Origin of the sequence: Actinacidiphila sp. bgisy160 (assembly GCF_965342435.1) — a bacterium.
GTDB lineage: Bacteria > Actinomycetota > Actinomycetes > Streptomycetales > Streptomycetaceae > Actinacidiphila.
In genome coordinates, this window is sequence record NZ_CBDRCM010000025.1 from 1 (window position 1) to 54,913 (window position 54,913).

The 54,913-nt window shown below is 72.8% G+C and carries 55 protein-coding genes, 2 pseudogenes and 1 riboswitch (1 of these 58 cut by a window edge); of the genes and pseudogenes, 25 read left to right on the forward strand and 32 right to left on the reverse strand.

The annotated features are described in order from the left end of the window. Positions 1–6 precede the first annotated feature (6 nt). Positions 7–1,185, reverse strand: a complete 1,179-nt coding sequence (locus tag ACRWNP_RS20245) for an acyl-CoA dehydrogenase family protein (RefSeq protein WP_431963296.1) — start codon at positions 1,183–1,185, stop codon at positions 7–9. Positions 1,186–1,539: 354 nt separating this feature from the next. On the opposite strand from ACRWNP_RS20245, the gene ACRWNP_RS20250 reads away from it, so the two are divergent. Beyond that, complete coding sequence (locus tag ACRWNP_RS20250) at positions 1,540–1,980, forward strand: hypothetical protein (protein ID WP_431963298.1); 441 nt, start codon at positions 1,540–1,542, stop codon at positions 1,978–1,980. Positions 1,981–2,078: 98 nt separating this feature from the next. On the opposite strand, the gene ACRWNP_RS20255 is transcribed toward ACRWNP_RS20250, so the two are convergent. From ACRWNP_RS20255 to ACRWNP_RS20275, 5 genes are all read right to left on the reverse strand, one after another. After that, positions 2,079–2,453, reverse strand: a complete 375-nt coding sequence (locus tag ACRWNP_RS20255; protein ID WP_431963300.1) for a hypothetical protein — start codon at positions 2,451–2,453, stop codon at positions 2,079–2,081. A gap of 116 nt (positions 2,454–2,569) precedes the next feature. Then, on the reverse strand, positions 2,570–2,962 hold the full coding sequence (locus tag ACRWNP_RS20260; RefSeq protein ID WP_431963302.1) for a roadblock/LC7 domain-containing protein: 393 nt from the start codon (positions 2,960–2,962) through the stop codon (positions 2,570–2,572). Positions 2,963–3,042: 80 nt separating this feature from the next. After that, positions 3,043–4,056, reverse strand: coding sequence for a transcriptional regulator (locus tag ACRWNP_RS20265; RefSeq protein WP_431963304.1), 1,014 nt, complete (start codon positions 4,054–4,056; stop codon positions 3,043–3,045). Continuing rightward, complete coding sequence (locus ACRWNP_RS20270) at positions 4,053–4,436, reverse strand: hypothetical protein (protein ID WP_431963306.1); 384 nt, start codon at positions 4,434–4,436, stop codon at positions 4,053–4,055. Before ACRWNP_RS20270 ends, ACRWNP_RS20265 begins: the two co-directional genes overlap by 4 nt. A 135-nt stretch (positions 4,437–4,571) precedes the next feature. Then, complete coding sequence (locus ACRWNP_RS20275; RefSeq protein WP_431963308.1) at positions 4,572–5,912, reverse strand: PLP-dependent aminotransferase family protein; 1,341 nt, start codon at positions 5,910–5,912, stop codon at positions 4,572–4,574. A gap of 134 nt (positions 5,913–6,046) precedes the next feature. Here ACRWNP_RS20275 and ACRWNP_RS20280 point away from each other — a divergent pair, with 134 nt between their 5' ends. Continuing rightward, positions 6,047–6,865, forward strand: a complete 819-nt coding sequence (locus ACRWNP_RS20280) for an alpha/beta fold hydrolase (RefSeq protein WP_431963310.1) — start codon at positions 6,047–6,049, stop codon at positions 6,863–6,865. Here ACRWNP_RS20280 and ACRWNP_RS20285 read toward each other — a convergent pair. From ACRWNP_RS20285 to ACRWNP_RS20295, 3 genes are all read right to left on the reverse strand, one after another. Next, on the reverse strand, positions 6,862–9,018 hold the full coding sequence (locus ACRWNP_RS20285) for a putative bifunctional diguanylate cyclase/phosphodiesterase (RefSeq protein ID WP_431963312.1): 2,157 nt from the start codon (positions 9,016–9,018) through the stop codon (positions 6,862–6,864). The genes ACRWNP_RS20280 and ACRWNP_RS20285 overlap by 4 nt on opposite strands. Continuing rightward, positions 9,015–9,830 carry an SAM-dependent methyltransferase gene (locus tag ACRWNP_RS20290; RefSeq protein WP_431963314.1) on the reverse strand — a complete coding sequence of 272 codons (816 nt, stop codon included), beginning with the start codon at positions 9,828–9,830 and terminating at the stop codon, positions 9,015–9,017. Before ACRWNP_RS20290 ends, ACRWNP_RS20285 begins: the two co-directional genes overlap by 4 nt. A 204-nt stretch (positions 9,831–10,034) precedes the next feature. Then, positions 10,035–11,165 (reverse strand): transglycosylase family protein, encoded by a 1,131-nt coding sequence (locus tag ACRWNP_RS20295; RefSeq protein ID WP_431963316.1) that lies wholly within the window; start codon positions 11,163–11,165, stop codon positions 10,035–10,037. Between the two features lie 2 nt (positions 11,166–11,167). Continuing rightward, positions 11,168–11,358, reverse strand: a riboswitch (cyclic di-AMP (ydaO/yuaA leader). 633 nt (positions 11,359–11,991) lie between these two features. Here ACRWNP_RS20295 and ACRWNP_RS20300 point away from each other — a divergent pair. Further along, on the forward strand, positions 11,992–12,999 hold the full coding sequence (locus ACRWNP_RS20300; protein ID WP_431963318.1) for an aldo/keto reductase: 1,008 nt from the start codon (positions 11,992–11,994) through the stop codon (positions 12,997–12,999). A 69-nt stretch (positions 13,000–13,068) separates the two neighbouring features. Here the strand turns inward: ACRWNP_RS20300 and ACRWNP_RS20305 are convergent, their stop codons facing one another. Further along, complete coding sequence (locus ACRWNP_RS20305) at positions 13,069–13,701, reverse strand: GNAT family N-acetyltransferase (RefSeq protein ID WP_431963320.1); 633 nt, start codon at positions 13,699–13,701, stop codon at positions 13,069–13,071. Between the two features lie 93 nt (positions 13,702–13,794). On the opposite strand from ACRWNP_RS20305, the gene ACRWNP_RS20310 reads away from it, so the two are divergent. Then, a complete protein-coding gene (locus ACRWNP_RS20310) occupies positions 13,795–14,292 on the forward strand; it encodes a peptidylprolyl isomerase (protein ID WP_431963322.1) in 498 nt (165 codons plus the stop codon). Between the two features lie 64 nt (positions 14,293–14,356). Here the strand turns inward: ACRWNP_RS20310 and ACRWNP_RS20315 are convergent, their stop codons facing one another. From ACRWNP_RS20315 to ACRWNP_RS20365, 11 genes are all read right to left on the reverse strand, one after another. Beyond that, on the reverse strand, positions 14,357–14,806 hold the full coding sequence (locus tag ACRWNP_RS20315) for a phospholipase (RefSeq protein ID WP_431963324.1): 450 nt from the start codon (positions 14,804–14,806) through the stop codon (positions 14,357–14,359). A 271-nt stretch (positions 14,807–15,077) separates the two neighbouring features. After that, on the reverse strand, positions 15,078–15,731 hold the full coding sequence (locus ACRWNP_RS20320) for a cytochrome b/b6 domain-containing protein (RefSeq protein ID WP_431963326.1): 654 nt from the start codon (positions 15,729–15,731) through the stop codon (positions 15,078–15,080). Next, positions 15,715–16,425 (reverse strand): molybdopterin-dependent oxidoreductase, encoded by a 711-nt coding sequence (locus ACRWNP_RS20325; RefSeq protein ID WP_431963328.1) that lies wholly within the window; start codon positions 16,423–16,425, stop codon positions 15,715–15,717. The genes ACRWNP_RS20320 and ACRWNP_RS20325 overlap by 17 nt, the downstream gene beginning before the upstream one ends. A gap of 82 nt (positions 16,426–16,507) precedes the next feature. Then, entirely contained in the window at positions 16,508–17,689 is a 1,182-nt protein-coding gene (locus tag ACRWNP_RS20330) for a 4-hydroxybenzoate 3-monooxygenase (RefSeq protein WP_431963330.1), read from the reverse strand. A gap of 8 nt (positions 17,690–17,697) precedes the next feature. Continuing rightward, complete coding sequence (gene pcaC, locus ACRWNP_RS20335) at positions 17,698–18,873, reverse strand: 4-carboxymuconolactone decarboxylase (protein WP_431963332.1); 1,176 nt, start codon at positions 18,871–18,873, stop codon at positions 17,698–17,700. 144 nt (positions 18,874–19,017) lie between these two features. Further along, a complete protein-coding gene (pcaB, locus tag ACRWNP_RS20340; protein ID WP_431963334.1) occupies positions 19,018–20,445 on the reverse strand; it encodes a 3-carboxy-cis,cis-muconate cycloisomerase in 1,428 nt (475 codons plus the stop codon). Next, a complete protein-coding gene (pcaG, locus tag ACRWNP_RS20345) occupies positions 20,414–20,980 on the reverse strand; it encodes a protocatechuate 3,4-dioxygenase subunit alpha (RefSeq protein ID WP_431963336.1) in 567 nt (188 codons plus the stop codon). The genes pcaB and pcaG overlap by 32 nt, the downstream gene beginning before the upstream one ends. Next, entirely contained in the window at positions 20,977–21,759 is a 783-nt protein-coding gene (gene pcaH / locus ACRWNP_RS20350; protein WP_431963338.1) for a protocatechuate 3,4-dioxygenase subunit beta, read from the reverse strand. Before pcaH ends, pcaG begins: the two co-directional genes overlap by 4 nt. Positions 21,760–21,769: 10 nt before the next feature. After that, a complete protein-coding gene (locus ACRWNP_RS20355) occupies positions 21,770–22,963 on the reverse strand; it encodes a thiolase family protein (protein WP_431963340.1) in 1,194 nt (397 codons plus the stop codon). Next, the gene (locus ACRWNP_RS20360; RefSeq protein WP_431963342.1) at positions 22,960–23,616 is read right to left on the reverse strand and encodes a CoA transferase subunit B; all 657 of its coding nucleotides are present in this window, start codon (positions 23,614–23,616) and stop codon (positions 22,960–22,962) included. The genes ACRWNP_RS20355 and ACRWNP_RS20360 overlap by 4 nt, the downstream gene beginning before the upstream one ends. Then, entirely contained in the window at positions 23,616–24,386 is a 771-nt protein-coding gene (locus ACRWNP_RS20365; RefSeq protein ID WP_431963344.1) for a CoA transferase subunit A, read from the reverse strand. Before ACRWNP_RS20365 ends, ACRWNP_RS20360 begins: the two co-directional genes overlap by 1 nt. Before the next feature lie 136 nt (positions 24,387–24,522). Here ACRWNP_RS20365 and ACRWNP_RS20370 point away from each other — a divergent pair, with 136 nt between their 5' ends. Both ACRWNP_RS20370 and ACRWNP_RS20375 read left to right on the forward strand, forming a co-directional pair. After that, positions 24,523–26,184, forward strand: a complete 1,662-nt coding sequence (locus ACRWNP_RS20370; RefSeq protein ID WP_431963346.1) for an IclR family transcriptional regulator domain-containing protein — start codon at positions 24,523–24,525, stop codon at positions 26,182–26,184. An 83-nt stretch (positions 26,185–26,267) separates the two neighbouring features. Then, entirely contained in the window at positions 26,268–28,193 is a 1,926-nt protein-coding gene (locus tag ACRWNP_RS20375) for a M48 family metalloprotease (RefSeq protein ID WP_431963348.1), read from the forward strand. Positions 28,194–28,218: 25 nt separating this feature from the next. On the opposite strand, the gene ACRWNP_RS20380 is transcribed toward ACRWNP_RS20375, so the two are convergent. After that, positions 28,219–29,610, reverse strand: a complete 1,392-nt coding sequence (locus ACRWNP_RS20380; RefSeq protein WP_431963350.1) for a peptidase C39 family protein — start codon at positions 29,608–29,610, stop codon at positions 28,219–28,221. Positions 29,611–29,902: 292 nt separating this feature from the next. On the opposite strand from ACRWNP_RS20380, the gene ACRWNP_RS20385 reads away from it, so the two are divergent. Further along, positions 29,903–30,160 (forward strand): hypothetical protein, encoded by a 258-nt coding sequence (locus ACRWNP_RS20385; protein WP_431963352.1) that lies wholly within the window; start codon positions 29,903–29,905, stop codon positions 30,158–30,160. Positions 30,161–30,286: 126 nt separating this feature from the next. Beyond that, entirely contained in the window at positions 30,287–30,556 is a 270-nt protein-coding gene (locus ACRWNP_RS20390) for a chaplin (protein WP_431963354.1), read from the forward strand. Positions 30,557–30,646: 90 nt separating this feature from the next. On the opposite strand, the gene ACRWNP_RS20395 is transcribed toward ACRWNP_RS20390, so the two are convergent. Genes ACRWNP_RS20395 through ACRWNP_RS20405 form a run of 3 tightly spaced genes read right to left on the reverse strand, consistent with a single transcriptional unit; the run spans position 30,647 to position 33,932 of the window. After that, a complete protein-coding gene (locus ACRWNP_RS20395) occupies positions 30,647–31,744 on the reverse strand; it encodes a threonine aldolase family protein (protein ID WP_431963356.1) in 1,098 nt (365 codons plus the stop codon). Further along, entirely contained in the window at positions 31,723–32,487 is a 765-nt protein-coding gene (locus ACRWNP_RS20400; protein ID WP_431963475.1) for an SDR family oxidoreductase, read from the reverse strand. Before ACRWNP_RS20400 ends, ACRWNP_RS20395 begins: the two co-directional genes overlap by 22 nt. Positions 32,488–32,513: 26 nt before the next feature. Beyond that, positions 32,514–33,932 (reverse strand): DUF6421 family protein, encoded by a 1,419-nt coding sequence (locus tag ACRWNP_RS20405; RefSeq protein ID WP_431963358.1) that lies wholly within the window; start codon positions 33,930–33,932, stop codon positions 32,514–32,516. Positions 33,933–34,160: 228 nt separating this feature from the next. Here ACRWNP_RS20405 and ACRWNP_RS20410 point away from each other — a divergent pair, with 228 nt between their 5' ends. Continuing rightward, the gene (locus ACRWNP_RS20410; RefSeq protein ID WP_431963360.1) at positions 34,161–34,856 is read left to right on the forward strand and encodes a glycerophosphodiester phosphodiesterase; all 696 of its coding nucleotides are present in this window, start codon (positions 34,161–34,163) and stop codon (positions 34,854–34,856) included. Positions 34,857–35,034: 178 nt separating this feature from the next. Here ACRWNP_RS20410 and ACRWNP_RS20415 read toward each other — a convergent pair whose 3' ends face one another. Together ACRWNP_RS20415 and ACRWNP_RS20420 are read right to left on the reverse strand one after the other, a co-directional pair. Then, positions 35,035–35,580, reverse strand: a complete 546-nt coding sequence (locus tag ACRWNP_RS20415; protein WP_431963362.1) for a GNAT family N-acetyltransferase — start codon at positions 35,578–35,580, stop codon at positions 35,035–35,037. Positions 35,581–35,620: 40 nt separating this feature from the next. Next, complete coding sequence (locus ACRWNP_RS20420) at positions 35,621–35,902, reverse strand: hypothetical protein (protein ID WP_431963364.1); 282 nt, start codon at positions 35,900–35,902, stop codon at positions 35,621–35,623. Positions 35,903–36,047: 145 nt separating this feature from the next. Between ACRWNP_RS20420 and ACRWNP_RS20425 the strand changes: the two genes are divergently transcribed. Both ACRWNP_RS20425 and ACRWNP_RS20430 read left to right on the forward strand, forming a co-directional pair. Then, positions 36,048–36,482: a hypothetical protein gene (locus ACRWNP_RS20425; protein WP_431963366.1), complete on the forward strand. Its 435-nt coding sequence runs from the start codon at positions 36,048–36,050 to the stop codon at positions 36,480–36,482. Positions 36,483–36,532: 50 nt separating this feature from the next. Beyond that, positions 36,533–36,919, forward strand: coding sequence for a VOC family protein (locus ACRWNP_RS20430; protein ID WP_431963368.1), 387 nt, complete (start codon positions 36,533–36,535; stop codon positions 36,917–36,919). A gap of 14 nt (positions 36,920–36,933) precedes the next feature. On the opposite strand, the gene ACRWNP_RS20435 is transcribed toward ACRWNP_RS20430, so the two are convergent. Continuing rightward, complete coding sequence (locus ACRWNP_RS20435) at positions 36,934–38,394, reverse strand: PLP-dependent aminotransferase family protein (RefSeq protein WP_431963370.1); 1,461 nt, start codon at positions 38,392–38,394, stop codon at positions 36,934–36,936. Here ACRWNP_RS20435 and ACRWNP_RS20440 point away from each other — a divergent pair. The 7 genes from ACRWNP_RS20440 to ACRWNP_RS20470 all read left to right on the forward strand — a co-directional run bounded on the left by ACRWNP_RS20440 (position 38,393) and on the right by ACRWNP_RS20470 (position 43,987). Then, positions 38,393–39,298, forward strand: coding sequence for a DMT family transporter (locus ACRWNP_RS20440; protein ID WP_431963372.1), 906 nt, complete (start codon positions 38,393–38,395; stop codon positions 39,296–39,298). The genes ACRWNP_RS20435 and ACRWNP_RS20440 overlap by 2 nt on opposite strands. Before the next feature lie 103 nt (positions 39,299–39,401). Continuing rightward, positions 39,402–40,001, forward strand: coding sequence for a DUF5134 domain-containing protein (locus ACRWNP_RS20445; protein ID WP_431963374.1), 600 nt, complete (start codon positions 39,402–39,404; stop codon positions 39,999–40,001). Positions 40,002–40,073: 72 nt separating this feature from the next. Next, positions 40,074–41,012, forward strand: coding sequence for a M56 family metallopeptidase (locus tag ACRWNP_RS20450; protein ID WP_431963376.1), 939 nt, complete (start codon positions 40,074–40,076; stop codon positions 41,010–41,012). A gap of 10 nt (positions 41,013–41,022) precedes the next feature. After that, positions 41,023–41,733, forward strand: a complete 711-nt coding sequence (locus ACRWNP_RS20455; RefSeq protein WP_431963378.1) for a phosphatase PAP2 family protein — start codon at positions 41,023–41,025, stop codon at positions 41,731–41,733. A gap of 136 nt (positions 41,734–41,869) precedes the next feature. After that, positions 41,870–42,403: an SMI1/KNR4 family protein gene (locus ACRWNP_RS20460; RefSeq protein ID WP_431963379.1), complete on the forward strand. Its 534-nt coding sequence runs from the start codon at positions 41,870–41,872 to the stop codon at positions 42,401–42,403. An 84-nt stretch (positions 42,404–42,487) separates the two neighbouring features. Continuing rightward, positions 42,488–43,183 carry an HAD family hydrolase gene (locus tag ACRWNP_RS20465; protein ID WP_431963380.1) on the forward strand — a complete coding sequence of 232 codons (696 nt, stop codon included), beginning with the start codon at positions 42,488–42,490 and terminating at the stop codon, positions 43,181–43,183. Between the two features lie 165 nt (positions 43,184–43,348). Further along, on the forward strand, positions 43,349–43,987 hold the full coding sequence (locus ACRWNP_RS20470) for a TetR/AcrR family transcriptional regulator (RefSeq protein ID WP_431963382.1): 639 nt from the start codon (positions 43,349–43,351) through the stop codon (positions 43,985–43,987). Here ACRWNP_RS20470 and ACRWNP_RS20475 read toward each other — a convergent pair. Continuing rightward, positions 43,978–45,342 carry an LVIVD repeat-containing protein gene (locus ACRWNP_RS20475; protein WP_431963477.1) on the reverse strand — a complete coding sequence of 455 codons (1,365 nt, stop codon included), beginning with the start codon at positions 45,340–45,342 and terminating at the stop codon, positions 43,978–43,980. The genes ACRWNP_RS20470 and ACRWNP_RS20475 overlap by 10 nt on opposite strands. A 143-nt stretch (positions 45,343–45,485) precedes the next feature. Here ACRWNP_RS20475 and ACRWNP_RS20480 point away from each other — a divergent pair, with 143 nt between their 5' ends. The 3 genes from ACRWNP_RS20480 (at position 45,486) to ACRWNP_RS20490 (ending at position 49,152) form a co-directional block, all read left to right on the forward strand. Then, the gene (locus tag ACRWNP_RS20480) at positions 45,486–46,133 is read left to right on the forward strand and encodes a DUF305 domain-containing protein (protein ID WP_431963384.1); all 648 of its coding nucleotides are present in this window, start codon (positions 45,486–45,488) and stop codon (positions 46,131–46,133) included. A 141-nt stretch (positions 46,134–46,274) separates the two neighbouring features. After that, positions 46,275–47,621: an FAD-dependent oxidoreductase gene (locus ACRWNP_RS20485; RefSeq protein WP_431963386.1), complete on the forward strand. Its 1,347-nt coding sequence runs from the start codon at positions 46,275–46,277 to the stop codon at positions 47,619–47,621. Positions 47,622–47,739: 118 nt separating this feature from the next. Then, the gene (locus tag ACRWNP_RS20490) at positions 47,740–49,152 is read left to right on the forward strand and encodes a nucleobase:cation symporter-2 family protein (RefSeq protein ID WP_431963388.1); all 1,413 of its coding nucleotides are present in this window, start codon (positions 47,740–47,742) and stop codon (positions 49,150–49,152) included. On the opposite strand, the pseudogene ACRWNP_RS20495 reads toward ACRWNP_RS20490, so the two are convergent. Next, positions 49,054–49,344, reverse strand: a pseudogene (locus ACRWNP_RS20495) (ArsR/SmtB family transcription factor); the annotation flags it as partial. The gene ACRWNP_RS20490 and the pseudogene ACRWNP_RS20495 sit on opposite strands and share 99 nt — an antisense overlap. A gap of 144 nt (positions 49,345–49,488) precedes the next feature. Here ACRWNP_RS20495 and ACRWNP_RS20500 point away from each other — a divergent pair. From ACRWNP_RS20500 to ACRWNP_RS20515, 4 genes and pseudogenes are all read left to right on the forward strand, one after another. Then, entirely contained in the window at positions 49,489–50,574 is a 1,086-nt protein-coding gene (locus ACRWNP_RS20500) for an exo-alpha-sialidase (protein WP_431963390.1), read from the forward strand. A gap of 31 nt (positions 50,575–50,605) precedes the next feature. Further along, positions 50,606–51,214 (forward strand): annotated as a pseudogene (locus ACRWNP_RS20505) (uracil-DNA glycosylase); the annotation flags it as partial. Between the two features lie 50 nt (positions 51,215–51,264). Beyond that, the gene (locus ACRWNP_RS20510; RefSeq protein ID WP_431963479.1) at positions 51,265–52,044 is read left to right on the forward strand and encodes a phospholipid scramblase-related protein; all 780 of its coding nucleotides are present in this window, start codon (positions 51,265–51,267) and stop codon (positions 52,042–52,044) included. A gap of 126 nt (positions 52,045–52,170) precedes the next feature. After that, positions 52,171–53,046 (forward strand): sirohydrochlorin chelatase, encoded by an 876-nt coding sequence (locus ACRWNP_RS20515; protein WP_431963392.1) that lies wholly within the window; start codon positions 52,171–52,173, stop codon positions 53,044–53,046. 91 nt (positions 53,047–53,137) lie between these two features. Here the strand turns inward: ACRWNP_RS20515 and ACRWNP_RS20520 are convergent, their stop codons facing one another. Next, a complete protein-coding gene (locus tag ACRWNP_RS20520) occupies positions 53,138–54,175 on the reverse strand; it encodes a lactonase family protein (RefSeq protein ID WP_431963394.1) in 1,038 nt (345 codons plus the stop codon). 78 nt (positions 54,176–54,253) lie between these two features. After that, positions 54,254–54,913, reverse strand: partial view of a nitric oxide synthase oxygenase gene (locus tag ACRWNP_RS20525; protein ID WP_431963395.1) — the 3' portion only. The gene runs 615 nt beyond the window's last position; 660 of the gene's 1,275 nt are visible here — the last part of the coding sequence; the start codon falls outside the window, past its right edge; the stop codon is at positions 54,254–54,256.

Below are 54,913 nucleotides of genomic sequence, written 5' to 3' on the forward strand. Positions count from 1 at the left end.
GTCGTCTCAGCGCTCCTTGCTCTCCGGGCCGGCGAGGCTGCGGGCGATCACCATGCGCTGGATCTGGTTGGTTCCCTCGACGATCTGCAGCACCTTGGCCTCGCGCATGTACCGCTCGACGGGGAAGTCGGCGGTGTAGCCGTAACCGCCGAGCAGCTGGACCGCGTCCATGGTCACCTGCATCGCGGCGTCCGTGCAGAACAGCTTGGCCATGGCCGCCTGCCGGGAGAACGGCCGGCCCGCGTCCCGCAGCCGGGCCGCCGCGAGGTAGAGCGCCCGGCCGGCCTCGATCTTGGTGGCCATGTCGGCGATCATGAAGCGCAGCCCCTGGAAGTCCACGACGGGACGGCCGAACTGCTGCCGTGTCATCCCGTACGCGAGCGCCTCGTCGAGGGCGGCCTGGGCGACGCCGATGGCGCAGGCAGCGATGCCGAGGCGGCCGGAGTCGAGGGCGGCCAGCGCGATGGTGAACCCCTGGCCCTCGTCCCCGACGCGGCGGCTGTCGGGGACGGTCACGCCGTCGAAGTGGACCTGGGCCGTGGGCGACCCCTTCATGCCCATCTTCTTCTCCGGGACCGCCGCGGTGAGGCCCGGCGCGTCGCCGGGCACCAGGTACGCGGTGATGCCGCGCGGGCCCTCGGCGCCGCTGCGGGCCAGTACCGTGTAGAAGTCCGCGACACCGCCGTGGGTGATCCACGCCTTGGTGCCGTCGATCCGCCACGCGTCGCCCTCCCGGGTGGCCCGGGTGCGCAGCGAGGCGGCGTCGGAGCCGGAGGAGGGCTCGGACAGGCTGTACGCGCCGAGCAAAGAGCCCCCGAGCATCGCGGGCAGGTGCTCGGTGCGCTGCTCCTTGCTTCCGAAGTGGGCGACCGCGTGACAGGCCAGGGTGTGCACGCTGACGCCGAGGCCGACGGTGAGCCGGGCCGCGGCCAGTTCCTCGAGCACCTGCAGGTACACCTCGTACGGCTGGCCACCGCCGCCGTACTCCTCCGCGTAGGGCAGTCCGAGCAGCCCCGCCTCGCCGATGAGGCGGAACACCTCGCGCGGGAAGACGCCGGCGTCCTCCTCCTCGGCCGCCCTGGGCTTGATCTCCCGCTGTGCCAGCTCGCGTACGAGCGCGAGCAGGTCGCGGGCCTCCTCGGTGGGAAGCTGTCGGTCCACCGGCTGAAGGCCGTCGTGGGACATGGCGGCACTCTCCTCCCTGTCGGGCGCTGCGGCGGCGTCCGCTCAGGGTGTGGCGGAGCTACCGGTTCGTCGACCGTCGACCGATGGTCTCCCGCCGGGTCACGGCATGGTCCGACCTGCGGCTTCGGCGCGTTGGAGTATGCCCGATCGGAGGCGTCGCAGTCACGGGGTGCCAGGCGCTCCAAGGCGTGCGCCCGCGCATTTTTTCATACCGCGCGCCTGGGAGCGGGCTTTTCACAAGGCTGTACGGGGCAATGGGCCGTTCGGGTTAGCGTCGTCACGCGCCCGGTGCGCTTGCGGGACCTGTGCGGCACATGTGCGGCCCGCGGCAGGAGTCGAGGAAAGGTGTTGCCGGTGTCCGTGTTCCCTGCGTGGGGCCCGAGGGTGGCCGCGGTGGCGGTCGTCGCGCTGGCGGTGACGGGCTGCGGCGGCCAGGACATCGAGACGGCGGGGGGTCCGGTCGCCCTGGAGCGCATCGGAGAAGCCGTCGGGTGCACCCCGCAGCTGCAGACCGACGTGCAGGAGCTGCGCCAGGGAGCGTGCACGACGGCACTCGGTGCCTATGTGATGCTCACCTTCGCCAGCGAAGCCGGCCAGAAGTCGTGGCTGGAGGAGGCGGAGCCCTACGGCGGCTCGTATCTGATCGGGGAGCGCTGGGTGGTGGAGGCCGACCCCGAGGCGCTGGAGCCGGTGCGCGAGAAACTGGGCGGCAGGGTCGAGGAGGGGGCGCACCACGGCCACTCCGCCACGTCGCCCTCGGGTCCCTCGTCCTCCGCGACCCCCATGAACCGGTAGCGGCCCCTGCGGGACGAGGCCCGGCACACGGCGGCCCGCGCCCGATGTGCCGGGCCGCCGTCGGCCGCGGGCTCGTGGGAAGGCGGGTCAGTAACGAATCAGACCTCCAGGTCGGATTCGATGCGCTTGAGCTGGTGGCGGGCCATCGCCAGGTTCGCGCGGTCCTTGTCCAGCGCGACGTAGAGGAACAGACCCTTGCCCGAACGCCCGGTCAGCAGCCGGATCATGTGGATCTGCGTGCTGAGCGTGATCAGGATGTCCTCGATGTGCTCCTTGAGGTTGAGCATCTCCATCGTGCGCATCTTGGCGCGGACGACGTCGGTGTTGCCCGCGGCCGCGACGGTCAGGTCGAGGTCCTTGGAGCCCCCGAGGGTGCCCAGGGCCATGCCACTGCCGTAGTCCACGAGAGCGACGCCCAGGACGCCCTCGATCGACGTCATTACATCCTTCAGCGCGGTCTCGGTGTTGGCCATTGCGGTCTCGCTTCCTTGTCGTTGTGTTCTCTGACGTGACGAATGCCTGGGTCCGGTGGCGGCGCGGCCGCGTCCCGTGCCCGACGGCTTGTCGGCTGATGTGCTGGGTCGTTCGGTCATCTCCGCTCCTGACGTTGGAGCGCGAGGTCGACGAGATCCTCGATCCGTCGACCGGAGCGACGGGCCTCCAGGTGCAGGCGGCCCACATTGGAGGCAGGTCCCGCCACCAGGGCGAGGGCCATGGCGCCGCCGGCGGCGTACGCGGCGATGTAGCCGCTGTCCCCCCTCACGAGCAGTTCCCGGAAGCCGCCGCGTCCGGTGGCCTCCGTGATACGGGCCGCCACGCCCAGTGCGGCGGCGGTCAGCGCGGCGACCCCCTCCGGTTCCGGCCCGCTCAGGTCGTGCGCGACGACCAGGCCGTCGACGCTGGCGACGAGACCGCCCGTCAGGTGCGGCACCCTCGCCCGCAGACTCCGGAGTTCGGACAGTACGTCGGCTTCGAGTGCCACCAGCTGTCTCCTTCCGGCGAGCTGCCGCAGAGCCTTCCTCCACGGTCGTTCGGCGGGCGCCGGGCGGGTCGGCAGGGCGCTCACAGGCGGGCCTCCAGGGCGGCACGAAGTCGTAGCAACAGGGCGACTGAGGGGTCGGAGGACAGCAGGACCGCCGGCTGCGGTCCGCCGTGGGCGTAGGGCGTGGGCGCCGCCGCCGGTGGCAGCCGCACGCGCGGCCCGGGCGCGGGGGGTGGTGGGGCGGGGGGCGGTGGCACGACCGGTGGGGGTGCGGGCGGGACGGGGGCGGGAGGCGGCGGGGCCGCGGCAGCCTGGGTGCGGACCGGCATGCTGATCCGGCCGCTCGCGGCCAGCCGGCGTACGTCCAGCAGGGTCGCGAAGGCGGAACGTCCCAGGTGCCATGCGATCTGGACGGGTGTACGGGATCCGTCCGCCGCTGCCAGCACCGCCAGCTGAGCGGGCGTGGGGGCCCTGGCCCGGCCGCCCGGTAGCTCGCCCCCGGAGCGGGGGACGACGGGGCCGGCGTCGGTGTCGTCCCACGGCCAGGCCCGCTCCAGTTGCGTCCGGCGCCGCTGCGTCTCCCTGGCCACGCGCTGGGCCGGGACCGGCAGGGAGATGGGGCCCAGCCGGGAGGTGGCACCCGGCTGGAACCGGTCGGGTTCCGAGTCGGGCAGCAGGGTGAAGTAGGCGGCGTCGAAGAGGGCCAGCAGATGGCACAGTTCGAGTTCCCCGCGGGCCACCCGCCCGGTGTCGACGAGGTGCCCGCCGACGCCGCGCCCGGCGCTCGCGGTGGTGACCGCCTCACGCCATTCGTCCGGGGAGAGCAGCCCGCAGGCCATGAGTCGTACCCCCAGGTCGGGGGCGCAGGGACTCTCGGCGTGCACGATCCCCCCGTCGCGCAGATAGACCGCCCCCGCCGATCCGTACAGCGCCCCGCTGGCCCTCGCCTCCGCGAGCCGGGCCAGCGCGGCGGTGAAGGCGTACGCGCCCACCACCCCTGCGCGCACCTGGGCCGGAGCGCCGCCGCGCGCCGGAGTGCGCCGGGGCAGACCGCGCACTGCCGGGGTGGGCCGCGCCGCCTCCGTGCCGGTCATACGAGCACCAGCCGCTCGGCGAGGGACTTGAGGCCCAGCCGGGCGACCGCCAGGTTGGCCATCGACCGGTCCAGCCACAGGTAGAGGATGACGTCGCTGTCGAAGGAGGTGTCGAGGAAGCGGATGAGGTGGTAGCTCCCCGGGGCCGTGATGATGATGTCCTCGACCGGCACCCTTCCGGACTCCTTGGCTGTGAAGGTGGCGCCCTCCACGACCGCCCGTGCCGCCTCGGTGGTGTCCGCGGCGGCCGCCTCGTGACCGTGTCCGGGCTCCTGCCCGACCGCCCCGAGGAGGAGGCCGCTGCTCCAGTCGACCACGCTCGCCCCGAGCACACCGGGAATCGCCAGCGCCTCGGAAAGGCACTCGTCTATGCCGGGCACGCGCACCCCTTCGCCGCCACTTCTGGTATATGGAACGACACGGAACGTTACTCACCCCGTACGCGAAAAAGGTGAGTTGGGGCATTTTCCGGAGGCATGTGCGGGCGACTCGCTAGGATTCGCCGCCCCTTGTGATCAGTCGGCGTAATTGTCCTCGGGACCGCCCCGTGCGATCCGCGCCAGGACCTCCAGCGCGTCGCCCAGGACCTGCGGAGACGGCGAGGCGAGGCCGATCCGCACGGCGTGCGGCGCGCTGCCGCGGCCCGCGGCGAAGGCGGCGGCCGGGGTGACGGCGATGCCCTGCCGCGCGGCGGCCGCGACGAAGGTGTCGGCCCGCCAGGGTCCCGGCAGCCGCCACCAGCAGAAGCAGGCGCGCGGATCGGCAGTGACCGAGAACCCCGCGAGGCGCTCGGCGGCGATGCGGGCCCGCGCGGCCGCGTCGCGCCGTTTGGCCGCCACCACCGCGTCCATGGCGCCGTCGGCGATCCACCGGCAGGCGGCGGCCAGCGCGAAGCCGGAGGGAGCGGCACCCGCCGAACGCAGGGCCGCGGAGAGGGGGGCGGACAGCTCCCGTGGAGTGAGCGCGACACCGACGGTGAGCCCGGGGGCGAGCCGCTTGGAGAGGCTGTCGACGAGGACCACCCGGTCGGGGGCGAACGCCGCGAGCGGCGGCGGGGCGTCGACGGCGAGGAAGCCCCAGACGGCGTCCTCGACGGCGTGCAGGCCCAGCCGGCCGAGGACGTCGGCGAGTTCGGCCCGGCGGCCTTCCGGCAAGGTGACGCCGAGCGGATTGTGCAGGGTGGGCTGGGTGTAGAGCGCCTGCAGCGGGGCGGCGCGGTGGAGTTCGGCGAGGGCGTCGGGACGTATCCCGTGCTCGTCGCAGGGAACGGGGACAAGGGCGATACCGAGCCGCGTGGCGAGCGCCTTGACCACGGGGTAGGTGAGCGCCTCCACGGCGAGCCGGCCACCGGGCGGGACGAGCGCGGCCAGGGCGGCGGCGATGGCCTGGCGTCCGTTGCCGGCGAAAAGCAGCCGCCCGGGGTCGGGGCGTGGGCCGGTGCGGGCGAGCAGCCCGGCGAAGGCGTCACGCGCGGCCGGGGTACCCGCGGCGGTCAGCGGGCGCAGCGCGGCGTCGAGGACGTCGGGTCGCTGCAGAGCGGCGAGCCCAGGGGCCAGGAGCCTCGACTGCCCCTCGGCGACGGGGTGGTTCAGCTCCAGGTCGATCCGCTGGGACGCCGGCTCGGCGAGGGCGGGTCCCGCGGCGGGCGGCGCCGCACGGACGAAGGTGCCGCGTCCCACCTCGCCCGTGACCAGGCCGCGGCGGGCGAGTTCGGCGTAGACGCGGATCGCCGTGGAGTTGGCGATGCCGTGCTGCCGTGCGAAGGCCCGCTGCGGCGCCAGCCGGTCGCCGGGGCGGAGCCGTCCGGCGGCGATGTCCGCCGCCACGGTGTCCGCGACCTTGCGGTAGTCGTCCATCGGCCTTCCCCCTTTGAGGCAATTCCCGCATTGCACCGAGAGCAAAGATCCTATTGCACCGAGCAGGGAGGGGAACCTAGCATCGCGGTCAACTCCCCTGCGGGGAGGTGACGATGCGAGGCGAGGAGATTCCCTTGGCGACGGCGGTGGTGGGCGGCGTCACGTTGGCGTACGACGACGAGGGGGACGGGCCCGGCTCCCCCCTGGTACTGGTGCACGGCCATCCCTTCGACCGCTCGATGTGGGCCCCGCAGCTCCCCGCGGCGGCGGCGGGCCGCCGGGTGATCGTGCCGGACCTGCGGGGCTACGGCGCGAGCGAGGTGGTCTCCGGGATCACCCCACTGGAGACCTTCGCCCGCGACATCGCGGCCCTGATGGACCACCTGGACGTTCCGGAGGCCGTGGTCGGCGGGCTGTCGATGGGCGGGCAGATCGTCATGGAGTTCCAGCGGCTGTTCCCCGCCCGGGTGACCGGGCTCGTGCTCGCCGACACCTTCCCCGGCGCCGAGACCGAGCAGGGGCGGCGGGCCAGGGACGCGATGGCGGACCGGCTGCTGACCGAGGGGATGTCCGGCTACGCCGACGAGGTGCTGGACCGGATGATCACACCGCACAATGCGACGGCGCTCACCGAAGTGGCCGCGCACGTCCTGCGGATGATGCGCGGCACCTCCCCCGAGGGCGCCGCGGCGGCCCTGCGCGGCCGCGCCCGACGGCGCGACTACGCGGCCGTGCTGACCGGGGTCCGGGTGCCCACGCTGATCGTGGTCGGCCGGGAGGACGTGTACACCCCCGTCGCCGAGGCCGAGGCCATGCACGCGGCCGTCCGCGGTTCGCGGCTCGTGGTCGTCGAGGGGGCCGGGCATCTGCCCAACCTGGAGCGGCCCGAGGAGTTCAACGCCGCGCTACTGCGGTTCCTCCGCGCGTGTCCCCCGGTGCCGTCGCGTCCCTAGGTCGTGGTGTCCACCAGGGAGAGCGAGTGCAGGCGGTCGGGCGGGCCGGGTCTGGCGTAGTACCAGCCCTGCGCGGTGTCGCAGCCCAGCGCCCGCAGGTGCTCGGCCTGGGTGCCGGTCTCCACGCCCTCCACCGTCACCGAGAGCCCGAGGGTGTGCGCCAGGTCGACGACGATCTCCACGATCTTGACGTCCACCGGGTCGGCCGGCTGCTGCTGCATGCCGCGGGTGAAGGAGCGGTCGAGCTTGAGCGTGGTGATGGGCAGCCGGCGCAGCGAGGCGAGGTTGGAGTAGCCGGTGCCGAAGTCGTCGAGGGCGATGGCCATGCCGAGTTCGGCGAATTCCCGCAGCGGGCGCATCAGTTCCTCGTCGGCGCCGATGAAGGCGCTCTCGGTGACCTCCAGGCACAGCGCGGTCGGCTCCAGCCCGGCGTCCTTGATCACCGCGAGGGTCTCCGGGACGAGGCCGGGGTGGCCGAGCTGGGCCGGTGAGAGGTTGACGTTGATCCGCAGCGGATGGCCGTCGCTGCGCGGGAACTGCCAGTCCCGCGCCTGCCAGGCGGCCTGCTGCAGCACCCAGTGGCCGAGCGGCACGATCAGCCCGGTGCTCTCGGCGAGCGGGATGAACTGGTCGGGACCGAGGATCCCGTGCACCGGATGACACCAGCGCACCAGCGCCTCGGCGCCGCGGACGCTGCCGTCGCCGAGCCGGACCAGCGGCTGGTACTCGATGAAGAACTCGCCGCGCTCCAGGGCCGTCGGCAGCCGGTTGGTCAGCCCGTGCCGTGTGATGGCGCGTGCGTCGGAGTCGGGGTCGGCCAGTTCGAAGCGGTTGCCGCCCGCGGCCTTGGCCCGGTACATCGTGATGTCGGCGCTGCGCAGCACCTCGGCGGGGCCCAGGGAGCCGGCCTGGCCCTCGACGATGCCGATGCTGCACCGCACGGTCAGCTCGCGGCCGTCCACCCGGATGGGGTCGGCCAGCGCGGCCAGGATCAGGTCGGCGAGGCCCGTGATGTCCGCGCGGCTGGCGGGGTTGACGACCAGGGCGGCGAACTCGTCGCCGCCGATGCGGGCCACGAGCTGGTCGGGGGTGGTGACGCAGGCCTGAAGGCGTTCGGCGACGGCGACCAGGAGCCGGTCGCCGACGGCGTGGCCGAGACTGTCGTTGACGTCCTTGAAGCCGTCGAGGTCGAGGTAGCAGACGCCGACGCCCATGCCGTCGGAGGCGTTCAGCGTCTGCTCCAGGCGCTCGAAGAAGAGGTTGCGGTTGGCCAGGCCGGTGAGCGCGTCGTGGGTGGCCTCGTACCGCAGACGCTCGCTGAGCAGGCGCTCCTCGGTGATGTCCTCCATCAGCGCGAGCATGTACTGCGGGGTCCCGGCGGGATCGCGCAGCAGGGAGACCGTCAGGTTGGTCCACAGGGCGCTGCCGTCCGGCCGGTGGTAGGCCTTCTCGATGCGGTAGTGGTCGCGCTCGCCCCGGTTGAGCTGGCGCTGCAGTTCCCAGACCTCGGGGGCGTCGTCCGGGTGCACCCAGTCGTAGACGTTCTTGCTCCGGATGTGGCGTTCCAGGCCGCCGAACATGGCGGTGAGGGCGTCGTTGACGTCAAGGATGCGGCCGTCCATGTCGGCGATGCCGATGCCTATGGAGGCGCCCTGGAAGACGGCCCGGAAGCGGACCTCGCTCTCGTGCAACGCCTGTTCGATGGCGGCCCGGGCGGCGAGCGCCGCGCGGGACAGCGCCTCCTGCTCGGTCCGCGTGCGTTCCTGCAGGGCGCGGGCGTACCCGGCGGCCACCCAGTGCTGCAGGCGGTTGCAGCGGGTGCGGCTCTCCTCGGGCGGCATGGCGGGGCCGGGCGGGCAGTACAGCAGCAGGTAGGCGTCGACGACGTCGAGGATACGGGCCAGCGCCTCGGGGTCGGTGCAGTGCGCGGCCACGAGCGCGGCACCGATCTCCTGGGCGGGACGGGGGTCGAAAGGCTGCGCGCGCAGGGTGGCGTTGAGGCGAGCGGCGAGCGGGAGCAGGTACTCCTCGAACTCGCCGCGCGTCATGGAGGTGGCGGTGGCCGGGTAGATCGCCCGGCTCCAGATGATCGCGAAGCGCCGTAGGCTGTCGACGGGCTCCGGCTCCGGGCCGGGTTCTCTGGTCACCGTCACGCCTTGCGGCCGACGCCCGCGAAGCCGCTGAAGACAACCGGGTCCGGCGCGTCGTCGTCCGTGCCGTCGGGACGCCACAACGGCGGGGAGACAAGGCCGGGTTCGACGAGGTCGAAACCGTCGAAGAAGCGCCCCACCTCGGCCCGCGACCGCATGATCAGCGGCGAGCTCGCGCTGCGGTAGACGTTCTCGACCCGCTCCCCCTCCTCGGGTCTGCGCGGACCTCCCTCGACCGAGGCGTGGGTGACGACCAGCAGGCTGCCGGGGGCGATGGCATCGCGCAGCTCGGCCACGGCCTTGGCCGGTTCGTCGGCGTCCTCGAGGAAGTGCAGGACCGCGACGAGCAGCAGGGTGACCGGGCGCTCCAGGTCGATGAGGTCGCGCACCTCCGCGCTGTCCAGGATGTCGCGGGGGGAGCGCAGGTCGGCGGCGACGATCGCGGCGTCCTCGCTGCCCTCCAGCACGGCGCGGCTGTGGGCGACGGCGACCGGGTCGTGGTCGACGTAGACGACGTGGGCGCCGGGACTGGCCGCCTGGGCGACCTCGTGGACGTTGCCGAAGGTGGGGATGCCGGAGCCGACGTCGAGGAACTGGGTGATGCCCTGGTCGACGGAGTAGCGCACTGCCCTGCGCATGAACGCCCGGTTGGCCTGCATGATCTTCGGGAGCCCCGGGAAGGCCTCGATGGCCCGCCGTCCCGCCTCCCGGTCGACCTCGAAGTTGTGCGAGCCGCCTAGGTAGTAGTCGTAGATGCGGGACACGCTCGGCACGGAAAGATCGATCCCATGAGGGGCCCAGGCAGGACGCTCCATCAACGGCTCCAGCTCGTCGGCGATCAGGACGCGTGGTCGTGGACACGACCATGTGCGTCAGAGGCTACTGATCGACCGTTCGAGAGGAAACATGAAATGGAAATATTCGATCCGTTTTCGGTCACAGACCAAAGGCATGTGCCCTGTTCCCCGAGAGAGGGGAACAGGGCACACCCTAGCGCCGGATGACGGTAGAACAGTTGATCAGACGTTGACGCCGTGGGCGCGGAGGTACGCCAGCGGGTCCATGTCGGAGCCGAAGTCGGGCGTGGTGCGCACCTCGAAGTGCAGGTGCGGACCGGTCACGTTGCCGGTGGCGCCCGACAGGCCGAGCTGCTGGCCGACGGAGACCGTCTGGCCGGCCGAGACCGACAGCGAGGACAGGTGGGCGTACTGGGAGTACCGGCCGTCGGCGTGCTTGACGACGACCTGGTTGCCGTACGAGCCGCCCCAGCCCGCGGAGACCACGGTGCCGCCGGCGATCGACTTCACCTTGGTGCCGGTGGAGGCGATGAAGTCGACACCGGTGTGGTAGCCCTTGGACCACATGGCGCCGGCCCGGTGGTAGGCGGTGCCCAGGGTGACGCGGTCGAGCGGGGCGGTGTAGCCGGAGGTGCTGGCGGCCTTGACGGCGGCCGGGGCGAACTTCGCGGCCTTGGGCGCGGTCTTGGCGGCGGCCTTCTCACCCAGGGACAGGACCTGGCCCGGGTAGATCAGGTTCGGGTTGCCGCCGATGACGGACTTGTTGTTCACGTACAGCTTCTGCCATCCGCCGTCGACCGACTGGGCGTCAGCGATCTTGGAGAGGGTGTCGCCGCCGGCGACCTTGTAGGAGCCGCCGGCGCTCTTCGGCGCCTCGGCCTTCTTGGCGGGGGCAGCGGGCTTCGCGGCGGGCTTCGCGGCCGACTTCGCGGCGGCGACGGAGGCGCTCGCCGGGGTCGCCGACGGGTTGGCCATCGCCTTGGTCAGACCGGCCTTGGGGCCGCACACGGGCCAGGCCTGCGGGCCCTGGGTCGCCAAAACCTTCTCAGCGACGGCGATCTGCTCGGCCTTGGTCGCGAGGTCGGCACGCGGGGCGTACTTCGTGCCACCGAAGCCGGCCCAGGTGCTCTGGGTGAACTGCAGGCCGCCGTAGAAGCCGTTACCGGTGTTGATGGACCAGTTGTTGGTGCTCTCACAGGCCGCGACCTTGTCCCACACGCTCACGGGAGCGGCGTGGGCACCGGTGGCGCCGACGATCGGGAGCGCCACCGCGGCGCCGGTGGTGCCGGCCAGGGCGCTGATACGGGTGATGCGGGTGTTCCGCGGACGACGGTGCTTTCCCTTACCGGGCATGCCGAATTCCTCTCCGACGCCTGCGAGGTAAGCTGTCGGGTTCGGACTGGAGATGCCCGGCCGCGATTGGGCATGCCAAATAAAGGCACGTCGCTGCGACTTCACCCCTAGCCGTCCCGAGACCAACGGGAACGGCAACTACCTGGGTCCCCCGCTCCTGCCGTGCGGTCTTGTCATCCGGCGTCCGGGCAGCGGCAGGACTAGGCGTTCCACCCGGAAGAATCTCGCAGGAATTGGTCCTGCGAGATCTGGAAGCTAAACGACGGAATCGTTCGGGAGCAAGGAGCGGAATCACGCCACCCGACGGACCGCAAGTCGATCAACAGCTTCTGTGACTTTACGTGAGAAGTGTCCGCTCTGCGTAGGCGAAAAATTGGCGCACGGTAATCGCGCGATATCGTACGGTTAAATCCGGTGGAGAAATTAGACGCTGCGTCGCCTAGGGCTCCCGCCGCGTATTCGGCACGTGACACCCATCACGCATCGATTCGCTATGCATGCACTGTGGGTGCATATGTCCGGTTAGATACCTCAATGCCGGATAAAGCAGGAGGCGTACCGCTCCAACCCGCCCCCGACCACGCCGTCCTGAGGACCCACCCGCAGGAACACCCTCTGAGCCAACCACCGAGCGCATCCCCCGATTCCCGGATGCGCCGCTCCGGCGCGGTCCGCGGTGTGGCGTGCGCCACAACCGCCCCTGCGGCGGGGCGAGAAGAGGGCACTGACGAGCGCCGCCGTCCGGAAGACGGACGTGACAGCGCCGATTGGGCGAAGGTAGCCTCCCAATCCCGCACATTTCCTCACATCGCCCGGGAGCCCTCGCGTGCCCTACCTCGCCGCCGACGACCGCTACGCCTCGATGGAATACCGCAGGACCGGGCGCAGCGGGGTCCTGCTGCCCGTCGTGTCCCTCGGCCTGTGGCACAACTTCGGCGACACCTCGCCGCTGGAGAAGCAGCGCGCGGTGCTGCGCCGCGCCGTCGACCGTGGCGTGGTCCACATCGACCTGGCCAACAACTACGGCCCGCCCGCCGGCTCGGCCGAGGCCAACTTCGGCACGATCTTCGCCCAGGACCTCCGCCCGTACCGCCACGAGCTCTTCATCGCCACCAAGGCGGGGTACGACATGTGGCCCGGCCCGTACGGCGAGTGGGGCAGCCGCAAGTACCTGCTCTCCTCCCTCGACCAGTCCCTGGGCCGCATGGGCCTGGACCACGTGGACGTCTTCTACTCGCACCGCTTCGACCCGGACACGCCCCTGGAGGAGACCATGGGCGCCCTGGACTCCGCGGTCCGCCAGGGCAAGGCCCTGTACGCCGGCATCTCCAACTACCCCGCCGAGGCGCACCGCCGGGCGACGGAGATCCTGCGCGATCTGGGCACCCCGCTGCTGATCCACCAGGCCGCCTACAGCATCCTCCAGCGCGACCCGGAGGCCGGCGTCCTCGACGCCGTCGGCGACACCGGCACCGCCCTCATCGCCTACTCGCCGCTCGCCCAGGGCCAGCTCACCGACCGCTACCTCGAGGGTGTGCCGGCCGACTCCCGGATGGCGCTCGGCCACTTCCTCAAGCGCGACGCCCTGACCGAGCAGAAGCTCACCTTCCTGCACGCGCTCGACAAGCTCGCCGGCGAGCGCGGCCAGACCCTGGCCCAGCTGGCCCTGACCTGGGTGCTGCGCGACCCGCGGGTCGTCTCCGTCCTCATCGGCGCGAGCAGCGTCGCCCAGCTCGACCAGAACCTCGCCGCCCTCGACGCGGGCCCGCTCGGCCCGGACGAGCTGGCCGAGATCGACCGGCTCTCGGCCGAGGCGGGCGTCCGCATCCCCTGACGACCGCCCCGCACGCGCGAATGGGCCGGCCCCCGTCGAGGGCCGGCCCATTCCCGTCGGTGTCGGGACTCAGGCGAGACGGGCCTGCAGGGCGGCACGGACGCCGGCCCACTCGTCAGCGAGGATCGAGTAGTACGCGCTGTCGCGGACGGTGCCGTCCACGGCGCGGGTGTGGGCGCGGCGCACCCCCTCGAAGCGGCCGCCGATGCGCTCGATCGCCGCCCGGGAGCGCGCGTTGCGCGCGTCCGTCTTCAGGGTGACGCGCAACACAGCCCACACGTCGAACGCATGGGTGAGCAGCAGCAGTTTCGCCTCGGTGTTGCAAGGGGTGCGCTGGGCGGAAGCGGCGAGCCAGGTGCTGCCGATCTCGGCGACGGTGGGCACGGCACCGCCGCGGGGCACGGAGCGGCCCGCGGGCCAGGCGGGGGTGGCCGTCCAGTAGTCGAGGTCGAGGAACCGGGTGGAGCCGATGAGGGCGTCGCGCCGGACGTCCCGTACGGCGAAGGGCAGCGCGGCCCCGGTCGCCTGGTCCTGGAGGGCCTCCTCCACATAGCGCGCCATGGCCTCACGTTCGGCCGGCACCTTGGTGTAGGCGTAGGTGTCGCGGGATTCGGTGGCGGCGCGCAGCAGCCCGTCCGTGTGCCGGGCGCTCAGCGGCTCCAGGCGGACGTGCTCGCCTTCCAAGATCACGGGTTCGGGCATGCCCCGGATGGTGGTGTCCGGCCGGGTCACCCGTCAAGCGCGTTTCCGCGGGGCGCGTCGGAGGCCGGGGGCCGCGGATGCGAAAATGGCCTCATGAACAGCAACGACGTGTTCTTCGACATCACGATCGACGGCGAGCCCGCCGGGCGGATCGTGTTCACCCTGTTCGACGACGTGGTCCCCAAGACCGCGCGGAACTTCCGTGAGCTCGCCACCGGCGAGCACGGCTTCGGTTACGAGGGCTCGCACTTCCACCGCGTGATCCCCGACTTCATGCTCCAGGGAGGCGACTTCACCGCCGGCAACGGCACCGGTGGCAAGAGCATCTACGGTGCGAAGTTCGCCGACGAGAACTTCCAGCTCAAGCACACCAAGCCCGGCCAGCTCTCCATGGCCAACGCGGGCCCGAACACCAACGGCTCGCAGTTCTTCATCACCACGATCGTCACCGACTGGCTCGACGGCAAGCACGTGGTCTTCGGCGAGGTCGTCGAGGGCATGGACGTCGTCAAGAAGATCGAGTCCCTCGGCTCCCGCACCGGCGCCACCAGCGCCCGCGTCGAGATCGCCAAGTCCGGCACGATCGGCTGACCCCGGTTCCACGGAAGCGGCCCGGCACCGGAGCTCCCGGTGCCGGGCCGCCGTGTCACCGGGGTCAGCCGAAGGCCTTGACCGCCTGGTAGTAGGTCCAGGCGGTGCTGTTGCAGGCGGTCGCGGTGGCGCCGCCGTAGTTGGCGCAGATGCGCTTGAGGTCCTCGTAGAAGGCGCTGTCGAGGCGGCTCTTGTTGGCGGAGAAGCTGCCCATCGCCTTGTAGTTGCGGTAGCCGAAGTCGTGCCGGGCGCAGGAGTTCTGGAACGGGAAGCCGAAGGGGTTGTCCGGGGAGCTGCTGCAGTAGTCGGTGGACCAGTCGAAGCCATAGGCCGCCCAGGCGCTCTGGTTGCCGCGGGCGGACCACCAGGCGTTGTAGCTGGAGGCGCTGGTCTGGGTCCAACTGGCGAGCACCTGGGCCTTGTCGGCGGGCGCGGCCTGGGCGGGGACGGTGAAGACGACGGTGGCGACGGCGGCGACGGCGGTGGCGGCGAAGCCGGTCGTGATTCGGCGCATGGGGACTCCAGTCACTGACAGGCGCGATGTGACGCGCGGGCATGGCGGTGCAACCGGATGCGGAACCGAACGGGTGGTACTGGTGTGCGAGGCCAGGATGGGGCCGCGAGGGTCTATGCGAGTAGATGCCGGACGGCAAAAATTACATGAACATGACGACGTGCCGTCGGCGACGAACGTCGACGGCACGTCAAGTGGCTGACACCGTTGCCTGGTTCACTTCCCCGTGGAACCCGCGGAGCCCGCGGGCCGCGCCCTCCCCTACGGGGCGTCAGGCGCCGGGGGTGCGCGGCCGGTCCCCGGACTCCCCCCGCCCCGACTCCGCACGCTCCCACCGCGGATGATGGCGGCGCGCCCATTCCGGTGTGACGAACCCGGTGCGCATCCCCAGCCGCGCCTGCGGGTCGCCCGCCGCCATCCACAGGTGTCCCGCGACCACCGCGGCCACCGCCAGCGCCAGCCAGTCGTGCACGAAGGTCGCACCGGTGCGCCACACCACGCCGCTCAGGTGCGGGAACATCATCAGCAGCCCGGTGCCGAGCATGACGAGCACCGCGCCCGCGGCAAAGGACGCGTACAGCTTCTGCCCCGCGTTGAACTTGCCCGCCGCACGCCGCTCGTGGGGCACGCGGCGCAGCGCGTCGCGCAGCCAGCCCCGGTCATACGGCGCGAACCGGTTGAGCAGCCGCAGGTCGTGCCGGAAGGCGCGGGAGGCGAGGCCGGCGAGGGCGGGCAGCGGCAGGGCGATGCCGGACCACTCGTGGACGGTGACCACCAGTCGCCTGCGGCCCACGAGTTCGGCGAGCGGGGGCAGGTAGAGGGCCGCCGCCGTGCAGAGGCAGACGAGCATCAGGACGGCCGTGGAGCGGTGCACCCAGCGCTCGCCACGGGTGAACCGGCGCACGGTCTCAGGACGTGGGGTCATCGTGGCGTCCGTTCGAGCGGCCGACCCAGGCGTCGACGTCATAGCCGTAGTGCTCCCAGTAACCGGGCCGCACGTCCCGGGTGACCTCGATGCCCGAGAGCCACTTGGCGGACTTGTAGAAGTACATGGGTGCCACGTAGAGCCGCACGGGGCCGCCGTGGGCCGCGGTGACCGGCTTGTCCTGCATCCTCAGGGCGACCAGGACGTCGTCCCTGCGGGCCTGTTCGAGGGTGAGGCTCTCGCTGTAGACCCCGTCGAAGCAGGTGAAGCGGACGGCGCCGGCACCCTCCCGCACACCGGCGAGGTCGAGGAGGTGGGACAGCCGCACCCCCTCGAAGGGCGTCCCGGGCACGCGCCACCCCGTCACGCACTGCACGTCGCGCACCAGCCGGGTCTGCGGCATCGCCCGCAGGTCGGCGAGGGTGTGGGCGGCCTTCCGGTCGACGAGGCCGGAGACGGTGAGGCGGTAGTCGGTCGCGTCCCGGCGGGGAACGGAGTTCGCCACGTTGTAGATGCGGAAGCCACCGCCCCCGGGAAGCAGCCCGCTGAGCCCGGTCGGGTCCTTGCCCGCCACCTGTGAGAGCGCCGAGTCCAGGCCGTCCTGGGCGCGGCTGCCGAGCGCCACCCCCAGGGCCCCCAGCCCGAGCATCCCCAGCACCACGCGCCGGCCGACCGGCGTGCCCTTGCCGTCCATGCGTCTCACGGTAATCCCGCGCGACGCGGTTGCGGAGCGCCGGGGTGGCACGTAAGCAAGACGTAAGGGGTCCGGCCCCGGATCAGCCGATCTCCAGACCCGCGTAGTTCTCGGCGAGTTCGGCCGCCGCGTGCGGGGACGCGGCGATCCGGTCGAGCTGGGAGATCTGCAGCCGGGTGTCGAAGTCGCTCTGCGCCGGGTCGGTGTGCAGGGTCGTGGTCATGAACCAGGAGAAGTGCTCGGCGCGCCACACCCGCCGCAGACAGGTGTCGGAGTAGGCGTCGAGCAGGGCGGTGGAGCCGGTCTCCTTCAGGAGGACCAGGGCACGGGCCAGGACGATGACGTCGGCGGCGGCCAGGTTGAGGCCCTTGGCTCCGGTGGGCGGCACGATGTGCGCGGCGTCGCCCGCGAGCAGGACGCGGCCCCAGCGCATCGGCTCGGTCACGAAGCTGCGCATCGGCAGCACGGCCTTGGAGGTGACGGGTCCGCGCTCGATCCGCCAGTCCCCTTCGACGGCGAAGCGGGCGTCCAGTTCGTCCCAGATCCGCTCGTCGGACCAGTCGGCGGGATCGGTGCCGTTGGGCACCTGCAGGTAGAGCCGGCTGACCTGGGCGGAGCGCATGCTGTGCAGCGCGAAGCCGCGGGGTGAGTGGGCGTAGATCAACTCGTCGCAGGACGGCGGGACGTCGGCAAGGATCCCCAGCCACGAGAAGGGGTAGACCCGCTCGTACGTCCGCCGGGCGGGCTCCGGCACCGCCGCACGCGTCACACCGTGGAAGCCGTCGCAGCCGACGACGTAGTCGCAGGTGAGCGTCTTCTCGCGGCCTTCGTGGCGGTAACGGATCACGGGGCGGTCCGTGTCGGCCCCCTCGACCGCCCGGGCATGGGCGCCGAACAGCAACGGAGCACCGTCCTCGACCTGGAGGGCGATCAGGTCCTTGACAACCTCGGTCTGAGCGTAGACCCATACGCGCCGGCCGCCGGTGAGGGCCGGGAAGTCCACCCGGTGGGAGCGGCGGTTCCACCGCAGTTCGATGCCGTCGTGGGCCAGACCCTCGCGGTCCAGGCGCTCGCCCGCGCCGGACGAGCGCAGCACGTCGACCGTGCCCTGTTCCAGGATCCCGGCACGCTGGCGCTGCTCGACGTAGTCGCGTTCACGCCGCTCCAGGACGACGCAGTCGATGCCGGAGTTGTGGAGCAGACGGGCCAGCAGGAGGCCGGCGGGGCCGCCGCCGATGATGCCGACGGTGGTGTGTCGCTGCATGTGTTCTCCTACTCCGCTTCTTCCTCGAGGACTCGGTTCGCGACGGCGAACGCGGCGTTGGCCGCGGGAACGCCGCAGTAGACGGCGGACTGGAGCAGGACCTCCTGGATCTCCTCCCAGGTCAGGCCGTTGTGCCGGGCGGCGCGCACGTGCATCGCCAGTTCGTCGAGGTGGCCGCGGGCCACCAGGGCGGTGAGGGTGACGCAGCTGCGGGTCCCGCGGCTCAGGCCCGGCCTGGTCCAGATCTCGCCCCACGCGTAGCGGGTGATGAAGTCCTGGAAGGGGGCGGTGAAGGCGGTGGTGCGGGCGATCGCCCGGTCGACGTGCGCGTCCCCGAGCACGGCGCGGCGGACGGCCATGCCCTCGGTGTGGCGGGCGCCGTCGTCGGCGGACGGCTCGGTCGCGAAGTGCTGCAGGAGCGCCGCGAGGACGGGCGCCGGACGTTCGACGCCGGCCAGGTGGGCGGCGCGCGCCACCTCGGTCAGGCTCGCCCCGGGGATGCCGTCGGCGAGGACGCGGGCGTCCGCGACCGGGGTCGCCGGGTCGCCTCGGCCCGCGACAACGAGGGTGGGCACGGAGATCCGGGCCAGGTCGGCGCGTACGTCGAAGGCGGCGAGGGCCTCGCAGAGGGTGGCGTACGACTCCGGGTCGGCGGCGCGCAGGTCGTCCAGGAGGGCGCCGGCGGCGGGCTCGTCGGCGAACTCCGGGGTGAACCAGCGGGCGGCCGCGGTGTCGGCGACGGGCCCGGTGCCCTTCGCCCTGACCAGGGCGGCGCGTTCCCGCCAGGGGTCCGGGGCGCCGAAGTCGGCGGAGGAGCAGACGATCGCGAGCGCGGCGACCCGTTCGGGGTGGTGGATCGCGAGCCAGGTCCCCACGGCGCCGCCGAGGGAGATGCCGGCGTAGGCGAAGCGTTCGGCGCCGAGCGCGTCGGCGAGGGCCAGCACCGAGTGGGCCAGGTCCTCGACCGTGCCGTCCTCCGGCAGCAGCGAGGCGGGGCTGCCGCCGTGGCCCGGCAGGTCCCAGCGGATGACCCGGTGGCCGCGGGCGAGGGCCGGGACCAGCGGGTCCCACACGGCGAGCGAGGTGCCCAGGCTCGGGCCGAGGATCAGCGGCGGCAGGCCCGGAGCGCCGTCCACCCGGTGGTGCGGCAGTCGCGGCTCCACGGCCTCGTACGGCGTGTTCATGCGGGCTCCTCGCGGATGGTGCTGACAAGTGAGTGCGGCGGTGTCCCGGCGTCCTTTCGCGGCCCGGCAGCCGGGCGGCTCCGAAGACGGCCCCCGACAAGGGTTACCCCGGCCGGCCCGGGTCACGGAAGGGGGCGAGGGAGGTCACGGGGACGTCGCCGCGGGGCCGGGGCGGCGCAGGGCCCGGTCGACGAGCGCACCGGCGGAGCCCGTGTAGCGGGTGGGGTCGGTGAGTTCCCGGAGGCGTCCTTCGGGGAGGAGGCCATCGAGGGCCGGGTCCGCGGCGAGGGCGTCGTCGAGCGCGATCCCCTCCTCGGCGACGCGCCTGGAAGCACGTGCGAGGGCGGACTTGGCCTCGCCGCGGCCCATGAAAGCGGTCAGGGCCGCGGCGAGACGTTCGGTGACCACCAGACCCCCGGTGCTGCCGAGGTTCTCGCGCATCCGCTGCGGGTGGACGCGCAGGCCCGCCGCGAGTTCGGCGGCTTCCCGGGCGGCGCCCCCGACGAGGCGCAGGGCCTCGCGCAGGGGCTGCCATTCGGCGTGCCAGGCGCCTGCCGGGCGTTCGTCATCGGCGGCCAGGGAGCCGTACAGGACGGCGGCGAGCGCCGGCACCTGGCGGGCCGCGGCGGCGATGAGGGTGGCGCGGACGGGGTTGGCCTTGTGAGGCATGGCCGAGGAACCACCGCCGGCGCCTTCGGTGACCTCGCCGATCTCGGTGCGCGACAGCACCAGCACGTCGGCGGCGACCTTGCCCAGCGCTCCCGCCGCGCAGGCGAGTGCCCCGGCGAGGTCGGCCACGGGCGTCCGCAGGGTGTGCCAGGGCAGCACCGGCTCGGCCAGTCCCGTCTCGGCGGCGTAGGCGGCCAGGAGCCGTGGGCCGGCGTCGCTCCTGCCGGAGGCGGCGCCGTCCGCCTCGGCGAAGGCGCCGAACGCGGCGAGTGTGCCCGCGGCGCCGCCCAGCTGCGCGGGCAGGTCGCCGCGGACTGCGGTCAGCCGGTCGTGCGCGTCGAGGATGAGGGAGCGCCAGCCGGCCGCCTTGAGTCCGAAGGTGGTGGGGACGGCGTGCTGCGTCAGGGTGCGTCCCGCCAACGGAGTGTCGCGGTGCTCCGCGGCGAGCCGCCCGAACGCCGCGGCCGCGGCCGCGAGGTCGTCCAGGACGGGGCGCAGCGCACGGGACGCGACGAGCATCGCCGCGGTGTCCAGGACGTCCTGGCTGGTGGCGCCGCGGTGCACATAGGGTGCGGCCTTCGCGTCCCGCTTCCTGGTGGCCTCGGTCAGGTCGGCCACCAGGGGGATCACCGGGTTGCCGCCGGACCGGGCGCGCAGTGCGAGGTCGCGGGCGTCGAACCGGCCGGGCTCGGCCGCGGCGGCGGTCACCGCGGCCGCCGCGGAGGCCGGCGCGAGCCCGAGCGCGGCCTGCGCCCGGATCAGCGCGGCCTCGGCGTCGAGCATGCCCCGGACGAAGGCGGCGTCCCCGGTCGCCTCCTCCGCGGCCGATCCGGCCCGCACCGGTGAGAGCAGGCCGACGTCCGCTCCGGGGTCAGTCGAATGCAAGGAAGACCGTCTCCTCATGGACCCCGTCGTACTGGAGCCGGACGTCGAAGCGGTGGACGCGCTCGCCCTCCGGAGTGGCGACCAGGGTGGCGCGCCGCACCGGCTCCAGGGAGCCGAGCAGCGGGTCGCCCTCGACGTCGCCGAGGTAGACCCGGGTGTGCAGGTGGTGGAGCAGACCGCGGGCGAAGACGATGAGCGACAGGTACGGGACGCCGCCGGGCGGGAGCGTGCGGATCACGTAGTGCCCGTCCGCGTCGGTGGCGATGCGCCCGAAGCCGGTGAAGACCAGTCCGTCGCGCCCCAGTACCGCGCCGGAGACCGGGTCGCGGCGCAGCGAACCGGGGGCGCCGTGGCGGGAGCCGTCCGGGGCGGGCTGCCAGACCTCGATCAGCGCGTCGGGCACGGGCTGCCCCGCTCCGTCGTAGACCCAGCCGTGGACGGTGACGGTGTCCGGGTGCCCGGCGGGGGCGAGGTCGCCGCCCTTGGGGAACGGCAGCGCGTGGCCGTAGAAGGGGCCCACGGTCTGCGACGGGGTGGGTGCCAGGAAGGTCATCGGCCCTCCTCGATCCAGGTGGCGGCCGGGCCGTCCAGGACGATGTCCCAGCGGTAGCCGAGCGACCGTTCGGGAAGGGACAGGTCGTGGTCGTACGTCGCGACCAGCCGCTGCCGGGCGGAGTCGTCGGTGACGGACTGCAGGATCGGGTCGTAGGCGAGGAGCGGGTCCCCGGGGAAGTACATCTGGGTGACCAGGCGCTGGGTGAACGCCGGGCCGAACAGCGAGAAGTGGATGTGGGCCGGGCGCCAGGCGCCCTGGTGGTTGCGCCAGGGATAGGCACCGGGCTTGATGGTGACGAACTCGTAGGAGCCGTCGTCCCCTGTCAGGGTGCGGCCGACGCCCGTGAAGTTGGGGTCCAGCGGGGCGGGGTGATCGTCGCGCTGGTGGGCGTAGCGGCCGGAGGCGTTGGCCTGCCAGATCTCGACGAGCTGGCCCCGCACGGGCCGGCCCGCGCGGTCCAGGACGCGGCCGGTGACCGTGATGCGTTCGCCCAGCGGCTCGGCCTGGTGCTGCCGCGTCAGGTCGTGGTCGAGGGCGGTGACGTCGGTGACGCCGAAGACCGGGCCCGAGAGCTCGGCGGCCTCGGGATCCCCGGCGGCCGATCCCGCCGCCACGGACAGCCGCTTGGGGTGCCGCAGGACGCTGCTGCGGTAGGGGGCGTAGGCCCGGTCGGGGTGGTGCCGGACGGCGCCGCCGTCGGCGAGGCGCCTGGCGTAGGCAGCGCGCTCGTCGGCGATCTCGGCGGAGATCTCGCCCTGGGTGGAGGGGCTGCTCATGCGGGGTCCCCTACCTTTCCAGGACGAGGGCGAGGCCCTGGCCGACACCGATGCACAGGGCGGCGAGGCCGGTACCCGAGCCCGCGGCCGCGAGCTGGTGGGCGACGGCGCCCGCGATGCGGGCGCCGGAGGCGCCGAGCGGATGGCCGACGGCGATGGCGCCACCGCGCGGGTTGACGATCGAGGGGTCGAGTTCGGGCCATCCGGCCAGGCAGCCGAGCACCTGCGCCGCGAAGGCCTCGTTCAGCTCGACGGTATGCAGGTCGCCGAAACCCTTGCCGGCCTTGGTCAGTGCCCTGCGGACGGCCTCGACCGGGGCGAGGCCGAAGTAGTCGGGCTCGATGCCGGTCACGGCGGAAGCGCGGATGCGGGCCAGCGGCTCGCGTCCGGTGGCCTTCAGTCCCTCCTCGTCGACGAGGAGCAGGGCCGCCGCCCCGTCGTTGAGGGGCGAGGAGTTACCCGCGGTGACGGTGCCGCCGTCCTTGCGGAAGGCGGGCCTGAGCCGGGCGAGCGCCTCCATGGAGGTGTTGTCGCGGATCGTCTCGTCCCGCGGCAGGTCCACTCCGTCGACCGGGACGACCTCGGCTTCGTACAGGCCGTCCTTCCAGGCGCGGGCCGCCTTCTCGTGGCTGGCGACCGCGTAGGCGTCCTGCTGCTCCCTGGTGATGCCGTGCCGGTCGGCGATCAGCTCGGCGCTCTCACCGAGCGGGATGGTCCACCGCGGGTCCATCCTCGGGTTGACCATGCGCCAGCCGAGGGTGGTGGAGTACAGCTCCTGGTGGCCCGCCGGGAAGGCGCGTTCCGGCTTGGGCAGCACCCATGGGGCGCGGCTCATGGATTCCACACCGCCGGCGACGGCGACGGAGACGTCGCCGACGGCCACGGCGCGGGCGGCCTGGATCACGGCCTCCATCCCGGAGCCGCAGAGCCGGTTGACCGTGGTGCCGGGCACGGTGACGGGCAGCCCGGCGAGCAGTGCGGCCATCCTGGCGACGTTGCGGTTGTCCTCGCCGGCGGCGTTGGCGTCCCCGAAGAAGACGTCGTCGATCCGGGCCGGGTCGAGGTCGGGCGTGCGCGCCACCAGCGAGGCCACCACGTGCGCCGCAAGGTCGTCGGGACGCACCCCTGACAGGGCGCCGCCGTACTTGCCGACCGGGGTACGGATGGCATCGACGACGTAGACCTCACGCAGTTGCCCGCTCATCGGGCGCTCCTTTCTGCGGCGACGGCGACGTGCACCGGAGCCGCGGTCTTCTCCAGGATCTCCTCCGTGGTGACCCCGGGCGCGGTCTCCACGAGGACGAGTCCCCCCTCGGTGACGTCGAGGACGCCCAGGTCGGTGATGATCCGGTCCACACAGGCCTTCCCGGTGAGCGGCAGTGCGCACTCCCGGAGGATCTTGGGGCTGCCGTCCTTGGCGGTGTGGGTCATGGTGACGATGACCCGGCGCGCGCCGTGCACCAGGTCCATGGCGCCGCCGATGCCGGTGACGAGCTTGCCGGGGATCGCCCAGTTGGCCAGGTCGCCGCGGGCGGAGACCTGCATGGCGCCGAGCACGGCGGTGTCGATGTGCCCGCCGCGGATCATCCCGAAGGACAGCGCGGAGTCGAAGAAGGCGGCGCCGGGCAGGACGGTGACGGTCTCCTTGCCGGCGTTGATCAGGTCGGGGTCGACGTCCTCCTCGTACGGGAAGGGGCCGGTGCCGAGGATGCCGTTCTCGGACTCCAGGACGACCTCGACGCCCGCGGGGAGGTGGTTGGGGATCAGCGTCGGCAGGCCGATGCCGAGGTTGACGTACTCGCCGTCGCGCAGTTCCCGGGCCGCGCGGGCGGCCATCTCGTCGCGTGTCCAGGCCATCAGGCCCGCACCTCCCTGGCCGTGACCGTACGGAATTCGATCTTCTTGTCGGCGGCCTGCTCAGGGGTGAGCGCCACCACGCGCTGGACGAAGATGCCGGGCAGGTGCACCTGGTCGGGGTCGAGCGCGCCGGGCTCGACGAGTTCCTCGACCTCGGCGACGGTGATCCGGCCGGCCATCGCGGCGAGCGGGTTGAAGTTGCGGGAGGACTTGTTGAAGACGAGGTTCCCGTGGCGGTCGCCCTTGGCCGCGCGGACCAGGGCGAAGTCGGTGGTGATGCCGCGCTCCAGGACGTACTCGGCGCCGTCGAAGGCGCGCACCTCCTTCGGCGGGGAGGCCAGCGCCACGCCGCCGTCCCCGTCGTAGCGCCAGGGCAGGCCGCCCTCGGCGACCTGGGTGCCGACGCCGGCCGGGGTGTAGAAGGCGGGGATGCCGCAGCCGCCGGCGCGCAGCCGCTCGGCCAGGGTGCCCTGCGGGATCAGTTCGAGCTCCAGCTCGCCGGCCAGGTACTGGCGGGCGAACTCCTTGTTCGCCCCGATGTAGCTGCCGGTGACGCGGGCGATGCGGCGCGCGGCGAGCAGGACGGCGAGGCCCGAGTCGAGGGCGCCGCAGTTGTTGGAGACGACGGCGAGACCGCCGACCCCGGCGTCGTACACGGCCTGGATCAGCGTGTTCGGCACGCCGCTCAGGCCGAAGCCGCCGACCGCCAGCGACGCTCCGTCCTGGACGTCCGCTACGGCCTCAGCGGCCGAGGCGACCACCTTGTCCATTCTGCGCCACCTTCTTGTTCGCCTGGTGAACTTAAGTTCACAATTTTTGCCACCCGAGTCTGATCCCCGGGCGCCCGCTGTGTCAACGTTGCGGGGCGGTACGGTTTCGACGACCTTTCGCCATGCTGGAGTGCTGATGACACCGCTGACCACCGCGACCGCTCCCCCGCCGCGGGAGGCCGTCGGCCCCCTGGTCCGGGGGCTGGCGGTGCTGCGCGAGCTGGCCGCGGCCGACGGCCGGCGCTCGGTCGGCGACCTCGTGCGCGCCACCGGTCTGGCGCGGTCCACGGTGGACCGGGTGGTCAGCACGCTCGTCCGCACCGGGTATCTGCGGGTCGAGGGCCGGGACGCCGTCCTCGCCCCCCGGCTGATGGAGATCGGCAACGCCTACCTCGCCGCCAGCCGCTTCCCCGACCTGCTGGGACCGCTCGCCGAAGCCCTCGCGGACGGTCTGGACGAGTCCGTGTCCATCGCCGTGCCGGACGGCGACGGGGTCCGCTTCGTCCACCAGGCGACCCGGCGCCGCGCGATGTCCCTGACCTTCCGCATCGGTGACCAGCTGCCGGCCGAACGCGGCGCCCCCGGGGCGCTGTTCGCCGGCGACTGGGACGACGCGGACTGGCAGCGCTGGCACCGGCGCCGCGCGGCGGACCCGCTGGACACCGGCTTCCCCGCGCTGCCGCGCGGGCGCGGGGAAGCCGCCGCCTCCTTCCAGGAGCGGGTCGCCGCCGCCCGCGCCCACGGCTGGTCGGTGGACGACCAGCTGATCGAGCCGGGACTGCTCGCCATCGCCGTGCCCGTACGGGACACCGCCGGGCAGCCGGTGTGCGCGGTGAGCGTGGTCAGCCACACCAGCAGGCACAGCGCCGACTCGCTGCGCGAGGCCGTGCTGCCCCGGCTGCGGGAGACGGTCGCGGCCATGGAGGACGCCCTCGCACGGCCCGCCGACGTGGCCGCCCCCTCCCCCGCCGGTGCTTCGCCCGCCGCCTGGACACGGGCCTCCAAGCAGGAACTCGGGCCTGAGTTCGTGGAGTCCCTGGCCCGCGGGCTGGCCGTGCTCACCGCCTTCGGCGAGGGCCGGGCCGAACTCCCGCTCACCGCCGTAGCCGAGGCCACCGGGCTGGCCCGCGCCACCGCGCGGCGCTCCCTGATCACCCTGGAGCACCTGGGCTACGTCGCCTCCGAGGACCGCCTCTTCCGGCTCACGCCGCACGTGCTGGAGCTGGGCTGCGCCCACCTGTCACGGCTGACGCTCCCCGAGATCGCCCAGCCCCATCTGATCGAACTGGTGGAGGCGGTGCACGACTCCGCGTCGATGGCGGTGCTGTCCGGCGAGGACATCCAGTACGTGGCGCGCGTCCCGACCGTCCGCATCATGAGTGTCAACATCACGGTCGGCACCCGCTTCCCCGCGTACGCGACCGCGATGGGGCGCGTTCTGCTGGCGGGACTGCCCGAGCGTGAGCGCGAGGCGCACCTCGCGCGCACCGACTTCACGCGGCTGACCCGGTACACCGTCACGGACGCACCGCGCCTGGCCCATGTCCTCGGCCAGGTCGCCGCCGAGGGGCACGCCCTGGTCAGCGAGGAACTGGAGGAGGGTCTGCGGTCCATCGCCGTCCCCGTCCGAGACCGCGGCGGCCGGGTGGTGGCCGCGATCAACGTCTCCATGCACGCCAGCCGCCGCTCCGTGGAGGTGTCCCGCTCCGAACTGCTGCCACCGCTCCGGGAGGCGGCCGCGCGCATCGGCGACGACCTCTGCGTGGTCGGCCGTTACGCGCGCGTACCGGCCGGCTGAGGGGGCCTGTGGACAAGTGGTCCATGGCGTCCGCGAGCGGGCATCATCGAGGGACGAGGGGGGACTCGCGGGGGGGGTGGGCGATGAGCACGGTATGGGCGTCGTTACGGGCGCTGCTGGCGATCGTGCTGCTGGCGGGGCTGGTCGTGCTGATCGGCGGGCTCGGGCTCGGCGTGCTGGGACTGCTCGGCCTCTTCCTGCTCGCGGCCCGTGACGGCCAGGCCGATCTGGCCATACGCGGGGTCGTCGTCGCGGCGGCCGCCGTCCCGCTGCTGCTGAGCATGGTCCAGGGGCTGGGCGCGATCACCCGGTCGGCGCCCCCGCGGACCGATGCGCTACCGGTCACGCGCGAAGAGGCACCCGGGCTGTGGGAGTTGGCCACCGGCATCGCCTGGCGGGCCGGCGCGCGCCCGCCGGACGTACTGCTGCTGACCGGGGACGCCAACGCCTCCGTGTCCGAGGACGGGGCCGCGCTGGGCCTGCTGTCCGGGCAGCGGCGACTCCACTTGGGCCTGCCCCTGCTGGCGAGCCTCACCCACGCGGAGCTGAGGGCTGTGCTGGCCCACGAGTTCGGCCACTTCTCCCACCGCCACACACGTTTCGGCGCGGTCGCGTACCGGTGCGACGTGGCGCTGGCCACGACGCTCGGTGAGTGGGACTCCGGCAGGAGGTGGTGGTTCTCGCTCCCGCACCTCGTGGTGCGCGGCTCCGTGCGGCTGTACGCGCTGGTCTTCCGCCGGCTCACCTTCGCGGTGCGACGCCACCAGGAACTGGAGGCGGACCGCACAGCCGCGCGCCTGGCCGGGAGCGAGGTGACGGCGTCGGCGCTGCGAGCCACGCACGGCACCGCTTCGGCGTGGCGGAGGTTCCAGCGGGAGTGGCTCGATCCGGCAGCCCTGGTGGGGATGCACCCCGACAACCCCTATCTGGCGTTCCGTTCGCTCCTCGGCGAACTGGGCGTCCGGCGCGTGCCGGTGGAGGAGGACCGCACCCGGCCGGGCCGGCGCGACTCGCACCCGCCGCTCGGTCTCCGGCTGCGCCGCCTCGCGGAACTCGACGTGCCGCCCGGGGAGGACGACGGGGCGGGTGCGCTCCGGCTGCTCCCCGAGGACGTGGGACGCGTGGTCGAGGAACTGCGCGGTCCGTCGGCCCACAGCCTGACGACCGTCCCGTGGGAGCGCTGGACCGAACTCTCGGCCAACCGCGTGGCGGGCACGCGCGCCTGGGGCCTGCTGCGCGCCGCCTCCCGCGCGACCGGGGAGCGTCTACCAGGGCTGGACACCGTACTGCGTGTGCTCGCCGAGGACGGCACGGAGCCGCTGGCCCGGGAGTTCGGCGGCACCCGCGAGGAACTGGCGGAGGCGCTCCACGGGCTGGTGGGCCACACCTTGCTCAGGGAGGGGCGGGCCTCCTGGGTCCCGCTGTGGGGCGGCGGCACCCGCCTGGTGTGTGAGGGCCTGGCCGACGACGGGCTGCGCGTGCTCGTCGCGGAGGCCCTCTCCGAGCCGCCCGAACTGGGCCGGTTGCGGCTGCACCTGAGGCTCCTGGACGTGGACCCCGACCGCTCGGGGCCGCCCGACCCGGCGCATCCGTGGCTGGAAGAGGACCCGGACGACGCGAAGGAGACGTCGTTCCAGGGATGGCGGTTCACGACCGTGGTGGACCCCGACGCGGAGGAGCAGAGGAAGCGCCAGACCCGTTTCGGTCTGGTGACGATCGGCGCCGCCGTCCTCGTCGGGATCCTCGTGGGGGTGGCGGGCGGCGGCGACGAGACGAAGCCCCCGCCCGGGATCCGCTGCCCCTACGTCGACGGCGCCCCGGACTGCCAGGCCCTGTTCCCCTCCCCGAACCCCAACCCGCCGCTGTGGAACTGGCGGACGGCCTACCCCTCGTACTACCCGACGTACGTTCCGTCCCTGCTTCCCGTTCCGGGCATCAGCATCTCGCTGCGGCCGGTCCCGAGGGTGTCCGATCTGGTGGTGCCGCTCACGCCCGCTCCCGCGCGCTGAAGCCGGCCGGGTCCCCCAGCGCGCCTTAGAACACCCCGATGCGCCGCAGGGCCCGCGCCTGACCGCCGGCGGGGCGCAGGGGCCAGTACAGGTAGCAGACGCCGCCCGTGCCGCTGCGCAATCGCCCGTCGGCGGTGTAGCGCTTCGTCCTGAGCCAGATGGTCTCGAACTGCGACCGCTTGTAGACGCGGCGCACCGAGGCGTCGTCGGGGCTCGCGGGGTCGTTGGCGATGACGTCGCCGTCGGCGGTGAAACCGATGACGCACATCAGGTGCCCGGAGGTCCCGTACCCCGCTCCGTCCAGCTCCGCGGCGAGGAAGGACTGGGACGTTATCACCGGGATTCCGGCACTGATCAGTAGTTCGACGTCGTCCAGGCTGCGCAGCCGGGTGATGACGCCGACCATGTCCCGGTAAGTGGCCGCGTAGGCCGCGTTGAACGGCCAGTTGCCGCAGCCCTCGTACTGGCTGTCGTAGGTGTGGCGGGCGGCGTGGTCGACCTGGGGGTCGGCGTAGGAGGGGTCGACCCAGGCCAGGTCGGCGGCGGTCGGCTTGCGACCCCAGTACTCGATGACCATCTGGGAGCCCGTGGGGCTGCACCAGGCCTCGCCGCCGTTGTCGTACTGCGGGTACTGCCCCTTGTGGATCTCCTGCGAGTAACGCGGCACGGGCAGTTCGATCCCTCGTCCCACGCCCGGCACGGACGCCGGCACCGTGAAGCGGTCCGGGACGTCGGAGGCCATGGCGCCGAGACGCCACACGGTGGGGGTGACCCGGGAGCCGGGGGTGCGCAGCAGGGTGAGCCGCAGGCGGTACGAGGCGAGCCGCAGGCCCGAGGCGGGGTCGTCGACGGCGAGGGTGTCGGTCCAGACGCTGGTCCTGCCGTCGCTCTGGTCGTCGACCGAGGTGCGCTTGATGTCGGCGTCGCCCGAGGCCCAGCGGCCCATCACGTACCAGGGGGACCGGTTGCCGTCGGTGTACGTGGCGCGCGACTCGACCTGGATCCAGGTGCCGGGAGGGGTGCGGGCGTTCCACGAGGCGACGATCTCGGTCGCCGGATGCCGGGGGGTGTGCTCGGGGGAGGTCCAGGTGGCGCACTCCCACGTGGCGGTGATCCCGGTGTGCGGGTCGGTGTACTCCATGGTGCCGGTGGGACGCACGATGGCCACACCGGGGCGCGGACCGGGCACGACGCCGGTGCCGGAGTCCCGCCCGCGGTACCAGTCGGCCCACCGGGTCCAGGCTCGGTAGTCCACCGCGGCCGCGTCGCCGTCGTGGGCGCCCGGCCTGCCGGCCACGTCGTCGGCCAGGTCGCACACGTCCTCGGCGGACGCGGCGAAGGACCGCGGGGCGGTCGTCGCCGCGGCTGCCGCGATGGCGGCGGCCAGCACCGTACGACGCGGGGTCGGTCGGGTCATGGCGGGTGTCCCCCTGTCATGGGCATGGACGACAGGTGCACAACTATCGCTCCACGCGGGCCTTTCGACCAGCACTCCCGAAAGGATCCGGGCACATTCATTGGTCGATACCTCTGACACAGAGAAAGGCGGGACCCGGGGAACCGTCAAGCATATCGCCGCCGTTTCGGCCCAATTAGTCATATTGAACTACCGAAAAAGCGTCGAACGGAGTGTCATGCCGCGTCGCGGGCGGCCCGATGAGAATGTGGCGCCGCCGGCCGACCTGACGCGGCCCCCGGAGGAATGGCCGATGCCACTCGCCGCCGCCAAGGGCAGACGTACGCCGGCCGGCCTCGCCCTGCCGGCCAACGGCGGCGCCGGATGGCAGGCGACCGCGGGCGATGCGGCCGCGCCGCTCCCGGCGGCCCGCCCGACGTCGGTGGCCTTCAGGTCCGGGACGGAGAAGTACCACGCCTTCCGCATCCCGGCGGTCGTGCGCAACCGCGAGGCCACCGCCCCGTCGAACTCGGTGACGGCACGGTCGGTCTGCTCTACGAGACCGGAATGACCTCCCCGTACGAGTCGGTGACGTTTGCGCGGTTGACGCAAGAGCCGAACGGGTGGATTTCCACATCCGGCCCCGCCACGGGTCGTTGAGCAGGGTCCACAGAGCGATCTTCCAAAAGGAGAACGAATGATGCGCATCGCGAAGGCCGCGGCCCTGACCGCTGTCGCCGGCGCCACCGTGCTGGGTGCCGCAGGCGCCGCCGGCGCGACCGACCACGGTCGCGGCTACGACCACGGCGGTGCCTCGGCGCAGGCAGATGCCGTCGGCTCACCCGGCGTGGCCAGCGGCAACGTCATCCAGGTTCCGGTCAGCGTGCCGATCAACCTGTGCGGCAACACCGTCAACATCTTCGCGCTGCACAACCCCGCGTTCGGCAACGCCTGCGTCAACGCGTGAGACGGCGCCCCCACGAGGGGCACGGAATGACGCACCGAGGGGCGTACGGGAAATCCCGTACGCCCCTCGGGCTTTGCGGAGAAGGCGGATTCAGCCGGAATGGGCGGCCATTTCCTCGGCCAGCGCCGCCGCGAAGGAATCCACGTCCTCCTCGGTCGTGTCGAACGAGCACATCCAGCGCACCTCGCCGGTCGACTCGTCCCAGAAGTAGAAGCGGTAACGCTTCTGCAGCCGTTCGCTGACCTCTCGCGGCAACCGCGCGAAGACCGCGTTGGCCTGGACGGGGTGGACGACGGCGACGCCCTCGACGGCGCGGACGGCCGTCTCCAGGCGCCTGGCCATCGCGTTGGCGTGGCCGGCGCTGCGCAGCCACAGGTCACCGGCGAGCAGCGCCTCGAACTGCACCGAGACGAAGCGCATCTTCGAGGCCAGCTGCATGGACAGCTTCCGCAGGTGCTTCATGGCCCGCACCCGCTCCGGGTTCAGCACCACGACGCACTCGCCCAGCAGCAGCCCGTTCTTGGTGCCGCCGAAGGAGAGCACGTCCACACCGGCGTCGGTGGTGAACTCGCGTAGCGGCACCCCGAGGGTGGCCGCGGCGTTGGCGATCCGCGAGCCGTCGAGGTGCACGGCCAGGCCCCGCTCGTGGGCGTGGTCGCAGATCGCGCGGATCTCCTCGGGCGTGTAGCAGGTGCCCAGTTCGGTGGACTGCGTGATGGAGACGACCTGCGGCTGCGCGCGGTGCTCGTCGTCGAAGCCCCAGGCCTCCCGGTCGATCAGCTCGGGGGTGAGCTTGCCGTCCGGGGTGGGCACGGTGAGCAGCTTGAGGCCGCCCATCCGCTCCGGGGCGCCGCCCTCGTCCACATTGATGTGGGCGGAGGCGGCGCAGATCACCGCGCCCCAGCGCTCGGTCAGCGCCTGGAGGGCCACGACGTTCGCGCCGGTGCCGTTGAAAACCGGGAAGGCCTCGGCCCGCGGGCCGAAGTGGCCGCGGAAGACCTCCTGCAGATGGGCGGTGTACTCGTCCTCACCGTAGGCGACCTGGTGGCCGCCGTTGGCGAGCGCGACCGCCGCCAGCACCTCGGGGTGGACGCCCGCGTAGTTGTCGCTGGCGAAGCCCCGGACCTCGGGGTCGTGGTGCCGGACCGCGTCGGTCGGGTGTGCGGTCACGGGCGGGGTGTCAGCCACTGGCGGGTTCCGTTCACTTCCTCGGCGGGCCGGGTCCATACGTCGGCGATGGCGTCGGCCAGGTCGGTCACATCGGTGAAGCCGGCGAACTTGGCGTTCGGGCGCTCCTTGCGCATCTGCTCGTGCACCAGCGCCTTGATCACCAGGACGGTGGCGGCGGCGGTCGGGCCCTGCTCCCCCGCGAGCTTGCGGAAGGAGTCGCCCATCGCCAGAGTCCAGGCCTCGGCGGCGGCCTTGGCCGCGGCGTACGCCGCGTTGCCCGCGGTGGGCTGGGAGGCCCCGGCGGCGCTGATCAGCACATAGCGCCCGAAGGGGCTGGAGAGCAGGCCGTCGTGGAAGGCCAGCGAGGTGTGCTGGACGGTGCGGATCAGCAGCTTCTCCAGGAAGTCCCAGTCCGCGAGGTCCGTCTCCGGGAAGGAGGCCGAACCGCGCCAGCCCCCGACCAGGTGGACCATGCCGTCGATGCGCCCGTGCTCCTTCTCGATACGGCCCGCCCACTCACGGGTGGCCTCCAGGTCCAGCAGGTCGACGATGTCACCCGTGATCCCGGCGCCGCCGGCGTCGAAGCGGGCCAGGTCCACGGCCTCGGCGAGCCGCTCCGCGTTGGCGTCCGCCGCGATGACCCAGGCGCCGGCACGGGCGAGCCGCTGCAGTGTCGCGCGTCCGGCGGGGCCACCGGCTCCCGCCACCGCGATCACGGCTCCGGCCAGGGGTCCCCTGGCCGCCTCGTTGGCTTCCGTCATCTCCGCCGCCTCCTCGCCTGAATCGGTCACGCGGCCACCTGGCCCGTGCCGTGGGCCGTGATGCCCTTGGTCGAGGCGATCACATCACGCAGCTTCTTGGCCAGGGCCTCGTAGAACATGCTGAGCGGAAACTCGTCCGGCAGCACGTCGTCCACGAGCTTGCGCGGCGGCTGGTCGAGGTCCAGGGCCTCCGGACCCTTGGCCCAGACCGAACCGGGGTGCGGCGAGAGGTAGCCCGCGACGAGGTCGTAGGCGGCGAACCAGTGCACGAGCTTGGGTCGGTCGATGCCGTCCCGGTACAGCGTCTCGATCTCGGCGCACAGCTGGTTGGTCACCTGCGGGGCGCGCTGCCAGTCGATGTGGAGCTTGTTGTCCGTCCAGCGTACGGCGTCGTGCTTGTGCAGGTAGGCGAAGAGCAGCTGGCCGCCGAGGCCGTCGTAGTTGCGGACGCGGTCGCCGGTGACGGGGAAGCGGAAGAGCCGGTCGAAGAGGATCGCGTACTGGACGTAGCGGCCCATGCCGTGGCCCTCGGCCTCCAGCTTCACGGCCTCCTTGAAGGTCGTGAGGTCGCAGCGCAGCTCCTCCAGACCGTACATCCAGAACGGCTGCCGCTGCTTGATCATGAAGGGGTCGAAGGGCAGGTCGCCGTGGCTGTGCGTGCGGTCGTGGATCATGTCCCACAGCGTGAAGGTCTGCTGGCTGAGGTCCTGGTCGCCGAGGAGCTCGACGGCGTCCTCGGGGAGCTCCAGGCCCAGGGTGTCCACGGCGGCGCGGCTCACGGCGCGGAAGCGGGCGGCCTCACGGTCGCAGAAGATGCCGCCCCAGGTGAAGCGCTCGGGCGCCTCGCGGACGGCGACGGTCTCGGGGAAGAGCACCGCGGAGTTCGTGTCGTACCCGGGGGTGAAGTCCTCGAAGGTGATCGGCACGAAGAGGGGGTTGTCGTAGCGGGTGCGCTCCAGCTCGGACAGCCACTCCGGCCAGACCACGCGCAGCGCGACGGCCTCCAGGTTGCGGTCCGGGTTGCCGTTCTGCGTGTACATCGGGAACACCACGAGGTGCTCCAGCCCGTCCTGGCGGTCGGCCGCCGGGTGGAAGGTCAGCAGCGAGTCGAGGAAGTCGGGCACCGCGAAGCCGCCCTCGGCCCAGCGGCGCAGGTCCACGACCAGGGCCTCGTGGTAGGCCTTGTCGTGCGGTACGAGCGGGGAGAGGTCCTCGACGGCGCGGACCACGCGCTCCAGTGCGCTCTCGACGGCGGTGCGCTCGGGCGCGCCCTCCGCGGAGAAGTCGATCGAGCCGTCCTTGCTCTGCCAGGGGCGGATCTCCTCCACCGCCTGCTTCAGGACCGCCCACGCCGGGTGCCGGACAATGCCGCCGCCGGACACACCGGTCTCGCTGGTGGCTGCGCTGTCCATCGATGCCGCTACCGGCGACAGAATTTCCGTCATGACCCCTCCTTCGCTGAAGAACCTCTTGTCGGCTCACCGTATATACGGCAGCTTCTCCCGTTCAAGTGGAGCCGGAGGAGATTCTTCCGCTGAAAGGGTCCCGGACCGAGGATCTTCCTGTGGGCGGCCGCGCCGTTCATTCGGCGTTCGGCCTTGCGCCGCAAGGGGCCGTTAGGCTGCCGGTGTCCGCCGATCACCCGCAGCACCCAGCACGGAAGCGATTCCCCTTTGAGCTTTCTCACCGTCGGCCACCGCGGTGTCATGGGCGTCGAGCCCGAGAACACCCTCCGTTCCTTCGTCCGCGCCGAACGTGAGGACATGGACCAGATCGAGCTCGACCTGCACCTCAGCAAGGACGGTGCCCTGATCGTCATGCACGACGTGAAGGTCGACCGCACCACGGATGGCTCCGGGCTGATCGGCGACCTCACCCTGGACGAGCTCCGCGAGCTGGACGCGGGCCACGGCGAGCGGATCCCGGTGTTCGAGGAGGTGCTGGACGCGGTCGGCAAGCCGATCCAGGCCGAGATCAAGGACGTCGCCGCGGCCCGCGTGCTGGCCGAGCTGATCCGCCAACGCGACCTGGTCGAGCGCGTCGACGTGCTGTCCTTCCACGACGAGGCGCTCGCCGAGATCCGCGAGCGCCTGCCCGACGTCCGCACCGTGCTGGTCGCCCAGGGCCCCATGGGCTCGGAGATCGTCACCCGGGCCCACGCGGTCGGCGCGAAGCTCGTCAGCCTGAGCCTGCGGCGGATCAGCCTGGCGCTGGTGCAGGAGTGCCATCGCGCGGGCATCTCGGTGATCGCCTGGACCGTGAACACCCCCGCCGACCTCGCGCTGTCGCGGGCCCTCGGCCTGGACGGCGTCGTCACCGACATGCCGGCCGTCAAGCGGGCGGTCGAGGGCGGTCTCACCGACTGGTGACCCGCCGGCCCCGCAACACGTCCGACACAGCCGTTCGGTCCGGCATGCGGGACCCGGTCACCAAGGCGTGGTGCCCGACCGCGGCACCGCCGACGTCTTCGGCGCCCCCGCCGGCGCACGAGCGCACCCGGCGCTTCCTGTCGCGGATCGAAGAGGCCGGCCGGCTCTGAGGCGGCCGTCAGCCGAGCTTCTTGACCAGCAGCTCGAAGGCGAGGTCGTCGCGCGTGGGAAGTCCGAACCGCGCGTCGCCGTACGGGAAGGGGCTGGTGCGCCCGGTCCGCGCGTAGCCGCGACGCACGTACCAGGCGATCAGGTCCTCGCGCTGGGTGATCACGGTCATGTGCATCTCGTCCGCCGCCCACTCCTCACGGGCCAGGCGCTCCGCCTCGGCGAGCAGCAGCTTGCCCATGCCGCCGCCCTGCAGGGCCGGGCGCACGGCGAACATGCCGAAGTAGGCATGCCCGTCGCGGTTCTCCAGCTGGCAGCAGGCCACGACGGCGCCGTCCGACTCGACCGCGAGGATCAGGCTGCGGTCGCCCTCGATGACGGCCGCCACGCCCTCGGAGTCGGTGCGCTGCCCCTCCAGCAGGTCCGCCTCCGTCGTCCACCCGGTGCGGCTGGACTCGCCGCGGTACGCCGACTCGATCAGCGCGACGAGCGCGGGGACGTCCTCCCGGGTGGCGGTACGGAAGACGGGGCGGGCGACGGGCTGCGCGGTCTCCATGGCGAGGGCGTCCTCTCTGCGGCGGCGGCTCGATCCGAGGCTAGCCGGTCGTGCCGGGAGGCGGCACGAAGCCCCTGGCCTCCACATGCCGCACGAACTCCTCGGGCGGCGCGCAGCCGCGCCGCCGGACCCCCTGCTCCCAGGCCAGGTCCCACGTCCAGGTGCCGTCGGTGGCCCGCCCGGGGCGGACGTACTCGTACGGCCCCTCGGCCAGGGGATCCGGGGCGTGGCTCACGGCGATCACGAGGATCCGGCCCCCTGCGAGGTAGTCCGCGAGCGGTTCGCGCAACTCCTCGGGCAGGCTCCCCGGGACGAGTCGCACCTGACGGCCCCTGCCGCGGCCGACGCGGGCGGGCGCGGCGGCATAAACGGGGTGGCCGTGGGCCGCCGGATTGGCGGGCCAGCGATGCCCTGGCGCGGTGGGCACGGAGCGCTCCTCGCCCGTGGGCGGCTGACCGGCCTCCAGCGTGACGGCGAACCCGCCCTTCCTCAGGCGGGCGGCCAGCAGCGCCGTCTGCGGCTCCGTGCCCCGCTCGCCCTCCCCCGGCGAGCGCGCGCAACCGTCCGCGGACCTCGGCGAGCGGCACGCCGAAAACCTCGCGGACCGTCTTGAGCGCACGCGCGCCCGCGGCGCCGGGCAGCGACTCGCCGCGCAGCACCACCTCGCCGTGGGCGGCGATCAGGGCGGCGCTGACGTGCGCGGGGACCTCGTCGCGCCCGCACTCCACCTCGCCGGACCCGCAGGCCTCGCAGGCACCCTCCACACCGCAGTGCAGGACGCCGTCGATGACGCACACGCCGGCGTGATAGCCGGCCTCGGCGCCGCAGCCGGTGCAGATCCGCAGCAGTGGGGCGATCGCGCCGGGTCCGTGGTCCATGCGGGGCAGCCTCGCGCAGCCTGAGGCGCCGTGTCAGCCGGTTTTCCCGGCGTCGCGTGGGTAGCTTCGGGCCCGTGACGAACGTATTGAGCAGCAGGATCCTGCTCCGGCCGACGGATCTGGAAAGGTCCCGCGCCTTCTACCAGGACGACCTGGGTCTGGCGGTCTACCGCGAGTTCGGGCCCTGGGAGGAGCGCGGCACCGTGTTCTTCCTGGGCGGAGGCTTCCTGGAGGTCTCGGGGCACGCCGACGGGCCGCCCGCCCCGGGACTCCAGCTCTGGCTTCAGGTCGAGGACGTGGCGGAGTGCCACCGGCGGTTCGCCGGACGCGGGGTCCGCGTCGTGCGGGAGCCCGTGCGGGAGCCGTGGGGGCTCGTCGAGATGTGGATCGAGGACCCCGACGGCGTGCGGATCTGCGTGGTGGAGGTCCCCGCGGATCACCCGCTGCGGTACCGGCCGTAGGACCTGGGTCCCGCTCATCGGTCCGCTCCTGCCACACCGGTCTCGGCGCAGGCCACGGCGAACCGGCGGACGCCCTCGGCGATCTCCTCGGTGCCGCTGGTGTCGGCGAAGCTCAGGCGGATGTACGGGGCCGGGGCCTCGGCGGCGAAGTAGGGACGGCCGGGGGCGACGGCGGTGCCGGCGCGCAGCGAGGCGGCGGCGAGGGCGGACTCGTCCGTGCCGTCCGGGAGCCGGAGCCAGAGCTGGTAGCCGCCGACGGGGACACGGAAGGCCTCGGCCAGGCCCGGCAGTTCGCGGTGAAGCGCGGAGAGCATCGCGTCGCGGCGGTTGCGCAGGCCCGCGGAGGCGGCGCGCAGATGGCGGGGCCAGGCAGGGGCGCCGACGAGTTCGAGGGTCGCCTCCTGGAGGGGGCGCGGCACGAAGAAGCTGTCGACGATCTGGATGGCGCGCAACCGCTCCATGACCGGGCCGCGGGCGACGAGCGCGCCGACGCGCAGGCTGGGCGAGGTGGGCTTGGTCAGCGAGGTGACGTGGACGACGGTGCCGTACGGATCGTCCGCGACCAGGGGCGGAGGTGGCTCGGCGCCGTGGCCGAGGCGCCGGGCGAAGTCGTCCTCGACGAGGAAGGCCCCGGCGGCGTGGGTGATCTCGGTGATCCGCCGGCGGCGGTCGGCGGCGAGGACGGCGCCGGTGGGGTTCTGGAAGAGCGGCTGGCAGAAGAAGACCCGTGCGCCGGTGGCGGCGAAGGCGTCGGCGAGCAGGTCGGGGCGTACGCCGTCGTCGTCCACCGGGACGGGCACGGGACGCAGTCCGGCCGCGCGGGCGACGGCCATGGCGCCGGGGTACGTCGGCGACTCGACCAGCACCGGCGAGCCCGGCGGGGCGAGCGCGCGCAGGGCGGTGGTGAGCGCGGCCTGGCCGCCCGCGGTGACCAGCACGTTGGCGGGGCCGAGGGCGCCGCCGGGGCCGCCCGCCTCGCGGGCGAACCAGGCGCGCAGCGCCGTCAGACCCTCCAGCGGGGGCATCTCCCAGGCGCCGGGGCGGCGGGCGGCCCGGGCGAGCGCGGCCCCGAGGGCCTGTCCCGGCTGGAGCGAGGGGTGCAGATAGCCGCCGTTGAAAGCGATGACCCCGGGCGGGGGGACGGCGAGGCTGGCGGTCACGCCGGAGGCGTCGACGACCCTGGGCACGGATTCGCCGTGCTGTTCCTCCACGGTGAGCGCGACCTGCTGCCAGGAGGTGTCGACGGCACGCGGGCCGCCGGCGGCACGCTGGGCACGGTAGGCGCCCGCGCCGGGGCGGGTGACGAGCAGCCCCTCGGCGGCGAGGGCGGCGAGTGCGCGCGAGACCGTGACCGGGCTGACGCCGAAACGCTCGACAAGGACACGGCTTGACGGCAGCTTCTCGCCTGGCGAGTAGCACTGAAGCTCATCGCGCAGGGCTTCCGCGAGATTTCCGGAACTGCTACCGTTGTTCATGACAGCACAGAATAGCGCTACTGCAGCTCCGCCGATAGCGGTCGGCGGCCGTACGGGCGGCACCGCACTCGCCGGGCTGGGCGTCGCCGCCTTCTCGCTGACCTTTCCCGCGACGCAGTGGGCACTCATGGGGTTCGGCCCCTGGACGGCCACGACCGTCCGGGGCGTGCTGGCGGCGGCCGTGGCGGCCGCGTGCCTCGCGGCGGCGCGGGTGCCGCTGCCCGACCGCCGGCACTGGGCGGGGCTCGCGGTCGTGGCGCTCGGCGTCGTCCTGGGCTTCCCCCTGCTGACCACCCTGGCGCTGCGCACCACGGACACCTCGCACGCCGCCGTCGTCGTGGGGGCGCTGCCGCTGGTCACCGCCGTGCTGGCCGCCGTACGCGTCGGGACTCGGCCCTCGAGGCTGTTCTGGTCGGCCGCCGTCGCGGGCGGGGCGGTCGTGGCGGGCTTCGCCCTGTGGCAGGGCGGCGGCGCCCTGACCACGGGTGACCTCTTCCTCTTCGCGTCGCTGCTGGTCTGCGCCGCCGGTTACGTCGAGGGCGGGCGGCTGGCCTCGGTCATGCCGGGCTGGCAGGTCATCGGGTGGGCGCTGGTCGGCGCGCTCCCCCTGACGGTGCCCGCGGCGGCGGTGGCGCTCACGCTCGAGCCCCTGCACCCCGGCGGGCAGGCGGTGGCGGGGCTGCTCTGGGTCTCGGTGGTGTCCCAGTTCCTCGGGCTGATGGTCTGGTACCGGGGCATGGCCGCCATCGGCGTGGCGCGTGCCAGCCAGTTGCAACTCGCCCAGCCGTTGCTGACGCTGGTCTGGGCGGCCGCGCTGCTCGGCGAGGACCTGGGCGCGCTGACCGCGCCCGCGGCTCTGGCGGTCCTCGTCTGCGTGGCCGTCACCCAAAGGGCCCGCGGCTGAGGCCGGTGACAGCCCCGCCGCGCTCCCCCGGTACGCCCGTGCGCTGGAGTGTGCGCCGCAGGGCCCGGGCATCCTCCGGGCAGGAGCCGAAGGAGGGCCGCTCATGCACGGACCGCCGCTGGTGGCCTGGCTGCTCGTGGTGCTCGGCGCCGCCACGGGGGCGTACTGCCTGTCCCGCACCCGACGCGGGTGTCCGGGCACCGGGCCCGACGTGCGCCGGATGGCGCGTGCCGAGGCGCTGATGGGGATGGGCATGGCCGTGATGGCGGTGCCGGTCTCGGTCCTCGACCCGCCACAGTGGGCCGCCGCGGCCTTCGGCCTGGTCTTCGGCGCGGCCGCGGTGCGCGCGCTGCTGCTGGCCCGGCACGGCGCGCACCATCTGCACCACGCGGTCGGCGCGGGGGCGATGGTCTACATGGCGGTGGCCATGGCCGAGGCGGGTACCGCGGGTGCCGCAGGGGGCACGGCCCACGCCGGTCACGCCCAGGCGGGCACGCCCGCGGCGACCGGGCTGCTGCTGGCGTACTTCGCGCTATACGTCCTGGCGGCGGGCGTCCGCCTGGTGTCGGCCCCCGCCACCGTGACGGCGACCGGTTCGGTGGCCGCGGGAGGCGTCGTGCCGGTGGCGCACGCGCCCGAACTGGCGTCGGCGTGCCGCGTGTCCATGGCGATAGGGATGTTCGCGATGCTCCTCACCCTGTGACGGCAGTGAGGCGCGTCACTTTCCCGTAGAAGACCGTACCCGTGCGGAGTGACGCACTCATAGTGTGGCGGCATGACCGTCCCGCTCGTGCTGCTCCTGCTCGGTGCGGTGGCGGCCGCCACGGCCCCGCGCCTGCTCACCCACGCCGTCTGGCCCGAGCGGGAACCGGTGCTGGCCCTGTGGGTCTGGCAGTGCGTGGTCGGCGCGGTCCTGCTGTGCCTGTTCCTGGCCATGGCACTCAGCGCCTCCGCCACGTGGACCTGGCTGCGCGAAGGGCTGTTCGCCCTCGCTCCCCATGACGTCGTCGACGCGTACGAGCTACCCGGTTACGGCCCGTGGGCGGGTTACCTGGCGGCCCTGCTGGCCTGCGGCGGTGCCTGGACGGCGGCCATGCTCGCCCGCGAGGTCCGCAGGGCCCGCGCGCGGCAGCGGACGCGCCGCGCCGAACTGCGGGCCCGCTCGCCGCGGCTGCCCGGCGAGGCCGCCGCCTCGGACGAGCGGCTGGTCGTCCTGGAGAGCGACCGCCCGGACGCCTGGTGGCTGACCGGGCCGCGACCGCAACTGGTCATCACCACGGCCGCGCTGCGCCGACTGAAGGGACGTCAGCTCGACTCCGTTCTCGCCCACGAGCAGGGCCACGCGCGGGCCCGGCACGACGTCCTCCTGCACTGCGCCGGCGCGCTGGCCTCGGGCTTCCCCCAGGTGCCGGTCTTCGCCGCGTTCCGCGACCAGGTGCACCGGCTCGTCGAACTCGCCGCCGACGACATCGCCTCACGCCGCTTCGGGCGGCTCACCACGGCCCTGGCCCTGGTGGAACTCAACGAGGACCGCGGCGTGTTCGGCCCCTGCCCGGCACCGGGCGCGCAGGTCCCGGTGCGCGTCAACCGGCTGCTGGACCCCGCGCCCCGCCTCACCCGCCTCGGCCGCGCCCGGGCGTCCGCGTGCGCGCTGCTGATCCCGGTCGTGCCGTTGCTCGTGGCCTTCGGCCCGGGAATCGGCGCACTCACGTAGCCTCGGCTGCATGCATGCCCCGCCCGCGCCCTCCGACGTCCGGGACGCCGACCGCGCCCTGCGCACCGCGTGCCTGAGCCAGTGCGCGGCTGCCTCCGCCGCCTTCCTGCTGCTGCTCGGACTCGTCGTGGCGCACTGGGGGCCGCTGCTGGCCGCCGACCGCCGCATCGCGGTGGCCCTGCACGCCGTCGCGGTACGGCACTCCGGCTGGACCCGGCTCAACCGCGTCCTCACCGACTGGGTCTGGGATCCACTGACGATGCGTCTGCTGCTGCTCGCGGCCGTGGTGTGGCTGCTCGTGCGGCGCGAGAACCGCCAGGCCGTGTGGCTGCTGCTGGCCGGCACCCTCGGCTTGGTCCTCCAGCAGGCCACCAAGGCCCTCGTCGGCCGGGAACGCCCGCACTGGCCGGATCCCGTCGACTCGGCCGGGTACGCGGCGTTCCCCTCCGGCCACGCGATGACCGCCGCGCTCGTCTGCGGCGCCCTGCTGTGGCTGCTGCTGCTCCGCGTTCCGGCCCGGTCACCCTGGCGCGTGGCCGCCTGCGCCGTCGCCTTCGTGTCGGTCGCCGGTGTCGGCTTCACACGCGTCTACCTCGGCGTCCACTGGCCCTCCGACGTCCTGGGCGGCTGGCTGCCGGCGGCGGCCGTCCTCGCCGGCACGGCGGCGCTCTGCGAACCATGGCGCACGGGCGCCGGGGAACCGGACGGGGCGTCCTCGTGAGACGCCGGACGGTCCCGCGGTGACGTCGGCGGCCACGTCGGCCGGGGCCGGGAGTTGATGCGAGTTCAGGGCAGATCGGGGCAGCCCGCATACTGCCCTCCCGCGCTGTCGGTACCGGCTGGTGTCCATGGTCGGCATGGACACCGAACACGCGTCCCCCGAGGACCTCGCCGCGCTCCGGGCGGCCTTCGACGTCGGCCACGGCGACGGATCGGCGCTCGGCTGGGAGGCCGTCCGCGCGTTCGAGGCGCGGCACGGTGTCGTCCTGCCCGAGCCCTACCGGACGCTCGTCGCCGAGATTACCGACGGGTCCTTCCAGGGGCCTCCCGACTTCGGGCTCGTGGCATTGGAGGAGTTGCCGGACGACTGGGGCGACGAGCGTCCCGAGCGTGACCTCAGCCGCCCCTTCCCGCTGACGTCGGCGTGGCTCCGGGAGGACGACGACCGGCCCGAGGAGGAACTCGCGCCGCTCCGTGCCCACGTGTTCGACCACGGCTCGATCGTGCTGGGCACGGACGGCTGCGGCATGTACTGGCACCTGGTCGTCACCGGACCGCAGCGCGGCCGCATATGGAACATCACCGGTGAGGGCGCCTGCCCGTTCGACGCGGGGTTCGCCGGGTGGGTCGGGCACTGGGCGGCCGGCAAGCCCTGGTTCGACGTCTCCTGACCCGGTGGGCCCGGCGCGGCGAGGACCGCGCGGCAGGGCGGGGTGCACCGCGTAGCGGCGGCCGGGGCGGGGAGGATGGCGGACATGACCATCAAGGGATGCATGTTCGACTTCTCCGGGACCCTGCTGCGGGCCGAGCCCGCCCGCCGCTGGCTGGGCGCCGTGCTGGAGCGGAGGGGGATCACCCCCGGCGAGGAGGAGCTGGCGACGTACGCGGAGCGGCTGGAGCGGGCCGGAGGGCTTCCGGGCGGGGCGGCGCCCGAGCGGGTGCCGGTACGGCTGGAGCGGCTGTACCGGGAAAGGGACCTGTCGGCGGAGCACCACCGCGCGGCGTTCACCGCGCTGGCGCGGGAGGTGGAGCTGCCGTGGGGGGATGTCCACGCGGCGCTTTACGAACGGCACATGGAGCCCGCCGCCTGGTCACCGTACCCGGACACAGTGGAGGTGCTGGAGGAGTTGCGGCGCCGGGGCGTGCCGGTGGCGGTGGTGAGCAACATCGGTTGGGACCTGCGGCCGGTGTTCCGCGCGCACGGACTCGACGGGCTGGTGGACGTCTTCGTCCTGAGCTTCGAGCACGGCATCCAGAAGCCGGACCCGCGGCTGTTCCGGATCGCGTGCGAGGGGCTGGGCCTGCCGCCGGAGCGGGTCGCGATGGTCGGGGACGACCGGCGTGCGGACGGCGGGGCGGCGGCGCTGGGCTGCACGCTGCACCTGGTGGACCATCTGCCCGTGGAGCAGCGGCCGTCGGGGTTGCTGCCGGTGCTGGAGCTGATCGCGTGACGGGGGCGTGAGGGCGCGGGCCGGGAGGTACCGAGTGCGGTACCCGGCGGTCCCCCGCGCCGCCGGGTACGTGCACCTCACCCCCGTCGCCCGCATGAGCATGCCACTCACACGGGGTCCGCTCTGAGTATATTGGCTCTCAGCCAGTCAACGCAGGAGTAAAGCATGTCCCCTCGGCGACCGTCAGTCAATGAAGCGATGCGCCGGCGTTCTCGGGAGCGTCTGCTGCAGGCGACGGTCGAACTGGTGGAGGAGCGCGGGTTCGAGGCCACGACGCTCGGGGACATCGCCGACCGCGCCGGGGCGGCGCGCGGTCTGGTGTCGTACTACTTCCCCGGCAAGCGGCTGCTGCTGCAGTCGGCGGCCCACCGGCTGATGCACACCGAGCTGGCCGCGGCGCTTGAGCGGGAACCCGGCCCCGCCGACGGCCGCGAGACACTGGCCCGGGCGATCGACGCCGTCCTGGCGCTGCCCGTGCACCATCCGGTCGTCATGCGGGCGCACATGGCCGGGATCCTCCAGACGGAGGGGTTCAGCGAGTGCGAGGAACGGCAGCGCCTGGCCGAACTGCTGCTGGGCGCCATACGGGCCTGGGGCTCGACCGACCCCGAGCAGGACTACCGCATGCTGCGGGCCCTGCTCATGGGCGGGGTGTTCGCACAGTTGATCCCGGGCGCGGCGATGCCGCTGCCGCGGCTGCGGGCCGACATGTTCCAGCGGTACGGCCTGCCCTGGGAACTCGGCGTTCCGCCGGGCGACCTGCCGCCCGGCGGAACGCCGTTGCCCGGGACCGCTCAGCGGTAGTCGGGCTGGGTCTGGACGTTGAGCTCGGCTATCCGGACGCCCCGGGCGCTGTCGGTGCGCCGGTCGGAGATCCTGAGGACGTCGAAGCCCTTGGCGATGTCGTTCGAGTAGATGTAGCCGTTGTAGTAGTAGGCGCTCCAGGAGCCGCCGAGGGTCAGGGTGTCGGCCGAGATGGGCCCGCGCTCGAAGTAGCCGATCTCCTTGGGGTGCGCGGAGTCGGTGAAGTCCCACACGGAGACGCCGCCTTGGTACCACGCCTGGACCATGATGTCGCGGCCCTTGGCGGGGATGAGCGACCCGTTGTGGGCCACGCAGTTCTCGGTGTCGGCCTGGTGGCGCGGGATCTTGTAGTAGTTGCGGAAGACGAGGTCGACCTTGCCGTGCTTGCGGACGATGTCGTAGATGCCGTCGGCACCGCGCTGCGGACCGATCGCGGTGTTGCACTCGGCGCCGCCGCCACCGCCCAGTTCGTCGGTGAAGACGACCTTGGTGCCGCTCTCGTTGAAGGTCGCCGAGTGCCAGAACGAGAAGTTGACGTTGTCCTGGACCCGGTCGAGGACCTTCGGACGTTCGGGGTCGGAGATGTCCATCAGGATGCCGTCGCCCATGCAGGCGCCGGCCGCTAGCCGCAGCTTCGGGAACGCGGTGATGTCGTGGCAGCCGGTGGTCTCACTGACCCGGGCCTGGGTGTCGGTGGGCGGGACGCCCGGGTTGCCGCCGTCGGGGAAGAGCACGGGGAAGGCCGTCACGGCCGCCTTCTCCGGGTGGCTGCGGGGGATCTTCACCACGGAGATGCCGTCGTGCGGCGGCTGGCAGTCCGGGAAGGACGCGCTGGGCGAGTAGGAGGACACATAGACGAACAGGTCGCGCTTGCCCGGAACGAGGGTGTGCGTGTGCGAGCCGCAGGCGGTCTCCACGGCGGCGACATAGCGCGGGTTGGCCTTGTCGCTGATGTCGAAGACCTTGATGCCCTCCCAGGAGGACTTCTCGGCGGCGGACTGGCTCGTGCTCGCGCAGGAGTTGTCGGAGCGCGAGGAGTCGGTGGACAGGACCAGCAGGTTCCCGGAGACCGAGATGTCGTTCTGGGATCCGGGGCACAGCACCTGGCTGACCACCTTGGGACTGGTGGGACGGCTGATGTCGTAGATGACGAAGCCGTCGTAGTTGCCCGCGAAGGCGTATCTGCCCTGGAACGCCAGGTCGGTGTTGAATCCCGCGAGGGATTGCTTGGGTATGTTGACCAGGTGGTCGACGTTGGCGCTCGTGACGACCTCGTCGACACCCGGGATGCTCCCGTCGGCCGTGGCGGGGGCCGGAACCGCCAGTCCGAGCAGCGTGACGGCCGCAGCCGCCAGGGCCGCCAGTCGTCCCGGGCGAGCGAGGGCTGTACGTAAGCGCTTCACCGCGTCCTCCCTTGTATCCGTTCGCGATTGAACTTCATGCGGACCCCGGCAGTATGGCCCTTCTCATGCGCGCGTCAAAAGATGACAATGCACTGGTGTTTTCTTCGCATCGCGTAACGACGCCGCCCCTGCTGGCCCTCGCCGCCTCCTTAGTCCTCACCCTGACCAGCTGCGACGGTGGTTCCGGGAGTAACTCCGCGCCCCCCGCGCCCTCGGTCATCGCGCCGGGCGCACCGGGGGAGAAGGCCACCACTCTCTCCAGGGACGAGGCGGCGAAGGCCCTGCCCGACGACTCCCCGAACGCGGCGGACCTCGCCTACGTGACGAACATGATCGCCCACCACCAGCAGGCGCTTGTCATGACCGCCCTCGCCGACAGCCACGCCTGGGACCAGCGGGTCCGGGGACTCGCCGCACGCATCGACGCCGCGCAGGGCCCGGAGATCGACACCATGGAGGCCTGGCTCAAGACCAACGGCGGCTCCCACGGCACCGCTCACGGCCACGACCACGCCTCGATGCCCGGGATGGCCACCGCGGCGCAGCTGGCGGCCCTGCGCGAGGCGCGCGGCAAGGAGTTCGACCGGCAGTTCCTGCGCCTGATGATCGCCCACCACCGCGGAGCGGTGACGATGGCCACCGACGAGCTCACACACGGCCGCAACGTCCAGGTCGGCGAGTGGGCGAACGAGGTGATCGCCCAGCAGAGCGCCGAGATCGCCCGGATGCGCGCCATGGGCTGACATCCGGCACCGCGACACGCTCCGGTGCCCTCCCCCGGGTGGTCACTCGGTGCGATGCTGGACATGGCCGCCCATCCCGCCCGTTCCGGGCGACGAACGGGCCGCCGAGGTCAATTCAGCCCTCGCCGAAGGGAGGCGCCCGTGCTGCGTGTGGCAGTGGTCGGATCAGGTCCCAGCGGGGTGTACACGGCCGAGGCGCTGACCCGTCAGGAATCGGTGCCGGACGTCGCCGTCGATGTGCTGGACCGGCTGCCCTGCCCGTACGGGCTGGTCCGGTACGGGGTCGCCCCCGACCACGAGAAGATCAAGTCTCTGCAGGGCACGTTGCGGCGGGTCCTGGAGGACCCACGGATCCGCTTCCTGGGCAATGTGACGGTCGGCGGTCCCGGTCTGTCGCCGCGAGCGCTGCTGGGGCTGTACCACGCGGTGGTGTACTGCGTCGGCGCCGCGACGGACCGCCGCCTGGGGGTCCCCGGCGAGGACCTGCCCGGCAGTTGCGCGGCCACCCACTTCGTCTCCTGGTACAGCGCCCACCCGGACGAGGCTCCCGACGGCTTCCCGCTGCACGCCCGCTCCGCGGTCGTCATCGGGGTCGGCAACGTGGCCGTCGACGTGGCCCGCATCCTGGCTCGCGGGGCCGGGGAGCTGCGGCACACCGATGTGCCCGAGGGAGTGCTGCGGGCCCTGGCGGACAGCCGGATCACGGACGTGCACATGGTGGGGCGGCGCGGGCCCTCGCAGGCGAAGTTCACCACCAAGGAGCTGCGCGAGCTCGGCGACCTGCCCGACGCGGACGTCCTCGTCCGCCCCGATGAGCTGGCGCTCGACCCCGCGTACGCTGATCCTCAGGGGCTCGTCCCGGTCGCCCGGCGCAATGTGGAGGTGCTGCGCGGCTGGGCCGCCCGGCCCGCGGCGGGCCGGCACCGCCGCATCCATCTGCGGTTCTTCCTGCGGCCGGTGGCGGTGCTCGGCGAGGACGGCGTGACGGGGGTGCGGTTCGAGCGGACAGCGCCGGACGGGCAGGGCGGGGTGCGGGGCACCGGCGTCCTGGAGGACATCGACGCCGGACTGGTGCTGCGGTCGGTCGGTTACCGCGGCGTGCCTCTCAAGGGGCTGCCGTTCGACGACCGGCTCGGCATCGTGCCCAACGAGCAGGGCCGTGTGCTGCGCGACGGCACGCCGTCGCCCGGCGAGTACGTGGCCGGCTGGATCAAGCGCGGGCCGACCGGCGTCATCGGCACCAACCGACCCTGCGCCAAGCAGACGGCGGCGGCCCTGGTCGCCGACGCACGGGAGCTGCTGGCCCGTGGCGCCGCGGCCGCCGATCCGCTCGAGGGCTTGCGGGCGCTGGGGCAGGACCCGGTGGAGTGGACCGGCTGGGAGGCCATCGAGGCCGCCGAGGCGGCGCTGGGACGGTCGCTGGGCCGCTCGACCGTGAAGATCTCAGACTGGGAAGGGCTGTTGGCGGCCGCTCGCCCCACGGGTTGAGAGCCGCGGGACTCCCCGAACTGCCTCCGCGGTCCACAGACTGTTTACGCTCACCAAGGTCCCGGGCAACCACTTCATCGTTCCACCGCTCACCCGCGCCGCGTTCGAGGAGCTGCCCATGGCGACGCCGCCGCACCGTCCCGCCGTCCATCCCGTCGACGAGGTCCTGCCCGCCGTCCAGCTCGGCGCGTTCGGGCTGCAGCACGTGCTGGCGATGTACGCGGGCGCGGTCGCGGTGCCGCTCATCGTCGGCGATGCGTTGAAGCTGTCGCCGCCCGACGTCGCCTACCTGATCACGGCGGACCTGCTGGTGTGCGGCATCGCCACGCTGCTGCAGTGCGTCGGCTGGTGGCGGTTCGGCGTCCGGCTGCCCATCATGCAGGGCTGCACCTTCGCGGCGGTCGCGCCCATGGTGCTGATCGGCCAGGACGGGGGACTCCCCGCGATCTACGGCGCCGTCATCGCCTCGGGCGTGGCCATGGTCCTGCTGGCGCCGGTCTTCGGGCGGCTGCTGCGGTTCTTCCCGCCGCTGGTGACCGGTACCGTGATCCTCATCATCGGGCTGAGCCTGCTGCCGGTGGCCGGCAACTGGGCGGCGGGCGGTGTGGGTTCGGCGGACTTCGGGGCGCGGCGGAACATCGCGCTCGCGGCCGCGGTGCTCGTGGCCGTCCTGCTGGTCCAGCGCTTCGCGCCCCCGGCCGTCGCGCGGATCGCGGTCCTGGCGGGCGTCGTACTGGGGACCCTGGCGGCCGTGCCGCTGGGCTTCACCGACTTCGGCGCGGTCGGCGACGCCCACTGGGTCGGGGTCAGCACGCCGTTCCACTTCGGCACACCGGACTTCCAGGGCGCGGCGATCGCCTCCATGCTCGTCGTCGCCCTCGTGACGATGACCGAGACGACCGGCGACATCATCGCCGTGGGCGAGCTGACCGGCCGCCACGTGCAGCCGCGGCGGCTGGCGGACGGGCTGCGCGCCGACGGCGTGTCCACGGTGCTCGGCGGGATCTTCAACACCTTCCCGTACACCGCCTACGCGCAGAACGTCGGCCTCGTGGGGATGACCCGGGTGCGCAGCCGCTGGGTGGTGGCGACCGCGGGCGGCATCCTCGTGCTGCTGGGGCTGCTGCCCAAACTGGGGGCGGTGGTAGCGGCGATCCCGGCGCCTGTGCTGGGCGGTGCGGGCCTGGTGATGTTCGGGACGGTGGCGGCGAGCGGCGTGCGGACCCTGTCGACCGTCGACTTCCACGGCAACGGCAATCTGACCGTGGTGGCCGTGTCGGTCGCGGTCGGACTGCTCCCGGTCGGCGTCCCGACGGTCTACGACGCCTTCCCCGACTGGTTCCAGACGGTGATGGACAGCGGGATCAGCGCGGGGTGCATCACCGCGATCGCACTGAACCTGCTCTTCAACCACCTGCCCGGGGGCTCCGGTTCAGGCGCGTACGGGGACGGCGGTCCCGCCGAGCCGCCGGTCCTGCCCATCGGCGGCGGCGAGGACGCCGTCCAGAAGCCCGGGGAAGAGCGCATCTAGGTCCGCCCGGCGCGGCGCGTTCATCCTGGACGTGCCCCGGTGGGTCCGGCTGATCACCCCGGCCTCGCGCAGCACCCGGAAGTGGTGGGTGCAGGTCGACTTGCTGACCGGCAGTCCGACCTCGCAGCACGCCGCCTCCGCGCCCCGCGCCGCCGGCGTCCGCACCACGCGCAGGCGCATGGGGTCGGACAGCGTTCACGCCGCGGAGTGTCGCGCACCACGTCCGGCGCAACCCCCTTCTGCGGGGGAAAAGCGCGCCGCGGCCCCGGCTGTCGGTGGGGCGGTGCAGAATCTGTGATGCAGAACACATACCCCATAGCTTGGAGATGGTGCGTCATGGACGACGTCGTACTCGCGATCGGCACACGCAAGGGACTGTTCCTGGGGCGGCGGGGTGGCGCCGGGTCGTGGGAGCTGACCGGCCCGCACTTCCCCATGCAGGCGGTGTACTCGGTGGGCATCGACACGCGCCGCGCCGTGCCCCGGCTGCTGGTCGGCGCGGACAGCTCACACTGGGGGCCGTCGGTGTTCCGCTCCGACGACCTCGGGCGCAGCTGGGAGGAGCCGGCGCGGCCCGCGGTGCGGTTCCCCCAGGACACGGACACCTCCCTGGAGCGCGTCTGGCAGATCCAGCCCGCCGGCACCGGCGCCCCGGACCTGGTGTGGGCCGGGACGGAGCCGGGCGCGCTCTTCCGTTCCGACGACGGCGGGGTGACCTTCGAGTTCGTGCGGAGTCTGTGGGAACACCCGCAGCGGGAGCTGTGGGGCGCCGGTTTCGGCGGGCAGGCGGTGCACACGGTGATCACCGATCCGCGCGACGCGGACGCGGTGATCGCGGCCGTGTCCTCCGGCGGGGTCTACCGCTCGTCCGACGGCGGCGCGAGCTGGGAGGCGTCCAACACCGGGCTCAAGGCGGAGTTCCTGCCCGACCCGTACCCGGAGTTCGGCCAGTGCGTGCACAAGATCGCCCGGGACGCCGAGGATCCGGACCGGCTGTACCTGCAGAACCACGGCGGGGTCTACCGCAGCGACGACGCCGGCGCGACGTGGACGGAGATCGGGAAGGGGCTGCCCGCGGACTTCGGCTTCGCCGTCGCCGCCCACCCCCGGCGCGGCGGCGTCGCGTACGTCTCCCCGGTCAACGACGGCAGTGACCGCTACCAGCCCGACTACCGCTGCCGGGTCTACCGCACCGAGGACGCCGGTGCCTCGTGGACCGCCCTGTCCGCCGGTCTGCCCAAGCAGGAGCACTACGGCGTGGTCCTGCGCGACGGGCTGCGCACCGACGACGCCGACCCGGTCGGCGTGTATTTCGGCAACCGCAACGGCGAGGTGTACGCGAGCGCCGACGAGGGCGACACTTGGCGGCTCGTGACCTCGCACCTGCCCGACGTGCTGTGCGTGCGAGCGGCCGTGGTCTGAGTGTCGGTGTGAGCCACTAGAGTGACTCACCGTGGCAGCACGACCGTTGAACGAAATCGTCGAAGAAGGCTGGGCCAAGGCCCTGGAGCCGGTCGCCGGGAGGATCGCCGAAATGGGCGACTTCCTGCGCGCCGAGATCGCCGCCGGCCGCACCTACCTGCCGTCGGGGGCGAACGTGCTGCGCGCGTTCCAGCAGCCCTTCGACGACGTCCGGGTGCTGATCGTGGGCCAGGACCCTTATCCCACCCCGGGGCACGCCGTGGGGCTGTCGTTCTCGGTGGCCCCCGAGGTACGGCCGGTGCCCCCCAGCCTGCAGAACATCTACCAGGAGCTGAACACCGACCTCGGCCTGCCCCGGCCCTCCAACGGCGACCTGACCCCCTGGACCCGGCAGGGCGTCCTGCTGCTCAACAGGGCGCTCACCACCGCGCCGCGCACGCCGAGGGCGCACCGCGGCAAGGGCTGGGAGGCGGTCACCGAGCAGGCCATCCGCGCACTCGCCGCGCGCGGCAAGCCGCTGGTGTCCATCCTGTGGGGCTCCGACGCGCGCAGCCTGCGGCCACTGCTGGGAAGCCTGCCGGCCATCGAGTCCGCCCACCCCTCCCCCATGTCGGCCGACCGCGGTTTCTTCGGCTCGCGCAATCGAACACCCCGGCGGGCTGGTACCCGGACCCGCACGGCACGCGGAACCTGCTGCGTTACTGGGACGGGTCCCAGTGGACGGAGCACACCCACGCGGGCGGGGCACAGGTCCCGCCGCAGCCCAAGGACAACCCCTGGGAGCTGGGCGTCGACGGGGGCCCCGACCCCGCGCGCATCCAGCGCCAGGTGCAGCAGCAGGCGGGCGTGGCCCCCACCGGTCCTGGTGGGGGCACCCTCTTCAGCGAGCCCGTCCTGGTGGTCAACCAGAAGGCCAAGCTCATCGAGCTGAACAACGAGTACAGCGTCTTCGACCAGCAGGGGCGCCGGCTCGGCTCGGTGGTCCAGGTCGGCCAGAGCACCGCGCGCAAGGTGCTGCGCTTCGTCGCGAGCGTCGACCAGTTCATGTCGGTGCGCCTGGAGGTGCGCGACGCGCACGGGCAGCCCCAGTTGCTGCTGACCCGGCCTGCGAAGCTCATCAAGTCCAAGGTGATCGTGCAGCGCGCCGACGGCATGACGCTCGGCGAGATCGTGCAGCAGAACGCCATCGGCAAGATCAACTTCGCGTTCGAGGTGAACGGCCAGAAGATCGGCGCGATCAAGGCCGAGAACTGGCGCGCCTGGAACTTCGCCATCGTCGACCACACGGACACCGAGGTCGCCCGGATCACCAAGACCTGGGAGGGCCTGGCGAAGACGATGTTCACCACGGCCGACAACTACGTGCTGCAGATCCACCGGCAGCTGCCGGACCCCCTGCTGAGCATGGTCGTCGCCTCCGCCCTCACCGTGGACACCGCGCTCAAGCAGGACTCGCGCGGACTCGGCTGAGCGTGGCACGCATACGGTGCCGGGGTGCGCGGACCCGGCACCGTATCAGGACAGAACCGGACAGGTAACCCCTGCGATGGACCCGCCCGAACAACAGAGCGCGCAAAGGCACTAGCATGCCTCGCCATGAGCACTGCCGAAGGCCCCGCACCCGGCCTGCCCGTTCGTATGCCCCGCCCCCGCCAGCCCGGGCGGCACCGGCGGCCGGAGCCGCTGACCACGCCCGAGGGCGCCCCCGCGCTGGTCCTCGCCGTGCCCGGCACCCCGTCCTCCGCGATACGCAGTCTCGCCGAGGAGATCGTCAGCATCGCCCGCATCGAGCTCTCCGGACTCGACCCGCGCATCGGCTACGTCGACGGCGACGGCGAGGAGTACCCGACGCTCGAGTCCGTGCTGGCCCAGGCGGCCACCGAGCGTGGCGACCAGGCCCCCGCCGCCGTCGTGGTCCCGCTGCTGGCCGGTCCCGAGGCGTCGGTGATGCGCCGGATCCGCCAGGCCGTGGCGGACAGCCGCGCCGCGGCCGAGGTGACCGACGTGCTCGGCCCCCACCCGCTGCTGGCCGAGGCACTGCACGTACGGCTCTCCGAGGCAGGACTGGCCCGCGCCGACCGCGCGCGTCTGTTCACGGTGGCCACGGCCGCCGACGGCATCATCCTGGCCACCGTCGGTGGCGAGGAGGCCGTCCAGGCCGCCGGTGTGACCGGTCTGCTGCTGGCTGCGCGCCTCGCCGTGCCGGTGCTGGCCGCCGCGCTGGACATCGAGGGCTCGATCACCCAGGCCGCCGAGCAGCTGCGCTCTTCCGGCTCGACCACGCTGGCGCTCGCGCCGTACGTGATCGGTCCCGAGGTCGCCCCCGAGGTGCTGCACGACGCCGCCAAGGAGGCCGACTGCTCCGCGGCCGACGCGCTGGGTCCCTACCCGACCATCGGCAAGCTGGTCGTCTCCACGTACACGGCGGCCCTGGGCATCGCCCAGCCGTCGCAGGGCGCTCCCCTGGGCTGAACCCCCGGGACGTCGACGACAACGGCGTGGTGGTGCGCTCCGGGCTCCCGGGGCGAACCACCACGCCGTTGCGCGTACGGGGCGGCCGCCGTCAGCCGAAGACCACGCAGGACGCGGCCGGCACGGCCACCGAGCCCGCGAGCTTCGGCGTGCCGGTGGCCGGGTCCAGGTCGAACCAGCTGACGTCGCCGGAGCGCTCGTTGGCCGCGTAGAGCCGCTTCCCGGAGGGGTCGAGGGTCAGGTGGCGGGGCCAGTCGCCGCCGCAGTCCACCGTCTCCAGCAGCTCCAGCCGGTCACCGCTCTCGTCGACGGACAGGACGGCGATGCTGTTGTGCCCGCGGTTGGCGGCCCAGGCGAACCGGCCGTCGGGCGAGACGACCAGCTCGGAGGGGTAGTTCGGACCGGAGGCGGCCGCGGGCAGCACGGAGACCTCGGCGACGGGCTTCAGACGGCCCGCCTCCGCGTCCCAGTGACAGACCGTCACCACGGAGTCCAGCTCGTTCATGACGTAGGCGCGGTCACCGCGCGGGTGGAAGGTGAGGTGGCGCGGTCCGGTGCCGGAACGCAGGCCCATCTCGCGTTCCACTTCCAGCTCCCCGCTGTCCGCGTCGAGTTCGCAGACGCGCACGGAGTCCGTGCCGAGGTCCACACTGAGCACCCAGCGCCCGGAGGGGTCGGGCAGCACCATATGGGCGTGCGGGCCCTCCTGCCGCTCCGGGTCGGGGCCGTCGCCCTCGTGCTCCAGGACGTGGCGCGGCGCGCCGAGCGCGCCGCGGTCGTCGACCGGCAGCACGCTGACGGTGCCGGAGGCGTAGTTGGCGGTGAGCAGGTGGCCCCGGTGCAGGCACAGATGGGTGGGCGCGCCACCGCCCACCGGCACCGTGGCACCCAGCGGCTGGGGGCGGGCGGGGTCGCCCAGCGAGAACACGGCCGCGCCGCCGGCCTCGGCGTGCTCACTGACGGCGTAGAGCAGGCCGCGATCCTCGGAGAGCACGAGGAAGGAGGGGTCCTCCACCGCGGAGTCGGCGCGCAGCACCGTCAGCGCTCCCGAATCGGGCTCGACGGCGGCGGTGGTCAGCCCTTTTCCGCCCGCCGAGGTGAACGACCCGATGTAAACGTGCCCGGCCACTGCCGTACCTCTTCCGCAGGTTGTCTGTACGGCGGCTGAGATTAACGCAGTGGCCGGAAACCGATCCCGTTGCCCCCGTCACACCAGCGTCTCACCGCGGGAGAGGGCGAGGGACTGGGGGTGGTGGACGTAGGCGGGGGTCGGATCGCCGGTGTCGTAGTAGCGGTGGAAGACACCGGTGGCCGAGCCGGAGATCGGCGGCACGATCCACGACCAGTCGGCGGGCACGGGACGGCCCTTGCGCTCCTCCCGTTCGATGTGGGCGAGGAAGCGCCGGGACTCTGTGTGGTGGTCGGTGATGCTGACGCCGACGCGGTCGAAGGAGTGCAGTACGGCCCGGTTGAGCTCGACCAGGGCCCGGTCGCGCCAGAGCGAGCGGTCGCTGCCGGTGTCCAGGCCGAGGCGGTCGGCGAAGCGCGGCAGGAGGTCGTAGCGGTCGGTGTCGGCGAAGTTTCGGGCGCCTATCTCGGTGCCCATGTACCAGCCGTTGAAAGGCGCGGCCGGATAGCAGACGCCGCCGATCTCCAGGCACATGGAGGAGATGGCCGGGACGGCGTGCCAGCGCAGGCCCCACTCCGCCAGCCAGTCGAACTCCGGGTGCACGATCGGCACCTCCAGCACCGCGTCGGCCGGCAGCGGGAAGTGGCGCGGCGGTTCGGCTCCGCCCTGGACGACCAGTGGCAGGACGTCGAAGGGGGTGCCGGGGCCGCCGGACCAGCCGAGCCGCCGGGCCGCCTC

Bases quoted from the DNA above. Each gene is read 5' to 3' on its own strand.
- ACRWNP_RS20245 (WP_431963296.1), bottom strand. From the start codon at position 1,185: ATGTCCCACGACGGCCTTCAGCCGGTGGACCGACAGCTTCCCACCGAG.
- ACRWNP_RS20255 (WP_431963300.1), bottom strand. From the start codon at position 2,453: ATGGCCAACACCGAGACCGCGCTGAAGGATGTAATGACGTCGATCGAG.
- ACRWNP_RS20265 (WP_431963304.1), bottom strand. From the start codon at position 4,056: ATGACCGGCACGGAGGCGGCGCGGCCCACCCCGGCAGTGCGCGGTCTG.
- ACRWNP_RS20275 (WP_431963308.1), bottom strand. From the start codon at position 5,912: ATGGACGACTACCGCAAGGTCGCGGACACCGTGGCGGCGGACATCGCC.
- ACRWNP_RS20290 (WP_431963314.1), bottom strand. From the start codon at position 9,830: ATGGAGCGTCCTGCCTGGGCCCCTCATGGGATCGATCTTTCCGTGCCG.
- ACRWNP_RS20295 (WP_431963316.1), bottom strand. From the start codon at position 11,165: ATGCCCGGTAAGGGAAAGCACCGTCGTCCGCGGAACACCCGCATCACC.
- ACRWNP_RS20305 (WP_431963320.1), bottom strand. From the start codon at position 13,701: ATGCCCGAACCCGTGATCTTGGAAGGCGAGCACGTCCGCCTGGAGCCG.
- ACRWNP_RS20310 (WP_431963322.1), top strand. From the start codon at position 13,795: ATGAACAGCAACGACGTGTTCTTCGACATCACGATCGACGGCGAGCCC.
- ACRWNP_RS20315 (WP_431963324.1), bottom strand. From the start codon at position 14,806: ATGCGCCGAATCACGACCGGCTTCGCCGCCACCGCCGTCGCCGCCGTC.
- ACRWNP_RS20320 (WP_431963326.1), bottom strand. From the start codon at position 15,731: ATGACCCCACGTCCTGAGACCGTGCGCCGGTTCACCCGTGGCGAGCGC.
- ACRWNP_RS20325 (WP_431963328.1), bottom strand. From the start codon at position 16,425: ATGGACGGCAAGGGCACGCCGGTCGGCCGGCGCGTGGTGCTGGGGATG.
- ACRWNP_RS20330 (WP_431963330.1), bottom strand. From the start codon at position 17,689: ATGCAGCGACACACCACCGTCGGCATCATCGGCGGCGGCCCCGCCGGC.
- pcaC (WP_431963332.1), bottom strand. From the start codon at position 18,873: ATGAACACGCCGTACGAGGCCGTGGAGCCGCGACTGCCGCACCACCGG.
- pcaB (WP_431963334.1), bottom strand. From the start codon at position 20,445: ATGAGGAGACGGTCTTCCTTGCATTCGACTGACCCCGGAGCGGACGTC.
- pcaG (WP_431963336.1), bottom strand. From the start codon at position 20,980: ATGACCTTCCTGGCACCCACCCCGTCGCAGACCGTGGGCCCCTTCTAC.
- pcaH (WP_431963338.1), bottom strand. From the start codon at position 21,759: ATGAGCAGCCCCTCCACCCAGGGCGAGATCTCCGCCGAGATCGCCGAC.
- ACRWNP_RS20355 (WP_431963340.1), bottom strand. From the start codon at position 22,963: ATGAGCGGGCAACTGCGTGAGGTCTACGTCGTCGATGCCATCCGTACC.
- ACRWNP_RS20360 (WP_431963342.1), bottom strand. From the start codon at position 23,616: ATGGCCTGGACACGCGACGAGATGGCCGCCCGCGCGGCCCGGGAACTG.
- ACRWNP_RS20365 (WP_431963344.1), bottom strand. From the start codon at position 24,386: ATGGACAAGGTGGTCGCCTCGGCCGCTGAGGCCGTAGCGGACGTCCAG.
- ACRWNP_RS20370 (WP_431963346.1), top strand. From the start codon at position 24,523: ATGACACCGCTGACCACCGCGACCGCTCCCCCGCCGCGGGAGGCCGTC.
- ACRWNP_RS20375 (WP_431963348.1), top strand. From the start codon at position 26,268: ATGAGCACGGTATGGGCGTCGTTACGGGCGCTGCTGGCGATCGTGCTG.
- ACRWNP_RS20380 (WP_431963350.1), bottom strand. From the start codon at position 29,610: ATGACCCGACCGACCCCGCGTCGTACGGTGCTGGCCGCCGCCATCGCG.
- ACRWNP_RS20385 (WP_431963352.1), top strand. From the start codon at position 29,903: ATGCCACTCGCCGCCGCCAAGGGCAGACGTACGCCGGCCGGCCTCGCC.
- ACRWNP_RS20390 (WP_431963354.1), top strand. From the start codon at position 30,287: ATGATGCGCATCGCGAAGGCCGCGGCCCTGACCGCTGTCGCCGGCGCC.
- ACRWNP_RS20400 (WP_431963475.1), bottom strand. From the start codon at position 32,487: ATGACGGAAGCCAACGAGGCGGCCAGGGGACCCCTGGCCGGAGCCGTG.
- ACRWNP_RS20405 (WP_431963358.1), bottom strand. From the start codon at position 33,932: ATGACGGAAATTCTGTCGCCGGTAGCGGCATCGATGGACAGCGCAGCC.
- ACRWNP_RS20415 (WP_431963362.1), bottom strand. From the start codon at position 35,580: ATGGAGACCGCGCAGCCCGTCGCCCGCCCCGTCTTCCGTACCGCCACC.
- ACRWNP_RS20440 (WP_431963372.1), top strand. From the start codon at position 38,393: ATGACAGCACAGAATAGCGCTACTGCAGCTCCGCCGATAGCGGTCGGC.
- ACRWNP_RS20435 (WP_431963370.1), bottom strand. From the start codon at position 38,394: ATGAACAACGGTAGCAGTTCCGGAAATCTCGCGGAAGCCCTGCGCGAT.
- ACRWNP_RS20445 (WP_431963374.1), top strand. From the start codon at position 39,402: ATGCACGGACCGCCGCTGGTGGCCTGGCTGCTCGTGGTGCTCGGCGCC.
- ACRWNP_RS20450 (WP_431963376.1), top strand. From the start codon at position 40,074: ATGACCGTCCCGCTCGTGCTGCTCCTGCTCGGTGCGGTGGCGGCCGCC.
- ACRWNP_RS20455 (WP_431963378.1), top strand. From the start codon at position 41,023: ATGCATGCCCCGCCCGCGCCCTCCGACGTCCGGGACGCCGACCGCGCC.
- ACRWNP_RS20460 (WP_431963379.1), top strand. From the start codon at position 41,870: ATGGACACCGAACACGCGTCCCCCGAGGACCTCGCCGCGCTCCGGGCG.
- ACRWNP_RS20465 (WP_431963380.1), top strand. From the start codon at position 42,488: ATGACCATCAAGGGATGCATGTTCGACTTCTCCGGGACCCTGCTGCGG.
- ACRWNP_RS20470 (WP_431963382.1), top strand. From the start codon at position 43,349: ATGTCCCCTCGGCGACCGTCAGTCAATGAAGCGATGCGCCGGCGTTCT.
- ACRWNP_RS20490 (WP_431963388.1), top strand. From the start codon at position 47,740: ATGGCGACGCCGCCGCACCGTCCCGCCGTCCATCCCGTCGACGAGGTC.
- ACRWNP_RS20500 (WP_431963390.1), top strand. From the start codon at position 49,489: ATGGACGACGTCGTACTCGCGATCGGCACACGCAAGGGACTGTTCCTG.
- ACRWNP_RS20515 (WP_431963392.1), top strand. From the start codon at position 52,171: ATGAGCACTGCCGAAGGCCCCGCACCCGGCCTGCCCGTTCGTATGCCC.